This is a genomic window from Streptomyces sp. NPDC020917, assembly GCF_044333795.1.
GTDB lineage: Bacteria > Actinomycetota > Actinomycetes > Streptomycetales > Streptomycetaceae > Actinacidiphila.
Genome location: NZ_JBIRRR010000005.1, coordinates 228,521 through 285,068 on the forward strand (window position 1 = coordinate 228,521; position 56,548 = coordinate 285,068).

The window sequence follows — 56,548 nt, forward strand, 5'->3', positions numbered from 1 at the left end:
CGGCTCCGGGGATCCCGCCGGGGTCCCCGGAGCCGTGCCGTCAGGTCGACGGGCGTGGCTGCCTCTCGTGCCGTCGACCCATGATCAGGCGCAGGGCGTCGCCCAGTGCGAAGCAGAAGGCGAGGAAGCTGGCCGTCGACAGGGCGATGACGACGGTCTGGGTGTCGCCGGTCTGGGTCTCGGCCGCGCCCCAGGCGAGGAGCCCGCAGAGGACGAGGAAGATGGGGGCCCAGATGAGTGACAGGCGCAGCCGCAGGCCGGTGGCCGACCTGGCGGTGGTGGGCTCGGTTCCGGATCGTGCCGCTCCGTGATGGCTCAAGGCGTTCATGCCGACCTCCCTGGGCTTCCAGCGGTGGCCGTGCCGGCCACCGGCGGCTCCCCCATTGTCCGACGCGCACCGGACGTGTGCACGTTCCGGCCGGTGGCCCGGGCAGCACCGCGAAACACCACGCGTGGCACCAGATGGCGCCACGTGATGCCATGACGTGCCACGCGGCGCCATACGGCGCCACATGGCGCCATCCGGTGCCACCCCGGGAGCCCGGACGGGCCTGGGCGGCTGTGACGCCATCCCCTTTTCAGCCCGGCCATGCCGCATATCCCCAGGTCAGAGACGGGGTCAATCAGTCGGAGCCATACGCGGCACCATTCGGGGTTGCACATGGCACCACAGTGGTGCCACCATAGCGTCATGGACCTCACCCCGTATGTCGACACCCTCCGCCGCGAACTCGCGGTGGCCGCCGAGGCCGGCGGTGACGAAGCACGCGCGATGGCCGAGCGCCTCACCGCTCCCCTGGAGTCGGCGACCCGGCTGACCATGCTCAACGTGCTCTCCGCCGCGATGGACGAGATCACCCGCGAACTCGCCCCCGGCTCGGTCGACGTACGGCTGCGCGGGCTGGACCCCGACTTCGTGGTGACACCGCCGCCCACCGATCGCGGCGTCCCCGCGGAGCCGGCCGCACCGGCCGAAACGCTGCAGACGCCGGGCCCGGCCGACGGCGACGAGGGCGGCACCGCGCGGGTCAACCTGCGCCTGCCGGCCCACCTCAAGGCCCGTGCCGAGGAGGCGGCGGCCCGCGAGGGCCTGTCGGTCAACGCCTGGCTGGTGCGGGCCGTGTCAGCCGCGGTCGACACCGGCGCCCGCCCGCGCCCCGCGGACAAGACCCAGATCGGTCAGAGCTTCACGGGCTGGGTGCGCTAGCCGCACCCGCGACCCCGCACCCCGGCCGGCCACCGCACCGACCAGCACCAGCTACTTCACCCATACCGCGTCCCACCAGCAGGGACGTCCCGCAGACCCAAGAGGACGGTACCGTCATGCCTTCTTTCGACACTCCCAACCCGATCTCGGCCACAGCGCACGTCGGCGCCGGCTCCATCCGCTTCACCGCCGCCGACCGCGCCGACACGGTCGTCGAGGTGCAGCCCCGCGACCCGAAGAAGGACAAGGACGTCAGGGCCGCCAAGCAGACCGAGGTCACCTACGCGAGCGGGGTCCTGACCGTGAGGACCAAGGAGCGCCAGCTGATCGGGCCCTCCGGCGCGGTCGACGTGACGGTGGAGCTGCCCGCGGGCTCGCGCGTCGAGGTGACGGGCTCGTGGACCCAGGTGCTCGGCGAGGGCCGGCTCGGCGAGGCCCGCGTGAAGACCTCGTCCGGCGACGTCCGCTTCGACACCACCGGCCCGCTGCACCTCAAGGCGTCGCACGGCTCGATCACCGTCGACCGCGTCGAGGGCCAGGCCGAGATCACCACCAGCTCCGGCAGCGTGCGCGTCGGCCTCATCGACGGCCCCGCCGTCCTGAAGAACTCGCACGGCAGCACGACGGTGGGCGCCGCGACCGGCGAGCTGCGGGTCAGCGGCGCCAACGGCGACATCGACATCGCCCGCGCCGAGGACTCGGTCACCGCCACGACCGCCAACGGCACCCTGCGGGTCGCCGAAGTCGCCCGCGGCACTGTCCAGTTGGAGACCTCCTACGGCGCCATCGAGGTCGGTGTCCGCGAGGGGACCGCCGCCTGGCTCGACGTCAGCTCCGCGTCCGGCCAGGTGCGCAACTCGCTCGCCGCGTCCGAGACTCCGCAGGAGACCGAGGACACCGTCACCATCCGCGCCAGGACCCGCTACGGCAACATCGACGTGCGCCGCGCCCGGGTCTGAGCGCCGCACCGGTCGTCCTGCCGACTCCCCCACTCCCCCTGTCACTTCTGCCTTCGAACGGGAGGGCACCATGCCCACCTCTGTCATGCCCACGTCCAGGCGGGAGGGCGCCCCGCAGGCGCCCGCCGCCGTCTCGGCCCTCGGCCTGCGCAAGTCCTACGGCGACAAGACCGTCCTCGACGGCATCGACCTGCGGATCCCGGCCGGGTCGGTGTTCGCGCTGCTCGGCCCGAACGGCGCGGGCAAGACCACCACCGTGCAGATCCTGTCGACGCTCATCGCGGCCGACAGCGGGCAGGCCCAGGTCGCCGGGCACGACCTCACCACGTCGCCGGACGGCGTGCGCGCCGCGATCGGGGTGACCGGGCAGTTCTCCGCGGTCGACGGCCTGATCACGGGCGAGGAGAACATGCTGCTGATGGCCGACCTGCACCACCTGTCCAAGCGCGAGGGCCGGCGGGTCGCCGCCGAGCTGCTGGAGCGCTTCGACCTCACCGAGGCGGCGCGGAAGCCCGCCTCGACCTACTCCGGCGGCATGAAGCGCCGGCTCGACATCGCCATGACCCTGGTCGGCAGCCCGCGGATCATCTTCCTCGACGAGCCGACCACCGGCCTCGACCCGAGGGCCCGCCACAACATGTGGCAGATCATCCGCGAGCTCGTCGCGACCGGCGTGACCGTCTTCCTCACCACGCAGTACCTGGACGAGGCCGACGAACTGGCCGACCGCATCGCGGTGCTGAACGGCGGGAGGATCGTCGCCGAGGGCACCGCCGAGGAGCTCAAGCGGCTGATCCCGGGCGGGCACGTCCGGCTCCGCTTCACCGACCCGGCCGCGTACCGGAGCGCAGCGGCCGCGCTCGGCGAGGTCGCCCGGGACGACGCGGCGCTGGCGCTGCACATCCCCAGCGACGGCAGCCAGCGCGAACTGCGCGCCGTGCTCGACCGGTTGGACGCGGCGGCCATCGAGGCCGACGAGCTGACCGTGCACACCCCCGATCTCGACGACGTCTTCTTCGCCCTGACCGGCGCCGGCGACGGCGTCCCCACTCGCACCCATCCGGGCCGGCCGAACGCGCCGCTCCCGCAGGACCACCAGGACCAGCCCAAGGAGGACGTCCGATGAGTTCCCTGTCCCTCGCCGTGCGCGACTCGTCCACGATGCTGCGGCGCAACCTGCTGCACGCCCGCCGCTACCCGTCCATGACGCTGAACCTGCTGCTCACGCCGGTCATGCTGCTCCTGCTGTTCGTCTACATCTTCGGTGACGTGATGAGCGCGGGGATCGGGAACGGCGGCGCGGACCGCTCCGCCTACATCGCCTACCTCGTGCCGGGCATCCTGCTGCTGACGATCGGCGGCACCACCATCGGCAGCGCGGTGTCCGTCGCCACGGACATGACCGAGGGCATCATCGCCCGCTTCCGCACGATGGCGATCCACCGGGGGTCGGTGCTCATCGGGCACGTCGTCGGCAGCGTCCTGCAGTGCATGATGAGCGTGCTCCTCGTCGGTGCCGTCGCGGTGGCCATCGGGTTCCGGTCCACGGACGCCACCGTCGTGGAGTGGCTGCTGGCCGTGGGGCTGCTGGCGCTCGTGTCCCTGGCGCTGACCTGGATCGCGGTCGGGATGGGCCTGTCCAGCCCGAACGCGGAGGCGGCCAGCAACAACGCGCTGCCGCTGATGGTCCTGCCGCTGCTGTCCAGCGCGTTCGTCCCGCTGCACACCATGCCGGGCTGGTTCCGGCCGATCGCCGAGTACCAGCCGTTCACCCCGGCCATCGAGACCCTGCGGGGCCTGCTGCTCGGCACCAGGATCGGCCACAACGGCTGGCTCGCCGTCGCGTGGTGCCTGGTGCTGGCCGTGCTCGGCTACGTCTGGTCCAAGTCGCTGTACGACCGCACCGGCAGGCGCTGACGACCCGGCCGCCCCCGATCACCGGGCCACCGCCCCCGCGCCGGTCTGCACGGCGGCCGGCAGGGGTGCATCCTGGGAGTGGGGGCCGGCCGCGCCGTGCGCGTGCCGACGGGAGCGTCCGCCGCGAGAAGGGAGCAGGCCATGTCGGTCCTGCGGTTCCACCTGAACTCCTCGCTGCGCCCGTCGGAGGTGATGGACGTGCTGACCGACTTCGGCCCGTCGCGTCCCCGGGAGTGGCCGTCGATCGACGCGGAGCACTTCACGGTCCACGCCCGCGGGGACACCTGGGCCGAGGTGACCGAGGGGACGGACAGCGGCTGGGAGCGGGCGCGCTACGAGTGGGACCCGCAGGGGGACACGGTCACCGTCACCACGCTCGACTCGAAGGTCTTCGGGCCCGGCGGCGGATGGGTGTTCCAGATGACGCCCGAGGGCGAGGGCAGCCGGGTCGACGTCCAGCTCGACCGGGAGCACCCCAGCACCTTCAAGGGCAGGGTGCTCACCACGATCCTCCCCCTGGCCGGACCGGTGTTCCGCAAGTCGTTCCGGGGACCGCTGAAGGCCACGTAGGGCCTGATTCGCTCGCGGCCGGGGCGCGCGCTCAGGGCGTGCCGAGGAGCATGTGCCAGCCCGGCGCGTAGGTGCCGTGCAGCACGAGGGAGGCCGCGCCCACGGCGCCGGCGGCGTCGCCGATGAGGCTGGGGACCACCGACACGGTGCGGACGCGGCGGGCCAGCGACCAGCCGTTGACCGCGGTGTCGATCGCCCGCCGGAAGTACTCCTCGCCGCCGCGCAGCCCCTCGCCGCCGAGGACGATCCGCGGGATGTCGAGCAGGTTGACCGCGGTGAGCGCGGCCTGGCCGACGCGGCCGGCGGCCGCCTCCAGCGCACCGGCCGCGCGGGCGTCGCCCTTGGCCGCCGCGGTGCACAGCCGGGTCCAGTCGGTGCGGGTGCGCCCCGGGTCGAGGGACAGCCCGAGGTCGTCGGCCGCACCGCGGCCGTGGCGGGCGGCGAAGTCGGCGAGCACCGCGTACGGGGCCGCGTACGCCTCCAGGCAGCCGCGCGCTCCGCAGTGGCAGCGCTTCCCGCCGGGCTCGACCAGGACGTGCCCGAACTCGCCGGCGTTGCCGGAGTCGCCGCGCAGCACCGTGTCGGCGAGCATCACGCCGCCGCCGATGCCGGTACCGATGTACACGAAGAGGAAGCTGCCGGCACGGTCCGCGCCGCCGGCCCAGCGCTCGCCGATCGCCGCCGCGGTGGCGTCGTTGTCCATCACCACCGGCAACTCCGTTGCCCGGCCGAGGATTTCGGTGAGGGGCACCTGGTGCCAGGCGGGCAGGTTCGGCGGATCCAGCACGACGCCGCGGCCGCTGTCGATCGGGCCCGGCACGGCCACCCCGAGCCCCAGCACCTTCTCGCCGGGCACGGCGGCCCGGGTGACCAGCGCGTTGACGGTGCGTCCGAGCAGCCGGACCAGCCGGTCGGGGTCGCCGCCCACGGCAGTGTGCATCCGCTGCCGGCGCAGCACCCGGCCCGACAGGTCGAGCAGCACGGCGACGGTGGAGTCGGGGTCGAGATGGGCGCCGACCGCGTAGGCCCCGTCGGGGCATAGCGACAGCAGCGTGCGCGGCTTGCCGCCGCGGGACGGCGCCTGGCCGGTCTCCCGGACCAACTCCGCTTCCAGCAGCCGGCGTACGACGTTGGAGACCGTCTGGTTGGTCAGCCCGGTCAGCTGGGCGAGCTCCACCCTGCTCACCGGTGACTTCCGGCGTACTGCGTCGAGGACGACGGCGCGGTTGTAGCCCCCTACCCGGGGGAGGTTGGCCCCCGTCTGCATGGGTTCGGACGCCTCCATCCGATGGGTCCGGGCAACGTGGTTTTCGTTGCCGCTTGTCTCGACCCTACCGGCGAAAGCTCGCGTCGGACCCATTGACTTCATAAATCCAATGGATTTACTTTTTGAAATCGGAAGGCACTGCCCTTGCCCGGCAAGGGTCCTCGACTCCTCGCCAGGGAGCAACAAGTGAAGGTGCACTTCAGAGTCCTTGCGATCGCATTGTCCTGCGGGTCGCTCATCCTCCCGCTCGCTGCCTGCGGCAGCTCCGGTTCCGGTTCCGGGAACACCATCAAAGTCGCCTACCAGCGAAACCTGGACAACAAGGTCCGGGTCATGGACGACTACCTGGCCGTGGTCAAAAAGCAGTTCGAAAAGGCGAACCCCGGCAAGAAGGTCGAACTCGTCCCCATCCAGGCGTCGGAGAACGACTACTACTCCAAGGTCCAGCTGATGATGCGGTCCCCGCGCACCGCACCTGATCTGGTGTACGAGGACACCTTCCTGATCAACTCCGATATCGCCAGCGGTTATCTGCGGCCGATCGACAGCTATCTGGCGACGTGGAAGGACTGGAGCCAGTTCCTGCCGACGGCAAAGGCGGCGGCCAAGGCGCAGGACGGGAAGACGTACGGCGTCCCGGACGGCACCGACACCCGCGGCCTGTGGTACAACAAGCAGCTCTTCCAGAAGGCCGGACTGCCGACCGACTGGCACCCCAAGTCCTGGGACGACCTGCTGAGCACGGCCCGGACGCTGAAGCAGAAGCTCCCCGGGGTCACGCCGATCAACATCTACACCGGCAAGGCCGCCGGCGAGGCCGCCAGCATGCAGGGCTTCGAGATGCTGCTGTACGGGACCGGGCAGGACCCGATGTACGACTCCGCGTCGAAGAAGTGGGTGGTGAACAACAAGGGGTTCACCGACGCGCTCGGCTTCCTGGACACCGTCTTCAAGGAGAAGCTCGGCCCCGACGTCCAGGACGCCCTCGGCGCGAACTTCGGCACCACCGTCGGCACCGAGCTGATCCCGCAGGGGAAGCTGGCGATCGACCTGGACGGCTCATGGATGGGCAACAACTGGATCAAGACCGGCGGCAAGCCGTGGCCGCAGTGGTCCCAGGTGATGGGCCAGACGGCCATGCCCACCCAGAACGGCCAGGCGCCCGGCACCGTCAGCCTGTCCGGCGGCTGGACCTGGGCCATCCCCGCCAAGTCGAAGAACCCCGACCTGGCCTGGAACTTCATCACCACGCTGCAGTCGAAGCAGAACGCCGCCGACTACGACATCCGGGCCGCCAACATCGCGGTGCGGCAGGACGTGGCGAGCGACCAGGGCTACCTGGGGTCGATGCCCGGCATCGACTTCTTCACCGGACTGGTGAAGTACACCCACTACCGCCCGGCGCTGCCCGCCTACCCGCTGGTGTCCACCGCGATCCAGAACGCGATGGAGTCGGTGACGATCGGTCAGGCCAGCCCCGAGAAGGCCGCGAGCCAGTACGCGTCCGACGTGAAGAGTGCCACCGACGGCGCGGTCGTGGACCGCTCGGCCGGGTGACGGCGCGGTGACGGCGACGTCCGGCCCGGGTGCGGGAGTCCTCCCGCACCCGCCCGGCGCCCTCACGGCCCCGTCCCGGACCCGGCGCACCCTGCTGCGGGGGCTGCCCCTGGTGCCGTCCGTGGTCCTGATGCTGATCTTCCTCGCCGGCCCGATCGCGTACTGCGTCTACTACGCGTTCACCGACATGCGGCTGACCGGCGCCTCGGCGACGCACTTCGTCGGGTTCGGCAACTTCACCAAGGCGTTCGGCGACGCGAACTTCCGCAACGCGGTATGGCTCACGCTGGTGTTCACGGTGCTGTCGTCGATCGTCGGGCAGAACGTGCTGGGGCTGTTCCTGGCCGCGCTGATGCGCAACGCGTCCCGCGCGGTGCGCGCCACGGCCAGCACGGTCGTGGTCGTCTCCTGGGTGATCCCCGAAGTCGTCGCCGCCTACCTGCTGTACGCGTTCTTCCGTCGGGAGGGCGAGCTCAACACGATCCTGCGGGTGCTCCATCTGCCGCAGCAGAACTGGCTGTTCACGCTGCCCATCGTGGCCGTGTCGGTGGCCAACGTGTGGCGCGGCACCGCGTTCTCGATGCTGGTGTACTCGGCGGCGCTGCAGGAGATCCCGGCCGAGATCACCGAGGCGGCCGAGGTGGACGGCGCCGGCCGGTGGCGGAAGCTGTGGCACGTCACCCTGCCGATGATCCGCCGCTCGATCGGCACCAACCTGATGCTCAACACGCTGCAGACGCTGTCGGTGTTCGGCCTCATCTTCGTGATGACCCGCGGCGGCCCGGGCAACCGGAGCGAGACGCTGCCGCTGTACATGTACGAACAGGCCTTCCAGGACAGCCTCATCGGGTACGGGACCGCCGTGGCGCTGATGCTCCTCGTGGTGGGCGGCCTGTTCTCGGTGCTGTATCTGCGCCTGCTGCGGACGGAGGTCTGACATGGCGGTCGTCTCGTCGGCGAAGCCCGGCGTCCGGCGCGAGCGGGTGCGCGCCACCCGTGCGCGCCCCGCCCCCAAGCGCTCGCGCCGGCGCACCGAACGCCTGGTGGTCGACGCGATCCTGCTGCTGGTCACGGTGGTGTTCCTGGTCCCGCTGGCGTGGCTGGTGCTGGCCTCGTTCAACGGCACCGCGGATCTGCGGGTCAGGGTCCCGCACCCGTTCACCCTCGACAACTTCCACCGGGTGCTCAACAGCGACATCACCTACCGGCCGGTGCTCAACGGCCTGATCCTGTGCGGGGGCGCGACCGCGCTGTGCGTGGTGTGCGCGGTGCTCGCCGCCTACCCGCTGTCCCGCTACGAGTCCCGCTACAAGCGGCCGTTCCTGCTGAGCATCCTGTTCACCACGGGCCTGCCCATCACCGCTGTGATGGTCCCGGTGTACGCCATGTTCGTGCAGGTCAACCTGATCGACACGATGTACGGGACGATCCTGTTCCTCGGCAGTTCCGCGCTGCCGTTCGCTATCTGGCTGACGAAGAACTTCATGGACGGCGTGCCGCTGGTGCTGGAGGAGGCGGCGTGGACGGACGGTGCGACCTCGCTGCAGACGCTGCGGCACGTGGTGGTGCCGCTGATGTGGCCCGGCATCACCGTCGTGACGATCTTCACCTTCCTGAGCATGTGGGGGAACTTCTTCGTGCCGTTCTTCCTCCTGCTCTCCCCCGACCAGCTGCCCGCCTCGGTGAGCATCCTCAACTTCTTCAGCTCGCGCGGCACCGTGGACTACGGCCAGCTGGCCGCGTTCTCCACGATCTACTCCGCGCCCGTGGTGGTGCTGTACGCCGTGATGTCCCGTGTCCTGGGCGGTAGTTCGGCGCTCGGCGGCGCGCTCAAGGGCTGACCGCCACCGGCTCCGCCCGCTCCCGGGGACCACCCCGCGCGCCGCGGGGCCCGCCGTTACGTCCCGCTGTCCATCCTGCCGTCACACCCCCTTTCCGAGGAGCGTTTGATGCACGACGACCGGAGGCTGGTGGAGGACCGACTCGACCGCGTCCTGCGCGAGCGGATCCGACCCGCCGTCCACTCGCTGAGCGTCCCCCTGGAGGTCCACCTGTGGCACGCGCCGGGGGAACCGGTGCCGGTGGCCGAGGGCCTGGCCGCGCCCTACGAGCCGGGACGGGTCGGTGACGTCTGGGGCCGGCCGTGGGGCACCACCTGGTTCCGGCTGACCGGCACCGTGCCCGCGGACTGGGCGGGCCTGCACGTCGAGGCGGTGGTCGACCTCGGCTTCGGCCAGGACCACCCCGGATTCTCCGCGGAGGGCCTCGTCTACCGGCCGGACGGCACGGCCGTCAGGGGGCTGCATCCGCGCAGCCACACGGTGCGGATCGCCGCGCCGGCCGAGGGCGGCGAACCCGTCCTCCTCCACGTCGAGGCCGCCGCCAACCCGATGATCGCCGGTCCCGTCACCCGGCTCGGCGACACCGCAACCGCCCCGCCCGAGCCCCTCTACCGGCTGCAGCGCGCGGATCTCGCGGTCTTCGACATCGTTGCCTGGGAGCTGGTCCAGGACCTCGACGTGCTGGGCCAGTTGATGCAGGAGCTGCCGGTGGACGCGCCGCGCCGCTGGGAGATCCTGCGGGCGGTCGCGACCGCCCTGGACGTCCTGGACCCGGACGACGTGGCCGGCACCGCGGCGGACGCGCGGGCCTGCCTGGCCCCGGCGCTGGCCGCCCCCGCCCACGCCTCCGCGCACCGCGTGTCCGCCGTGGGCCACGCGCACATCGACTCGGCGTGGCTGTGGCCGCAGCGCGAGACGGTGCGGAAGGTGGCGCGCACCTGCTCCAACGTCACCGCGCTGATGGACGACCACCCCGAGTTCGTCTTCGCCATGTCGCAGGCGCAGCAGCTCGCCTGGATCAAGGAGCACCGCCCCGAGGTGTTCGCCCGGGTGCGGGAGAAGGTGGCCGCCGGGCAGTTCGTCCCCGTCGGCGGGATGTGGGTCGAGTCGGACACCAACATGCCCGGCGGGGAGGCGCTGGCCCGGCAGTTCACCCACGGCAAGCGGTTCTACCTGGAGGAGTTCGGGATCGAGACACGGGAGGTGTGGCTGCCGGACTCCTTCGGCTACAGTGCCGCGCTGCCGCAGCTGGTGAGGCTGTCCGGCTCGACGTGGTTCCTGACCCAGAAGATCTCCTGGAACCAGACCAATCCCTTCCCGCACCACAGCTTCTGGTGGGAAGGGCTCGACGGGACCCGGGTGTTCACCCACTTCCCGCCCGTCGACACGTACAACTCGGACTTCTCCGGGCGGGAGATGGCGCACCTGGTGCGCAACTTCCGCGACAAGGGCCGGTCGCGGCACTCGCTCGTGCCGTTCGGCTTCGGGGACGGCGGCGGCGGCCCCACCCGCGAGATGCTCGCCCGGGCCGCGCGGCTGCGGAACCTGGAGGGGGCGCCGCAGGTGGCGATCGAGCCGCCCGCCGAGTTCTTCGCCAGGGCCGAAGCCGAGTACCCCGACGCGCCGGTGTGGGTGGGCGAGTTGTACCTGGAGCTGCACCGCGGCACCTACACCTCGCAGGCCGGCACCAAGCAGGGCAACCGGCGCAGCGAGGCGCTGCTGCGCGAGGCCGAGCTGTGGGCGGCCACCGCGGCGGTGCGCACCGGGTTCGCGTACCCGTACGAGGTGCTGGACCGGATCTGGAAGACCGTGCTGCTGCACCAGTTCCACGACATCCTGCCGGGCTCGTCGATCGCCTGGGTGCACCGCGAGGCGCGGGAGACCTACGCGCGGGTCGCGAAGGAGCTGGAGGCGGTCGTCGACGCGGCGCTGCGGGCGCTCGCCGGGGACCCCGGCCCGGGCGGCACGGTGGCGTTCAACGCCACCCCGCACGAGCGCTCCGGCGTACCGGCGCTGGGCGGCACGGTGGTGACGGCGCGCCAGCCGGACGGGCCGGCCGTGACCGTGTCCGAGGACCCGGACGGCGGGATCGTGCTGGACAACGGGCTGCTGCGGGTGACAGTGGACCAACGGGGCCTGGCGACCTCGGTGTACGACATCGGCGCCGGGCGCGAGGCGGTCCCGCCGGGCTCCGCCGCCAACCTGCTCCAGGTGCACCGGGACCTGCCCAACCACTGGGACGCCTGGGACGTCGACTCCTTCTACCGCAACACCGTCACCGACCTGACCGGCGTCGACGAGCTCGCGGTCGTCCGCAAGGATCCTGCGGCGGCGACGGTACGCGTGGTCCGCGGCTTCGGCGCCTCCCGCGTCGAGCAGACCCTGACCCTGCGGGCGGGCGCCAGGCGGCTGGACATCGCCGCCGACGTCGACTGGCACGAGCGGGAGAGGCTGCTCAAGGCGGCCTTCCCGGTCGACGTGCACGCCGACCGGTCGGCCGCCGAGACCCAGTTCGGGCACGTCTTCCGGCCCACGCACACCAACACCAGCTGGGAGTCGGCGAAGTTCGAGATCTGCGCGCACCGCTTCCTGCACGTCGGCGAGCCGGACTGGGGCGCCGCGGTCGTCAACGACTCGACGTACGGCCACGACGTCAGCAGGACCGTCCGGCCCGACGGCGGCACGACCACCACCGTCCGGCTGTCGCTGCTGCGCGCGCCGCGCTTCCCCGACCCGGACACCGACCAGGGCCGGCACCGCTTCCGCTACGCGTTCGTCCCCGGCGCGGACCTCGCGGACGCGGTGCGCGAGGGGTACCGGATCAACCTGCCGGAGCGCGTGGTGCCGGGCGGCGCGGCGGTCGCCCCGCTGGTGTCCGTGGACGACGGCGCGGTGGTCGTGGAGTCGGTGAAACTGGCGGACGACCGGTCCGGCGACGTGGTCGTCCGCCTCTACGAGTCCCTCGGCCGGCGGGCCGCCACCCGCCTGCACGCGGGTTTCCCCGTCGCCTCCGCCACGTCCGTCGACCTGCTGGAGCGCCCGCCGGCGGATGCGGACGGCGGCGTGCTCGACGTGGCGGACGACGGCGTGGCGATCGCGCTGCGCCCGTTCCAGATCCTCACGCTGCGCCTGGCCCGGGCGGCCGGGTAGGCGCGGCCCGGGCGCAGCGGGCGCGGGGACGCCGGGATGTCCTAGAAGGTGGTGGGCGGGTTGACGACGGAGCGGGTGACGCCGGTACCGGTCACCCCCCACTTGGCGAAGATCCTGGCGTAGTCGCCGGTGGCGATCAGCTTGTTGACGGCGTCGCTGAGGGCCTTGGCGAGCGGTGAGTTCCGGGCGGTGACGAAGCCGACCGGAGTGGTGGTGATCTGGCCGAGGTACTTGGTGCGCGGGATGTGCCGGGCCTCGTACTCGAGGCTGAGGGTGGGCCCGAAGGAGATGTCCACCTTGCCGTTGGTCAGGCCGAGGATGATGGGCGCGTTGTCGGAGAAGTACTGGACCTTGTACGGCTTCTTGCCGGCGGCCGCGCACTCGCCCGCGCCGTCGGTGAGGAGTTGCTGGAAGGTCGAGCCGGGGCTGGTGGCCACCGTGTAGCCGCACAGGTCGGTCAGGCGGGTCACCTTGTCGGCCGCGATGTCCTCGGCGCCGAGGAAGGACTGCCCGTCGTTGAGGTACGTGGCGAAGTCGACGACCTGCTCGCGGGCCCTGGTGGCACCGAAGTTGTCCTGCCCGACGTCGTACTTGCCGTTCTGCACGCCGGGGATGACGGTCGGGAAGGTGCCGTACTGGACGTCCCAGGTGACGCCGAGCACCTTGGCGACGGCGTTCCGCAGGTCGATGTCCAGGCCGACGGTGCTGCCGTCCGGTGCCTGGCCGCCGTGCGGCAGGCCGGAGGTGCCGACCACCCTGCTGGTGCCCAGGACGATGCTGCCGCGGCTGCGGATCCGCGCCGGGAGTTCCGCCGTCAGCGCGGGGTCGGCCGTCACGGACGTGACGACGTCCTCGTCCGGGATCGCCGTGCCGTCCTGGCCTGCCGACCCCGCGGGGGCGGCGGCCGGCCTGCCGCCGGGCGGCGCGGAACCGGCGTCCGCGGAGTGCGACCCGCAGCCGGCGAGCAGGACGAGGGCGGCCGCGATCCCGGCGGCCGTCACGGCGGTGCGGAGACCCGCGGCGGGCGCGGCGGTGTCGGCGGTGCGACCGGGGCGGGGGCGCCCGGCGGCGGGACGCGGGGGGTTCGTCGGCACGGTGGTTCCTTTCGTACGGGGGGGTGTCAGAGGACCGCGGCGAGGAAGGCGCGGGCCCGCTCGTGGCGGGGGCGGGTGAGGACGTCCGCGGGCGGGCCCGACTCGACGATCCGGCCGCCGTCCAGGAAGGCCACCGTGTCGGCGACCTCGCGGGCGAAGCCGATCTCGTGGGTGACGACGATCATCGTCATCCCGCTGTCGGCCAGGTCCTTGATGACCGCGAGGACCTCGCCGACGAGTTCCGGGTCGAGGGCGCTGGTGGGTTCGTCGAACAGCAGCAGGTCCGGGTCCATGGCCAGGGCGCGGGCGATGGCGACGCGCTGCTGCTGCCCGCCGGACAGCTGCCGCGGATAGTCCTGCTCGCGGCCGCCGAGGCCGACGCGTTCCAGCAGTTCCGCGGCCCTCGCGGCAGCCTGGCCGCGCGGCACGCCGCGGACCGCGACCGGTGCCTCGACGAGGTTGTCCAGCACGGTGAGGTGCGGGAAGAGGTGGAACTGCTGGAACACCATGCCGATCCGGGCCCGCTGCCGGGTGAGGGTGCGGTGGCCCACCTCGTGCAGTCGGCCGTCCCGGTACCGGTAGCCGACGATGTCGCCGCCCACCTCGACGAAGCCGGCGTCGGGCCGCTCCAGGTGGTTGATGCTGCGCAGCAGGGTGGACTTGCCCGAGCCGGAGGGGCCGAGCAGCACGGTCACCTCGCCCTGGCGCACGTCCAGGTCGATGCCGTCCAGCACCAGGTGGCCGCCGAAGCTCTTGCGCAGTCCCCTCACGCGCACCAGGGGACGGTCCGAGTCGACGGTCATGCCAGGCCCGCCAGTTCCCTGCCGCCGCGGCCGAACAGCGGCACGTTGCCGCGGAACAGCTCGCGGAAACCGCGAGCCGGGCGCCGGTCGCCGCCGCCTCCGCGGCCGCGGCCGCGCGCGTAGGAGCGCTCGACGAGGAACTGGACGGCCGACAGCAGCGTGGTGAGGATGACGTACCAGAGGGTCGCGACCAGCAGCAGCGGGATGACCAGGTAGTTCTGGTTGTAGATGAGCTGCGAGGAGTAGAGCAGGTCCTGCACGGCGATGACGCTCACGATGGACGTCGCCTTGAGCATGCCGATCAGCAGGTTGCCGGACGCGGGCACGATCGCGGGCATCGCCTGCGGCAGGACGATCCTGCGCAGGATCCGCGCCCGGCCCAGGCCCAGCGCCTGGGCGGCCTCGGTCTGGCCGTGGTCGACGGACAGCAGACCGCCGCGCACGATCTCCGACGAGAACGCGGCGACGTCCAGGCTCAGCCCGACGTAGGCGGCGAGGACGCCGCTGAACAGGTGCGCCGTCCGCACGGTCGCGAACGCCGGCCCGAAGGGCAGGCCGAACGACAACTGCGGGTACAGAGAGGCGAGTTCGTACCAGAACAGCAGCTGGACGAGCGGCGGGACCGAGCGGAGCAGCCAGACGAAGGCGAAACTGAGGCCGCCGAGCACGGGGTTGCGGGACAGCCGCATCACGGCGACCGCGATGCCGAGCAGGTAGCCGGTCGCCATCACCGCGGCGGTGAGCCAGAGCGTCAGCTCCAACCCGTGCACGATCGAGGTGTCCAGGAAGTAGTCGCCGACGACGCCCCACTGGAAACGGCGGTTGGTCAGCACGGTGTTGACCAGCATCGCGAGCAGTACGAGCAGCACGGCGGCGGAGATCCACCGGCCCGGGCGGCGCAGCGGGACCAGGCGGGCGGCGAGCAACTGCCGGTCGCTCGGGCCGGCCTGGGACCCGTCCGCGTCCAGGTGGCCGGGTGGCGGCGGCTCGGCCTTCCTCGGCGGTTCGCCGGAGGGCGGGATGCGGGCGCCGGAGGATGTCGGGGCGCCGGACGGTGTGAGGGCGTCGGAGCTGGTCATGGTGGCGGGTCTTCCGTCCCGTGCGGGCGCGGCACCGCACCGCGGAGGGGCGGTGGCGCTGCCTGCGGCGTGAGAGGTGAGGGAGCGGGCGTGGCGGCACGGGCGTGCCGGCCCGTCCGACGAGTGCGGCGGCTGTGGCGCGCAGGCCGGTGCGGGCATGGGTGGGTGCGGCGGGGGCGTGAGCGGCTGTGCCCCACGGCCGGTTGGGGGCTCGGGCCGGTACGGGCGCGGCCACCGCGGGTGTGGGACGTGCGGGTGTGGCCGCTGCCGAGGCGACACGGCCCGGTGCCTGACGTGAACGGGGATCAGGCCGGGGGGCGGACGCCGGAATCCGTCAGCGCGGCGCCGGACGGGTGCCGTGCGGCGGACGGGCGGGGGTCAGCGGACCGGGGTGTCCCCGGAACAGAGCGCGCTGCTGACCCGCAGCAGGTCGACATGGCGGCGGGCCGCCATGAGCGGGGCGAATCCGAGCGGAAGCGGCGTACCGCCGTTGCCGGGACGTCGTGCCTGCATGCGGATCACCTCGCATCCTCGGAGGGGCCGGGCGCGGGGCCTGGGCCCGCGGCCGGCTCACACCGTAACCGCTGGTCCCGTCCGCGGGCAATGCTTCCCTTTTCTGACGCTGCGTCAGCGGCCATTGTGCTGGACGCCGGTCCGGAGTTAGCGTGTGAGCGGGTCATGAGCGTCAGTCCCAAGCCCTGGCAGGCTGACCGGCAACCCTCCGACGCGGCGGGGTGCTCCAGGTGACGACCCGGCGGCGCCGAGCCCGGCGCCCGCAAGCGCGACGGAGGACGGAGGGGCTGCACATGCGCGGAGCCGTCAGCAGGGCAGTCAGCACCTACTCGCGTCGCCACATCGACCTGCAGCGCATCTCCAGCGCGCTCTGTCCCGCCGCCTGACCGCGCCCGCGCCGTCCCGCACGGCGGTCTGAGCCGGATCGCGCCACGGCGCGCGGCGGCCCTCCACCGCACGTGACCGCACGGGTACCCGCTGCCCCGCCGGGCGTTCCCGCGGGGCGCAGGCGGTGACCGTGCGCCGTCCCGCCGCGGTACGGCCGGGCCCCGCGCAGCCGTACGCGCCGTCAGCGGTGCGCGGGCGACCGCGGTCCCGCCGCCTCCCCGTGCCGCACGGCCGCCGGCTCCGGCGCGTCCGGCACGCGCTGCCGGCACGGCACGCCCTGCTGCCCGCCGCTCCCCGCACGCGCAGATCCCGTGTCCGGGCCGGCTCCGGGTGCGGGCAGGCCGCGCGGCCTGCCCGCGCTCCCCAAGCCGCTCCGCCAGCCGCGTACTCCGCCAGCCGCGCACTCCCCCAGCCGCGCCCTCCGCCGAAACAGGAAGCGACCTCTCCATGCCTCAGCCCCAGCCCGCCCTCCACCTCGCCGTCGCCCTGGACGGCGCCGGGTGGCATCCCGCCGCGTGGCGGGAAGCCGGCGCCCGCCCGCAGGACCTGTTCACCGCGGCCTACTGGGCCGGCCTCGTCGCCGAGGCCGAGCACGGGCTGCTGGACTTCGTGACGATCGAGGACTCGCTCGGCTTCCAGTCCTCCTCGCCCTTCGAGCCCGACCGGCACACCGACCAGGTGCGGGGCCGGCTGGACGCGGTGCAGATCGCCGCCCGGGTCGCGCCGCTGACCCGCCACATCGGCCTGGTCCCGACCGCGGTGGTCACCCACACCGAGCCGTTCCACGTGTCGAAGGCGATCGCGACGCTCGACTACGTCAGCGGTGGGCGCGCCGGCCTGCGGGTGCAGGTGTCGGTGCGCACGCACGAGGCCGAGCTGTTCGGGCGGCGCACGTTCCCGCACCTGCGCCTGGAGCACCCGCGGGACCTGGACGCGCCGGCGGTGCGGGCGGTGGTCGCCGAGACGTTCGGCGAGGCGGCCGACTACGTGGAGGTGGTGCGCCGCCTGTGGGACAGCTGGGAGGACGACGCAGAGATCCGCGACGTGGCCACCGGCCGGTTCGTCGACCGCGCGAAGCTGCACTACATCGACTTCGAGGGCCCGCACTTCCGGGTCAAGGGACCGTCGATCACGCCCCGCCCGCCGCAGGGCCAGCCGATCGTGGCCGCGCTGGCCCATCGCAGCGCCCCCTTCGAACTGGTGGGCCGTTCGGCCGACATCGGCTTCGTCACCCCGCGCGACGCGGTGGAGGCCGAGGCGATCGTCGCGGAGATCCGCGGCCACCAGGCGGCGGCCGGGCGCGCCGCGGAGACCGTGCACGTCCTCGCCGACCTGCTGGTGCTGCTCGACGGCTCGGAGGCGGAGGCGGCCGACCGGTGCGCCCGGCTGGACGCCCGCTCCGAAGCCGGACCGGCAGGCGACGCACTGGCGTTCACCGGGACGCCCGCAGGGCTCGCCGACCTGCTCGAGGAGTGGCTCGCGGCCGGGATCACCGGATTCCGGCTGCGGCCCGCCGCGGTCCCGCACGACCTGGAGCAGATCACCCGCGGGCTCGTGCCCGAGCTGCAGCGCCGCGGGCTGTTCCGCACGGCCTACGAGGCGGGGACGCTGCGCGGGCTGCTCGGCCTGCCGCGCCCGGCCGGCCGCTACGCCGCCTCCCCCGCCGCCCCGACCACCGCCGCCGTCTGAGCGCCCGCGGCACCGACGAGACCAAGGAAGCCGTCACATGAGCAAGCCCCTCAAGCAGATCCATCTCGCGGCCCACTTCCCCGGCGTCAACAACACCACGGTGTGGAGCGACCCGGCCGCCGGCAGCCAGATCGACTTCGGCTCGTTCGCGCACATGGCGAGGACCGCGGAACGCGCCAGGTTCGACTTCCTGTTCCTCGCCGAGGGACTGCGGCTGCGCGAGCAGGGCGGCGAGATCTACGACCTCGACGTCGTCGGGCGGCCGGACACGTTCACCGTGCTGGCCGCGCTCGCCGCCGTCACCGACCGGCTGGGCCTGGCCGGGACCATCAACTCCACCTTCAACGAACCCTACGAGGTGGCACGGCAGTTCGCGTCCCTGGACCACCTCTCGGGCGGCCGCGCCGCCTGGAACGTGGTGACCTCGTGGGACGCCTTCACCGGGGAGAACTTCCGGCGCGGCGGCTTCCTCGCGAAGGAGGACCGCTACGAGCGGGCCCGGCAGTTCCTCGACGCGGCCAAGGTCCTCTTCGCGTCCTGGCGGGGCGACGAGATCGCGGCGGACAAGGCCGCCGGGGTGTTCCTCCGCGACCCCGACGCGGGCCGGTTCGCGCACCGGGTGGACCAGTTCGACATCCGCGGGCGGTTCAACGTGCCGCGCAGCCCGCAGGGCCGCCCGGTGATCTTCCAGGCCGGAGACTCCGAGGAGGGCCGCGAGTTCGCCGCCTCCTCCGCGGACGCGATCTTCACCCGGCACGGCACCCTGGAGGCGGGCCGGGCGTTCTACGCCGACGTCAAGGGGCGCCTGGCCAGGTACGGCCGTACGGCGGAGGAGCTGAAGATCCTGCCGGGGGTCACCTTCGTGCTCGGCGACACCGACGCCGAGGCGCAGGAGCAGGCGCTGCTGATCCGGCGGCAGCAGGTCAGCGGCCAGACCGCGCTGAAGTTCCTGGAGCACGTCTGGAACCGCGACCTGAGCGGCCACGACCCGGACGGCCCGCTGCCCGAGGCCGATCCGCTGGTCGGCGAGAACACCGTCGCCCGCGGGCGGGCCAGTGTGCGGATGTTCCGCGACCCGCTGGCGACCGCGACCGAGTGGCGGGCCCTGGCCGAGGCGAAGAAGCTCACCAGCCGGGAGCTGGTGATCGAGGTGACCGGGCGTCAGACCTTCATCGGCAGCCCGTCGACGGTGGCGGCGGCGCTGAACGAGTTCGTGCAGACCGACGCGAGCGACGGCTTCATCCTGGTGCCGCACCTGGTGCCGGGCGGCCTCGACGCGTTCGCGGACACCGTGGTGCCGCTGCTGCAGGAGCGCGGGGTGTTCCGCACCGAGTACGAGGGCACCACGCTGCGGGAGCACCTCGGGCTGCCGCCGTTCGGCCGGCCCGGCGCCACCGGGGGCGCGGTCGCGGGGACGGCGGCGGAGAGGACGGCGACGGCCTCGTGAAGTTCATCGCCATCACGCTGATCGTGCACGCCCCGCACCCGGTGACCGGGGACCGGCCGTCGACCCGCGAGCGCTTCCGGCAGGTGGTGCGCAGCGCCGTGCTCGCCGAGGAGCTGGGCTTCGACGGGTTCGGCGTCGGGGAGCGGCACGAGCGTCCGTTCATCTCGTCCTCGCCCACCGTGGTGCTGGGCCACGTCGCCGCGCTCACCCGGCGGATCCGGCTGTTCACCGCCGTCACCACCCTCAGCCTGCTCGATCCCGTGCGGGCCTACGAGGACTACGCGACGCTCGACCATCTGGCGGACGGCCGGCTGGAGTTGATCATCGGAAAGGGGAACGGCAGCGCCCAGCGGGAGCTGTTCCACGTCACGCCCGAGGACCAGTGGGAGCGCAACGCCGAGTCCTACCGGCTGTTCCGCGAGATCTGGCGCAACGACCGGGTGACCGCCGCACCGCGCTTCCGGCCCGCGCTGGAGGACGCGGAGGTCTGGCCCCGGCCCTACCAGCGGCCGGTCAGGGTGTGGCACGGCAGCGCCACCAGCCGCGAGTCGGCGGACCTGGCGGCCCGGCACGGCGATCCGCTGTTCTCCGCGAACGTCACCAACCCCATAGAGCCATATGCCGAGTTGATCCGCCACTACCGCGAGCGCTGGGAGGCGTACGGCCACGACCCCGGGAATGCCGCGGTGGGGGCCGGCACCGCGGGCCTGTACGCGGCGCCCACCTCGCAGGGGGCGCTCGCCGGCTACCGGCCGGTGTTCGAGGGCTATCTGGCGTTCCAGCGCCGGCTCGGCGTGGAGCCCGTCTTCCCCACCCTGGAGGACTTCGTGGAGCGCAGCTCCGCGCTGGTCGGCAGCCCGCAGCAGATCATCGACAAGGTGCACCGCTACCACGAGCGGTTCGGGCACAGCGTGCTGCATGTCAGCGCCGAGCCCGGCGGGTTGAGCGAGGCGCGGCACCGGGCGTCGCTGGAGCTGTTCCAGTCGGAGGTGGCTCCGGTGCTGCGGCGCGCCATCCCCGATCCGCCGTGGCCCTGGGCACCGGTCGAACCGGACGACTCCCCCACCGCGCACCCGGACCCCGCAGGCGCCGACGCCGCTTCCCTCCCCGCGGGCGCCGAGCCCGCCGCCACCGCACCGCAAGGAGTATGACCATGGCCGACACGCCCCTCGCGGTCCTGGACCTGGTGCCGATCAGCTCCGGCTCGTCCGCGACGCAGGCGCTGCGCAACAGCGTCGATCTCGCCCGGCGGGCCGAGGAGTTCGGGTACCGGCGGCACTGGTTCGCCGAGCACCACCTCAATCCCGGGGTCGCCGGCACCTCTCCGGCGGTGGTGCTGGCCCTGACCGCCGCCGCGACCTCCACCATCCGCCTGGGCTCCGGCGCGGTGCAGCTGGGGCACCGCACGGCGCTGGCCACCGTCGAGGAGTTCGGGCTGCTCGACGCGCTCCACCCCGGGCGCATCGACCTGGGCCTCGGCCGATCCGGGGGCCGGCCGCCGGCCGAGCAGCGGGAGCCCGTCCTGGCCGGCAGCGCGGCGGCGGCCGGCGGCTTCACCGCCAATGGCCTGCGGATACCGGCCCCGTTCAGCTTCGCGCACCTGCTGAGGTCGCCGCGGTTCGCGCTGCACAAGAAGCTGCTGCAGCAACCCGGCGCCGAGGCGCAGGAGTACGACGAGCAGATCGCCGACATCCTCGCGCTGCTCGGCGGCACCTACGCGACCGCGGACGGCGTGGAGGCGCACGTGGTGCCGGGCGAGGGCGCGGACCTCCAGGTGTGGATCCTCGGCAGCAGCGGCGGGGTCAGCGCCCGCACAGCCGGCGCCAACGGGCTGCGGTTCGCGGCGAATTACCATGTCAGTCCGGCCAACGTGATCGAGGCGGTGGAAGGCTACCGGGACGCGTTCGTCCCGTCGGACGAGCTGCCGGAACCGTACGTGAGTGTCTCCGCGGACGTGGTGGTCGCCGAGGACGAGGGCCGCGCCCGGGAGCTGGCCACCGGCTACGGCCTGTGGGTGCGCAGCATCCGCAGCGGCGAGGGCGCGATCCCCTTCCCCACCCCGGAGGAGGCCCGCGCCCATGTGTGGACCGACGAGGACCGGGCACTGGTCGAGGACCGGCTGGAGACGCAGTTCACCGGGACCGCGGCGCAGGTCGCGGACCGGCTGGAGGTCCTCCGGGACGCGACCGGCGCCGACGAGCTGCTCGTCACCACCATCACCCACGACCACGCGGACCGCGTCGCCTCCTACCGGCTGCTCGCCGAGGAGTGGGCCCGCCGCTCACCGGACAACTCCTTGCCGTCCGGCCCGGCGCGCTGACGGCTCAGGCGCCGGGCGGGGTGGGCCAGGCGGCCGCGGCGCTGAAGGGCGCCGCCGGCCGCCTAGAGCATGACGGCCTGCCAGTCCTGGCTCGGGCCGCCGGTCGCCGGCCCCGCGACGACCTTGGCGCCGTCCGCGGTGGAGGCGCCGGCGACGTCGGCACACCAGCTGGTGGCGGCGTTGACGACCTGGTGGTAACCGCTGGCCGTGGCGGGCACGAGCGTCCAGGACTGGTTGCCGCTGCCGTCGGCGGTCCGCTGGTCCAGGCCCGTCCCCTGCGGGGACCCGGCCGGGAGGTCGAGCAGCTTGCCGCTGCGGACGTTGGCCAGCCGGTAGGAGCCGTCGGCGTTCGGCAGCAGCCTCCACTGCTGGTTGGTGCCGCCGGTCCACGGCCACTGGATGACGGACGCGCCGTCGGCGGACGAGGCGCCGTTGACGTCCATCACCTTGCCGCTGAGGCGGTTGACGAGCCGGACGGTGCCGGCGTCGGTGGGAATGGGCCGGTCGTAGAGCTCCAGGCTGCGGATGGAGGCCCGCACGCCCGCCGGCAGGCCCGTGACGGTGACGCGCACGTACCGCGCCCGGGCGCTGAAGCCGAGAGTCTGCACCTGGCTGGTGCCGGTCGTGGTCGTGCGGTCGGCCAGGGTGGTCCAGCCGGCGCCGTCGGCGGAGCCCTCGATCCGGTACTGGTAGGCCGTCGCGTCCTGCTCCCAGGCGATGCGCGCGCCGGTCAGCGACGTGGGCGCGCCGAGGTCGACGGCGAGCCACTGCCCGGCGCCGGTGCCGTCGGCGGCCCAACGGGTCGAGGTCGACCCGTCGACGGCCCTGGCCGCGGTGCAGCCCTTGGCCTCGCTGCTGGCGGTCGCCTTGGCGTGGACGGCGATGTCCTCGGGCTGCACGGAGCGGTCGAGCGTGACGCCGACGACGCTGTCCTGCGGGTGGCGGATGCGGTCGATGCCCGAGACGGCCAGCGTGCCGTCGGCGTTGACGGTGTACGGCAGCCGGGCGCCGGTGGCCACGTCGAAGACCTTGGTCACCTGCGCGTCGCCGAGCGACGGGGTGGTGAACGAGGTGCCCTGGTAGCCGGGGAGGAGGTGGACGTAGAAGGTGGTGTTCTTGTACGTGAAGCCGTACTTGCCGTCGACCGGCTGCCAGGGGCCGCCGCGGGTGGTGTAGACGGAGCGGCCGTAGACCGCCATGAACGCGCCGATCTGCCGCAGCAGTTGCTGCTGGCCGGTGGGGACGGTGCCGTGCCGGTCGGGGCCGACGTTGACCATGGCGGTCATGTCCCGCACCCATGAGTTGACCAGGATGTCCATCGCCGAGGCGTACGACATCACCTTGCCGTCGGAGTTGTACCCCCAACTGCTGCCGACGGTGAAGACCTTCTCGGTGACCTTGCCGGAGCGGATGGCGCCGGTGGGCACCGAGCCGCCCTCCTCGCTGGCGTAGTCGCCCAGCCAGCCGGAGCGCGAGGTGGTGACGATGCCGGGCTGGTGCTTGCGGACCATGCCCATCAGGCCGAGCGGCTCGCCGGAGGCGTCGGTCTCGCCGTACGCGGCGTCCACCGGCCACTGGTTGGCGCCGTCGCGGTACTGGCCGGGCTCCCAGAAGAACGCCCCGTCGGCGTCCGAACCCTGCTCGGCGATCCACCCGCCGTCCCACCACAGGTCGTCGATCGGGCCGTAGCGCGTGACGAGTTCCCTGACGGACTCGTAGACCTCGGTCTTCATGACCCGCGCGTTCTCCTTGTGCACCGGATCGGTGGTGTAGTTCCAGGGGTTGGGCGCGCAGCCGGTGCCGGTGACGTCGTAGTAGCCGGGGTAGCGCCAGTCGATCGGCGAGTAGTAGAGGCCGACCTTGAGTCCGGCGGCCCGCACGGCCGCGACGTAGTCCTTGACGAAGTCCCGGTTCAGGGGCGCCTGTCCGGCGCTCCAGGCGTTGGGGTGGTCCAGCGGCCACAGCGCGAACCCGTCGTGGTGGCGGGTGGTGAGCACCGTGTACCTGGCCCCGAAGTCTGTGGCCAACTGCGCCCAGGCGTCGGGGTCGAAGGCGTCGGCGGTGAACTGCTCGCTCGTGGCGTCGGTGACGTACCTGCGGTAGTCCTCAGGCGTGACGGGCCCGTTGTGCATCCACCACTCGCCCCTGGCCGGGCCGGCGTACACCCCCCAGTGGAGGAACATCCCCAGCCTGGCGTCCTGGAGCCACTGGATCTTCTTGTCCGGCTGCTGCTCCACGCCCAGGTCCGCCCGCGGGATGCGCAGCGCGGCCAGCGGAAGCGGCGCGGATTGCGGGGTGAGCGCCGGGACGGGCGCCAGGGAGGGCGCCGGCGGCTGGGCGGAGTCGGCGCGGGCCGAGGTCGCCAGCGCCGGGGTGACGGCGGCCGCGACCGTCATCGCGGCCATGCCGGCGAGCACGTTTCTGCGGGTGATCGGTTCTGGCACCTGGGATCTCTCCTGACTGTCCGTAGGGCGGCGCGCGGCGGTGCCGTGGCGCCGGAACCAGCGGGAACATGGGTGGGCAGAACGGTCATCCCCGCGGATGGCGAGATGCGGAAGGGAGCCGCTCGGAGCGGCACCTCGCCGGAATGACCTCGGATGTATTAACAGTCACAGGCGAGTGCATGTCCAGGCCGAGGACGGAAATCCCGGGACATCCGCCTGTCGCAGGTATGCGTCAATCGCACACCGGACAACTCCTCATCCAAAAGCATCCGATGTCTCCACGTCTTTCCGATGGCGCTCGGCAGTGACGACACGGATCCGGCCGATGGAGACCGCAGCCGGTCCGAAGCATTGACGCAGGCACGGCACCCCTCTACGCTCCCGCACGGAGTCGCACACAATCCAACATTTCAGAAAGCGTGTTGCCCTCGCCACCGCAAGCACGGTGGAGCAGTTCGCCGTCCGGAGTCCGGCTGCCGCATGCCCGCGGATCATGCCGCGGCCGGTCCCGGACCGGCACTTCACGGGCGCTCGCCTGTGCGTGTTGTCCCCACGGTTGTGTTCTGACGGTGTGTTCCCACGGACGAGGACGGGAGAGGAACTGCCCATGATTCCTGAGCGGAATCACACAGAATCAGGCACGCCCGAGCGCATGTCCCGCGGCACGGTGCCGCGGCGTGCGGTGCTGAGAGGTGCCGCGGCCCTGGCTGCGGCCGGCGCCGTGAGCCTGGGCACGGCCGCCACGGTCGCACGCGCCGACAGCGGTGACGGCGGTGGTGGCGACGGCAGCGGCGTCGCGGACGCCTCCATCAACGCGGTGTCGCCCGGCGGAGTCACCTCCATCGGCCTGGCCCTGACCGCCGGGGCGCTGAGCTGGTCGGCCCGGCGCAAGGGCACGACGGTGGTCGGCCCGTCGCAGCTGGGGCTGAGGCTCGCCGACGGCACCGTCCTGGGCGCGGCGGGCACGGTCCTGACGGGCTTCGAGCACGGAAGGTTCGAGGACACCTGGCAGCCGGTCTACGGCCGCAACGGGACCGTCTCCGACCGGTACCACGAGATGCGCTGGAACCTGCGGGACACGGCGACCGGTACCGCCTTCGGCGTCCAGATCCGCGCCTACCCCACCGGTGTCGCCCTGTGCTACCTCCTGCTGGACCAGGGCGTCGCCACGGTCGCCGACGAGTTGACCACCTTCGCCTTCCCGGCCGGCACCACCGTCTACAGCGCCCGCGACGAGGACGCCTTCCTGCCCGTCGCGCCGGGGTCGATCCCCTCGACCGGGTCTGCCACCACCGACACCGGGCCGCTGACCGACCTGCCGCTGACCGCCACGCTCGGCAGCGGTCCGATCGCCTGTGTCTGCGAGGCCTCGCGGATCGACTACCCGCGGATGATGCTCAGTTCGGTGCCCGGGCAGCCCGACACCCTCGCCACCTACCTGATGCGGCACACCGCCCGCGGCTCCGGCCCGGTGCAGACCACCTCGCCCCTCGACACCCCGTTCGCCACCCCGTGGCGCGCGCTGGTGATCGGCGCCACCCACGCCGAACTCGTCGACAACGCCGAACTCGTCCTCAACCTGGCCCCCGCCCTTGCCCTGGCCGACACCTCATGGATCAAGCCCGGCAAGGCGTTCCGCTGCAACCTGACCACCGCCGCCGGAACCGACGGCGTCGACTTCGCCGTCGCCCGCGGCCTGCAGTACATCGAGTTCGACGCCGGCTGGTACGGCCCCGAGGGCAGCACCCTCGACGCCACCGCGCCGATCGCCGCGATCGACCTTCCCGCCGTGATCTCCTACGCCGCGGCCCGCGGCATCGGCGTCCTGCTCTACGTCAACCGCATCGCCCTCACCGATCCCGACAACCTCTTCGCCCTGTACCGCAGTTGGGGCGTCGCCGGGATCAAGCTCGGCTTCATCAACGACGGCACCCAGGCCATGACGAACCAGATCGTCTCCTGGGTCCGGACGGCGGCCGCCCACCAGTTGCTGGTCGACGCGCACGACGACGTCCGCCCCTTCGGGTTCGAACGCACCTACCCCAACTGGATCACCCTCGAAGGCGTCCGCGGCAACGAGCACTTCCCCACCGCGACCCACAACGTGACGCTGCCGTTCACCCGCAACGTCGGCGGACCCATGGACTACACCATCTGCTACGGGCAGTCCCGGGACCTGACCACCAACGCCCACCAGATGGCCATGGCCGCGGTCTACTACCAGCCGCTCAACTTCCTCTACTGGTACGACGCCCCGTCCAAGTACGCCACACCCGCCAAGTGGCCTGGCCTGCCCTGGTTCGACGCCATCCCCACGACCTGGGACGAGAGCCGCACCCTGACCGGCGCGATCGGCGAGTACATCGCCGTCGCCCGGCGCAGCGGCAGCACCTGGTACATCGGCGCGATGACCAATGAGAACGCTCACACGCTGGCGCTCCCGCTCTCCTTCCTCGGCCGGGACGCGGGAACCCACACGGCCACGATCTACGCCGACGGAGCGCCCGGGGCCCAGCCGTACACCACGCCCGTGGTCGTCAGCACCCGGCAGGTCACGTCCGCCACGGTGCTCGATGTCGCCATGGCTCCTTCCGGCGGCCAGGCCGTCGTCCTCACCCCCGCCTGACCTCGCCGGCCCAACTCCTCTTCACCCAGACGCCGTCCACCTTCCTCCAAGGGAGATCTGCATGCGAAGACTTCTCACCCGAGCCGCGGCGTTCGCCGGAACCATGGCCCTGGTACTGGGCGCCGCCGTCGCGGCCTCGGCGCAGGGGGACTCCTCCGCGCAAGGGGACGCCGCCACCGCGGCGCAGCCGTCGGGCGGTCCGGGAGCGGTGAACGTCGTTCCCGCCGGCGCGTGGAGCGACCAGAACGGCAACCTGGCGCAACTCCACGGCGTCGGCATCCTCAAGGACGGCGGCACCTACTACGCCTTCGGTGAGGACAAGGTCGCCGGCGGCACCTACACGGCGGTGGCCTGCTACTCCTCCACCGACCTGGTGTCGTGGACCCGCCACGCCGACGCCCTCGGCCGCCAGGCCGACGGGGACCTCGGCCCGAACCGGGTGGTGGAGCGGCCCAAGGTGATCCGCAACCCGCGCACCGGCCAGTACGTGATGTACATGCACATCGACTCGTCGAACTACGGCGACGCCCGGGTCGGGGTGGCGACCAGCAGCACCCCGTGCGGCCCCTACTCCTACCGCGGCAGCTTCCGGCCGCTCGGCCAGATCAGCCGCGACCTCGGTCTGTTCCAGGACACCGACGGCAGCGCCTACCTGCTGTCCGAGGACCGCGCCAACGGCCTGCGCGTCGACCGGCTGTCCGACGACTATCTCAGCGTCACCTCGGCCGTGGCCGTCCTCCCCGACATGGAGGCGCCGGCCATGGTGAAGGTCGACGGCACCTACTACCTGTTCGGCTCGCAGCTGACCGGCTGGAACACCAACGACAACGCCTACGCCACGGCCACCTCGCCGGCCGGCCCCTGGTCGGCGTGGAAGCCCTTCACACCGGCCGGCTCGCACACCTTCAACTCCCAGACCAGCTACGTCCTGCCGGTCACCGGGCGGCACGGCACCACGTTCGTCTACATCGGCGACCGCTGGTACCCCAGCCACCTGTACGACTCCGCGCCCGTGTGGCTGCCGCTGTCCATCAAGGACGGTACGGCGTCGCTGTCCTGGCAGCGCGCCTGGTCGCTCGACCTGGCGGACGGCACCTGGCAGCCGCAGCGCACCTACAGCACCTACGAGGCCGACTCCGACGGGACCGCCTCGGGCGGCGCCGGGATCGTCACCTGCACGGCGTGCACCGGCGGAACCGGGATCGGCGGCATCGGCCTGGGCGGCGGGGCCGCCTCGTACACCTACGACGACACGGACGCCGCGCTCCACTACACCGGCGCGTGGACCCATGCCTCGGGCCAGAGCTGGAGCGACGCGGACTACGGCCGCACGGAGTCCTACAGCACCACGGCCGGCGACAGCGTCGAGACCTCCTTCACCGGCACCGCGGTGCGCTGGATCGGGCCGAAGAACAGCAACGGCGGGATCGCGCAGGTCTACCTGGACGGGACGCAGGTCGCCACCGTGGACACCTACGCGGCCACCGACAAGCAGTTCCAGCAGGTGCTGTACGCGGCTTCGGGCCTGACGGCCGGTCAGCACACCCTGAAGATCGTGGTGACCGGGCAGAAGAACGCCGCGTCGACCGCCACAACCGTGGTCGTCGACGCCGTGGACGTCCCCGACCCGAGCAAGCCCGTCCCGACGGGGACCCTAGAGGTGGACCACGTCACCGTCAAGGAGCCCGGTGACTACACCGTCGAGATCGGCTATGCCAACCCCGACGCGGGCAACCGCTACGCCTACCTGAGCGCGAACGGCGGCACGCCGGTCAGGATCGCCTTCCCGACCACCGGGGGCACCGGCACGGTGGCCACCGCCGTGGCCCGGATCCACCTGATGCCGGGCGCCGACGGCAACCGGCTCCGCCTCACCAACCCCGACGGCCCGGCGCCCGTCATCGACACCGTCGCCGTCCCCCAGCCCGCCTCCTGACCCGACTCCCTTCCCCACCCCGGCCGGGGGGCCGTGAACTCCCAGCCCCCCGGCCGGCCCACCGCCGGGCCTTCTCGCCATGCGTCGCGGCCCCGGTCAATGAGCCGCCAGGCGCGCGAGCCACGGATGTCCGGGGTGCACGCGCTCCAGCCATCCGCCGAGCGCGTCGCGCCGTGTCCGCCCCAGCAGCGGCAGGACCCCTTCGAAGTCCGCCTGGTCCTTGGGCCGTTGCGCCTTCGCCTTGAACAGCAGCACCAGTTCGGGAGCCATGTAGGGGATGCCGTCCGGGGTCCGCGCGACGACCGCGTCGTAGGGCAGCCGCACGCTCTCGTCCCGCCGGCAGATCCAGGTGCCTCCGTCGTGCGGCTCGCGGAAGACGTCGAACAGGAACCGGTCGCTCGCCAGGTCCCGCACCCAGGTCTGATGCATGGCCGCGAACGCGTCCTCCCGCCCTTCCGCCCAGACCCGGCCCGATCCCACCGGGTCGAACGCGTACTCCGGGAAGCGGGCCCGGATCTCCGCGAAGCCCGCCGCGGGCACCGCGATCTCCAGATCGCCGTGCGGCCGCGACTCCTCGCCCCGGAACAGGTCCAGCGCCCACCCCGCCGCGACGCACCAGGGCGCGCGCACCCCGTCCAGCCGCGCGGCGACCCGCTCGGGCCGCCACGCCTCCGCCCACCGGGCGTCGAGTTCGGCCGCATCGAGGACGGCGCCGCCCGGCGGCAGGGGTTCGGACTCGGCCATGCCCTGAACGTACTGCCTCCCGCGCGGGAGCGGACCAGGACGCACCACCGCGGCGTGGTCTCCACGCAGCTGACCGACGAGTCCCTGGCCGAACTCGCCGACGCCGCGCACACCCTGCGACAGGACGCCGACGGAGTCCATGCACTGGAGGGCGTCGTAGCCGCGGACCGACCCCGACAACCGTCGGCAGATCCCCGACGAGTTCAGGGAGAACGGCCTGATCGCCGCCAGCCCCGACGGCAAGTGTGGCCGCAACGCCGAAGCCGTCCCGAGATGCTGCGCGCGCAAAGCGACTTCGGCCAGCGCGCCCGTAGCCCCCGCGAGACGCTCAGCGAGGAGGGTTTCACCATCCACGGCATGACTCCGGAGCAAATGATGGCCGGGTACGGCGATCGATAGTCCTCTCAGGTCCTCACCCCGCGCAGGCCCGCTACGACAAGATCGCCCGCCAGCTACGAGGCAGGACTCCACCTCCACGGATCGATCACGTGGCTGAAGCACCTCACCTCAACCACATGATCCGAACCCCGAACCGCCCCTAACCGACCGCGCCGGCTGGAGCCTTGGCGTGCACGGCCACGCCCAGGCCCGTGAAGGTGGTCGTGACCGTCGCGCTACCGGGCGCCTTCTGAACGCCTCGGAGCACGGCCGCGGTCCCGGTGGCAGCGACATCGAGCGTGAGGGAACCCCCCGAGCCGGTCTCGGTCACCGTCACCGCCTGACGGCCGAGGATGGTTCGCGGGCCGACTTCGTGCTTCGTACCGCCGAAGTCCGCTGTGAGGTTGCCGACCGCATCCGACAGCGAGCACATCGTCTCGACGCCGAAGTGATCGAGCGTCGCCAGCGATCCCTTCACCCACCGGCCGACCCAGAACTGCGGTATGTCAATCCCCTCCGGCCGGCTCGAGGCCCACGTCCAGAAGGCGGCGTCGCCCTTCAGGTAATGCATGGAGCCGACCTGGATCACCTGAGCCTGGCCGCCACCGGCGGAGATCCGCCCGACACAGTCCCCGTCGCTCGCCACCGAGGACTCAGCGCGCACCGGACCGCCCTCATCGTCACGGACATCGACGGTGAGGGACACCGAGGTCTGCGCCTCCATCACGGCCCCCGCCCTGCGCCACACGTCTTCCGGGGACAGGTGCAGGGTGGGCCCGGTGGGCAACGACTGGGCCCCAGCACTCGTGGTGGTGGCGGCAGCGGTCGGCACGTGGATCGAGGCGGGATCCGGCGCGGAGGCTATGACCTGCGCGGACCTGGAGTCCTTCCCCTTCGTGGCGGGGGCCTTGGCCACGGTGCTGCCGGAGCAGCCGGCGACACCCAGCACCGCGGCCGAGGTCAGGAAGCACGCGAGGGTGGCGGTGAAGGTGGATCGGCGAGTCACAGAGGCACTTTTCCTCATGATGCGGCGGGCACGGGCACGCATATGACCACTGCCGGACCCCGAAGGTTGTGCCGCGACAGCACCAAGATCCGCTACCCCCTTGAGGGTTGCGTGCTCGTCCGGCGAACTGTCGGCCCGCCCAGGCGCGATGCCAGCCATACGCTCCCGGTCAATCGCCGTGCGTGCACGGTCAATGTACGCCCGCCCGGTCCGGGAAAGACTTGGCGCGCGCGGTACGGGGGCCGTCGGGCGGGAGTGGCCGCACGGTGCTCCCCGGCTCACCGCACTCATGCCAAGGACCAGGGAGACCAACCGTGTTGCTCCGTTCGAGAATCGCCGCCCTCTTCGGCGCGACCGCTCTGCTCGCCGTCCTGCCGGTCGCGCAGGCCCATGCGGCCGCCACGACGGCGGACGGCATTTCCATGTGCCCCTCGGGTTACGCGTGTTTCTGGGCGAACTCGAACTATGACAGCGGATCCAGCGCCCACATGGGCAAAGTGCAGGGCGACAACCCCGATTTCAGTGCGCTGTTCAGCAGCAACATCCTCTCGTGCGGCTACAACTGGGACGAGTGCATCTCGTCGATCGCGAACCACGGGACGCAGTGCACGGTCTACTTCTACAGCGACCACAACTACGGCAAGACGCACAGCTGGCACAGCCTGAGCAGGGGTGACGAGGTGTCCAGCTTCGCGTCGGGCTACAACGACCCCAACTTCAACGACTCCATCAGCTCCAACAAGTGGTGCAATTCTTGAGGGGAAAAGGGACGGTGCGGCCGAGACTCGTCGTCTTGGCCGCGCTGTCCGCGCTCTCCGCATGTGCCGCGCTGCCCGCTCTAGCCGGCTGCGCCGCGCCCCCGCCGGACGCCGCAGGCCCGACCCCGCTTCCGAAGCCGCCCCCCTGGACGGGAAAGCCGAGCCCGTCCGCCATTGATCTCGCCACGCATTCCGGGAGTTGGACGAGCACTCAGGAGATCCTCGACGAGGCCGCCAACCGGCTCGACCAGCGCTGCCTGCGCAAGCACGGATTCGCCTACCCGTCGATCAAGGCCTCGCCGCACACCGCACCGGAGGACGAAGCCGGGGTCGTCGACATGCCGAAGCGGAGGACTGAGGGCTACGGAATCTTCGACGGCGGATCCTCGAAGCAGCCGGTGGACGCCTTCTACGCGCGCCTCTCGCCGTCCGAGCAGAGCCGGTTCGACCGCGTGCTCTACGGTCCGGAGGACAAGAAGGTGAAGGCCGGGACGTACGGTCTCGGCGCCGTCAGGGTGCCGGCCGAAGGCTGTACGGCGAACAGCCGCCGTGCGCTTGCGGGCGATGTCGTGCTCTGGGCCCGGATGTACTACTACCCCGAGGACGTCGACAATCGTCTGAGCGACGAGGCCGCGTCCGACTCCGGCTACCTGGCGGCTCTGAGGACGTGGACGTCATGCATGGCGGCCCGCGGACTGCCCTACGCCTCCCCCGGGAATGCAGAGGACTCCCTCAGAACGGCGTACAAGGCGACCGGTCCGACCGAAAGCTTTCGGAAGCGGGAGGTCGCGGTCGCGGACGCGGACGGGGAGTGCGCGCTGCGGGCACATCTGACCGCAGCCGAACTGGCCGCCCGCCGGCGCCTCGCCCGCTCCTTGCCGCCGAAGGACGAGCGCACCCTGACCGACCTCGCGGCCTACCGCAACGCGACGGTCGCCCGCGCGCACGCGATCCTGTACCCCTGACCCCGCGGCATGCCAAGCCCATCCGGCTGGGCGTCGAAAATCGTGGCGAGGTCGGTGCCAAGCTTCCAGGTGCCGGCGTGCCGTATCCCCTCATCGACCAGGACAAGCGGGCCGCGGCTCACGGCCGCCGGCGGTTCCACGCCCGCGAAGGACACCTCGGCGCCCCGATCATGGATATGGAGAGGCCCTCGAGAGAGCCTGTCTCACCCCAAGTGCCGTAGGAAGCTGGGGCGATGCGGGCTCTCTGCGTCCTGGAAGGCGTCCCTGTGCGGCGGCAGAGCGCCGGTCCATCTCCTGGCGCAACGCCGTGAACTCGGCCAACGCCCCATCCTGATCCGGCATTTCTGGCTTCCCCGTACCTCTCTCGCCAGGGGTGGTCACCCGCAATTCGCCCGCCCATAGTCTTTCCCGGCGAGCCATCCGGCGGGCGCACACGGGTGAAATCAGGTCGCGCTGAGGTGTGCCGCCTGCTCGTCGGAGGTCCCCTTGTCCAGGGGCTGCCGAACGATTGGGCCCGTTCAAGCAGTTGCGCATGAGATTCCGTGCGGCAGATGCTCCGATCATGCCTGGCGGCCACATCGGCTCACAGGACCTGGGCATCATGCCGCGCGCGCAGCGAGCCGGCGATGTGCTGCTGACGCGGCTTGTCTTCGGTAGGCCCAACGACTGGGCCAACACCATGACCGACTGCATTCCGGCCGACGAAATGCTTGGGCACTACTGAAGGGTCTGCCGGCACCGGACCACGCGGCCTGACTCGCGGTGCACCAACGTTCCAGGGGCGACAGAGGAGCGAGAACCTGCTGGTCTCGCAGAGGATCTCGCAGCCGGGCCGGACGTCATTGAGGTGGTCGCACCAGACCGGTGGTGTAGGCCAGGACGACGAGTTGCGCGCGGTCGCGCGCTGCCGTCTTGGTCAGGGCGCGCTGGACGTGGGTGCGTACCGTCAGCGGGCTGAGCGTGAGCCGGGTGGCGATCTCGTCGTTGGACAGTCCTTCGGCGACCAGGGCGACGACTTCCCTCTCGCGGGGGGTGAGTTCGTCGAGGGCCCCCTCGGCGGGAGGGGCCGCGGGACTGGTGACGAGGAAGGCCCCGATCAAGTGGCGGGTCGCCGTGGGTGACAGCAGGGCTTCTCCCGCGGCCACGGTGCGCACGGCGTCGAGGAGGGTGTCGGGGCCGGCGTCCTTGCCCAGGAAGCCGGATGCCCCTGCCCGCAGCGCCCGGGCGACGTACTCGTCGGTCTCGAAGGTCGTGAGGATCAGGACGCGGGTGCCGGCGAGAGCGGGATCGGAGCAGACGGCTTCGGTGGCGGCGAGGCCGTCGGTGCCGGGCATGCGGATGTCCATGAGGAGGACGTCGGGCCGGTGAGCCCGGGCCTGGTCGACGGCTTGCGCTCCGTCGGCTGCCTCTGCGACGACGGTGAGGTCGTCGGTGGAGTCGATGAGCATGCGGAAGGTGGCACGCAGCAGGGTCTGGTCGTCGGCGAGGAGGACGGTCGTGGTCACGCTTGCGGCTCCGGGGTTTCGGTGCTGGGGGGCAGGTCGCCGGGCAGGAGGGGCAGGTCCGCTGTCACGGTGAAGCCGCCGTCGGGGCTGTGGCCGGCGGCGACGTGGCCGCCGACCATCTGGGCACGTTCGGCCATGCCCAGGAGACCGAACCCGGAGGGCTCCTGGCCCACGCTGCGCCGGGCGCGGGCTTTCTTGCTGGTGGGGCCGTTGTTGGTGACGGACACGGTCAGGTGGTCGGTGGCGTAGGCGACGTCGACGTAGGCGGTGTCGGTGTCGGTGTGCTTGGCGACGTTGGTCAGCGCTTCCTGGACGATGCGGTACGCGGTCAGGGCGACGCCGGCGGATACCGGTGGCGACGTGCCGGTCGTGGACAGTTCGACGGTGAGTCCGGTGCTGGCGAACGACCGCGCGAGGGCGGGCAGGTCGGCGAGGCCGGGTGCGGGAAGCAGGGGCGAGTCGTCGTCGGAGGCGTCGCGCAGCACGCCCACGGTGGCCTTCAGTTCCCGCAGCGCGGAGGCAGTGGTGCCGGCGAGTTCGTCGAGGATGCTCCCGACGCGCGGGTCGGGATGGGTTCGGGCCAGGTAGGCGGCGGTGCCGGCTTGGGCGTTGGCGAGGGCGAGGTGGTGGGCGACGACGTCGTGGAGGTCGCGGGCGATGCGGATGCGTTCCTCGGCAACACGGTGCCGGGCCTCCTCCTCGCGGGTCCTTTCGGCGAACACGGCGCGGGCCTCCATCGCGTCGACGTAGGCGCGGCGTAGTTGGACGGCTCCGCCCAGGACGGGCATGAGCAGCAGCCAGGCGATGGGGTTGATCGTCTTCAGGACCAGCGGCTCGGACCTCGGGCTGGCCACGAGGGTGGCCGCGACCAGGACAGCGGCGGTTGAAACGGCCCAGCGGAAGGAGGTGCGGCGGTCGTGGTCCACCGCCATCCAGTACAGGGCGAGCATGAGGGGGCCGAGCGTCAGCGGGGTCAGGAGGAAGCCCAGGAAGGTGGCGGCGACGGCGAAGAGGGCGGTGACCACGACGGTGGCCGCGGGGTGCCGGCGGCGCATCAACAGGGTCAGGCATCCGGCCACGGACAAAGCCAGGCCTTGGGCCCAGGCGGTGCCGACGCTGGTGTGGGTGTTGGTGAAGCCACTGCCGCCCGCGGTGCACACGAAGACGGCCGTGATGACGGTGACGTCCGCGAGGCGGGGCCTGCGGCGCGAGAACTGCCGCCACCGCAGGGACAGCGGCTTGCGGGTCATCACGGCTCCTGTGTTCGGTGGGGTCATCGTTACGCCGGGGCGGGCGGGTGGCAGGGCGGCCCGCCCGTGTCCGGCGACATGGGCGGGCCGTGTTTCCCCGGTCGGCGCAGTGTCAGACCGCGGCAGCGGCGTGATCGCGTTCTGCCTCTGCTCCCGGGCCTGCCGGCAGTGGCTCGAGGTGCTCCGCCAGGGACTCGCCCTCGACATCGACCCTAGGCAGGATTCTGGCCACAGGTCGAGGCAGCCACCACGCCCACCTGCCCAGCAGGGACAGAACCGCGGGCACGAAGGCCATGCGCACCACGATCGCGTCGAACAGGACGGCCACCGACAGGCCCACCCCCGCGGTCTTGATCATCGGCTCTCCGGCGGTGGCGAAGCTGGCGAAGACCGACACCATGATCAGCGCGGCGGCGACCACGACCCTGCTGCTGGCCCTGAAGCCGCTGACCAGGGCCTTCTTCGGTGTCTCGCCGTGGACGTAGGCCTCCCGGATCCGGGAGACGAGGAAGACCTCGTAGTCCATCCCCAGGCCGAAGACGATGCCCACCAGGAAGATCGGCATCATGCTCATGATGGGGCCCGTCTGCTGGAGACCGATCAGGCTCGCGCCCCAGCCCCACTGGAAGACCGCCACGATGACGCCGAGCGAGGCCAGCACCGACAGCAGGAAGCCTGCTGCGGCCTTGAGCGGGACCAGCACCGAGCGGAAGACGACGGCCAGCAGGGCCACCGCCAGTCCGACGATGAGGACGATGTAGGGAAGCAGGGCGTCCTGGATCTTCTGGGCCACGTCGATGTTCAGCGCGGTGGTGCCGCTGACCTCGAAGGTGGCGCCGGTGCCGGCCTCGGTGGCGGCGCGGTCGTCCCGGATGGCGTGCACCAGGTCGACGGTCTTCTGCGCGGTCGGGCTGGTGGACGGGACGACCTGCAGGACCGCGGTGTTCCCGGAGGGATTCCAGCGTGCCGGGGAGACCGAGACCACGCCGGGGGTGTGCGCCAGGCGGTCGCCGATCCCGGTCACCGCGGCCTTTGCGTTCGCGGCGTGCTCGGCGTCCACGACCACGGTCAGCGGCCCGTTGAAGCCGGGGCCGAAGCCTTTCGCGAGGTCGTCGTAGGCGCGGCGCTCGGTGGAGGAGGTGGGCTTGGACTCCGCGCCGGGCATGCCCAGGTGGATGTCGAGGATCGGTACGGCCAGCGCGGACAGGCCGATCACCGACAGCAGCAGTACGGGCAGCGGACGCCTGGTGACGAACCCGGCCCAGCGGCTGCCGGCGTTGACCCGCTTGGGCGCCCCGATCCCGCGCACGGTTGCCTGGGCCACGGCCTGGTCGGTGACATCCCGCCGCAGGCGGCGGCGCTCACGCCCCCTCGCCGCGTCGGGGCTTGCACCGCGCTTGGCCTTGCGGGCGACGCGTCGCAGCCGGCGCGGCAGTACGGCGTTGGGCCAGAACCCCAGCAGGGCCGGGACCAGGGTCAGGGCCACGACCACGCTGACGGCCACCGCGCCGGCGGCGGCGAAGCCCATCGTGGTCAGGGCCGGGATCCCGACGACGAACAGGCCGGCCAGCGCGATGATCACCGTGAGGCCGGCGAAGACGACCGCCGAACCGGCGGTTCCCACCGCCGCACCAGCGGCCTCCTGGGCCGTACGGCCCTTCCCGCGCTCCTCCCGGTAGCGGGAGACGATGAACAAGGCGTAGTCGATGCCGACGGCCAGGCCGAGCATCGAGGCCAGCGCGCTCGTCGAGGAGGAAAGCCCCAGGGCACTGCCAAGCGCGGTGATGGCCAGCAATGAGGCTCCCACGCCGATGATCGCCGACAGCAGCGGCAGCCCCGCCGCGGCCATCGACCCGAACGTCACCAGCAGGACGACGGCGGCCACCAGGACGCCCACCACCTCACCCGGACCGCCGGCCTTGACGGAGTCGCTCAGCGCGTCACCGCCGACCTCGACGGTCATCCCGGAAGCGCGGGCCTGATCGATCGCGGCCTGAACGGGTTCCCTGTCGGCCGCACCGAGGCTGCTCGCGGCCTTGGTGAAGGTGACCGTGGTGTACGCGGTGGTGCCGTCCCTGCTCACCGCACCCGAGGTGAACGGGTCCGAGGCCGAGGCGACCGCGGCATCGGCCGCAGAGGCACGGACCGTCTTCTCGATCACCGCATGGCTTCTCGCGTCGGTGACCTTCTGACTGCCGGGCGCGACGAAGACGATCCGGGCGGTGGCGCCGTTGGCAGTCGTATGCGGGAACCGCTGATCCATCAGGTCGTACGCCCGCTGCGATTCGATGCCCGGCATGGTCGTGGGCTTGTCCAGCGCGCTGTGCGCGGTACTCGCGACACCGCCCAGGGCGACCAGCACCACAGCCCACACGAGAACGACCCGCCAGCGGGCGCGGAACGCACCCCTGCCCAACCGATAAAGGAAAGTAGCCACCGCAGATGTGCCTTCCGCTTCCGCTCCAACAGACCGGACAACCATCACCCGGCCGAGCCGTCCGGCGCGTCGTGCAGGCGCTGTCACCTGGGGCTACAGCAATTTCAGTACGTTCCCGGCGCCGTACTCGACCGGCCGTAGCCGTGTACCGATGACCACCCCGGCCAGCAGGCGCTGCTCGCACCACCACCACCCGCCCGCACACCCGCCGGGGCGGGCACCTAGGACAGCGGGCGCGGACCGCCGGGGGGACGGGGGGATCGCGACGCCGCCACGGCCCCGCCAGGCGGCGCCGTCCGGTGGGTGGCCGTTCGGCGGCCGTTCAGTCGCCGTAGGCGCGTACCGCGACGACGCGGGCGTGGCCCGCGCCGTGGACGGCGTCCACGGCGATCCGCAGGGCCCGGGTGCGGACCGGGGTCTCGAAGCGGTGGACGCGGTGGCGGCGGCGGTTGGCGCGGACGGATGCCACGGTGTGCCAGACCCCCTGCTCGTCACGGGCCTGGAGGCGGTAGTCGCTCACCAGTTCATGCATGACCTCGAACGGGGTGCGGTGCCGGTGGAGGTTATTCGGGTACTCGTCCACGTCGTCGTCCAGGACAAGGTGGACGGTGCGTACGTCCTGCTCGGCATCCCACTCCAGTCGGAGCCACTCGCGGGTGGCGGCGGACAAGGAGCGGCGGCGCAGGTCGCGGGCGGACCACTCCGGCAGGGGCTGGCTACCGTCTACCAACTGCCGCCCTACGCACCCGACCTCAACCCCGTCCAGGGCATCTGGTCGGGGCCTGAGCCGGCGTGGTGGACGCGGCACGCGCGTGTCGGTGGGCGCCGCGACGCTCGCGCCGGACGCGGTCCTCGCCGCCGCCGGTGGAGTGTGGGCGCTCGCGGGCCGCGGCGGCCCGCAAGACGGGACGGCACGGGCTCGATGTCGTCATGGCTGATCGTCCTCCTCGAACCGGCACGGCAGTGACGGTGGGAGTCGCGCTCCCCGATGCCGGTCATGATGACGAAGGGAAAGCGCGGCCGCCGGCCCTGCCCTCATGCACGGCTCCCCTCGCCGCCGCGCGCCAGCACGCTGACCTGCGGGTCGATCCCCGCACTCCGGAATGCCGGGCCGGCCCTCCTCCTGCACGTTCAGCAGGTCGTTGGGCAGGTCGGTGTCGCTTTTGTCTAAGTCGTCGACACACGGCACGCGGGGCCTCGCGGCAGCAACCGGGGTCCTTGGAAAACGTCACCGTAGTCACCTCACTGACGTCGGCCCACGGCCCCGAGCGGCCTCCCCTGGGGACGCGTGACCGCCAGGGTGGGAATGACCTGACGCGAATGCCGTCACCGCCGGGGAGATCCGCTGAGCGTCGGCGATCGGGTCCCGCCGGCGGAGCCGGCACCTGGCGGGTCGGCGGTGCGGGCCTCTTGTGAGGCCATATGCCGATACCGTGCGGTGTCTACGGCGTCACATAGCGGGCGCCAAAATCTGGAGGCACCACCCCATGCTGATTGCTCAGCGTCCCTCGCTGACCGAAGAGGTCGTCGACGAGTTCCGCTCCCGGTTCGTGATCGAGCCGCTGGAGCCGGGCTTCGGCTACACCCTCGGCAACTCGCTGCGTCGTACGCTCCTCTCCTCGATCCCGGGTGCGGCTGTCACCTCGATCCGGGTCGACGGGGTCCTGCACGAGTTCACCACCGTGCCGGGCGTCAAGGAGGACGTCACCGACCTCATCCTCAACATCAAGCAGCTGGTCGTCTCCTCGGAGCACGACGAGCCGGTCGTGATGTACCTGCGCAAGCAGGGCCCGGGTGTGGTCACCGCCGCCGACATCGCGCCGCCGGCCGGTGTCGAGGTGCACAACCCCGATCTGGTTCTGGCCACCCTGAACGCCAAGGGCAAGCTGGAGATGGAGCTGACCGTCGAGCGCGGTCGCGGCTACGTCTCCGCGGCGCAGAACAAGCAGCAGGGCCAGGAGATCGGCCGGATCCCGGTCGACTCCATCTACAGCCCGGTACTCAAGGTCACCTACAAGGTCGAGGCGACCCGTGTCGAGCAGCGCACCGACTTCGACAAGCTGATCGTCGACGTCGAGACCAAGCAGGCCATGCGGCCGCGTGACGCCATGGCGTCGGCCGGCAAGACCCTGGTCGAGCTGTTCGGCCTGGCCCGCGAGCTGAACGTCGACGCCGAGGGCATCGACATGGGCCCGTCCCCCACGGACACCGCCCTCGCCGCCGATCTGGCGCTGCCGATCGAGGAGCTCGACCTCACCGTCCGCTCCTACAACTGCCTCAAGCGCGAGGGCGTCCATACGGTCGGTGAACTTGTCGCCCGCTCCGAGGCCGACCTGCTCGACATCCGCAACTTCGGTACGAAGTCGATCGACGAGGTCAAGGCGAAGCTGACCGACATGGGCATGGGCCTCAAGGACAGCCCACCCGGATTCGACCCGATCGCCGCCGCCAACGCCGGGATCGACGAGGCCGAACAGTACTGAACCCTGCGCCGGGTCGGGCGGAGCCGGTAGACCCGCGCCCAACGCCCGACCCCCGCTTGGTCAACTGCCACGTCGCCCGGGCGCCGGCGGCCGGCGGCCGCTGCGCGCCGGGCCTCCTCCGGTGTCGTCCCGGCGGCGGGGACGGGGATCCTGAACATGCACAGGCTGGGACTGTAGGTGGAAACCTGGGGAATGTCGGTACATCGGTTATCGGCGATAACGATCCCAGTTCGATCGCTGCGCGCAGCGCTTCTCAAGCGAAGCAGATGATGTTGACTGTCTGGCATGTCAGATCCGAGCGCCCCCATATCGCAGCCGGCACCACCTCAGCCGCAGGTCACGACCACGAAAACGCGGTCCGGCTATGGACTGTTGGCAACCTCGATCCTCTTCGCGGGGATCGGTGGGGGCCTACTGGCATGGCACCCGTGGGATAAGGACACAGCCAAGGATCCGGTCAAGAACCCTCAGCACATTGCGATCCAGAAAATCGGCGAAGAGGACGATCCCACCAAACCGGACGCGGAACCACGCCCGGTCTACTGCATGACGAACGAGACCGGCGCTCTTTACTGCATGCTGATGCCCAATCAATACACCAGCATCCAGGAAGAATCACACTGAGCGCGCCCCAGGACAGGCCGGTGACCTTCCTCGCCGCGGTGGGGACTCCCGCTTCGTCAGCTGCCACTTCGCCTTCGTGACCTGACGCACGACTTGGGGAGTCGTTTCGCGGCGGGCTTCATGATCAATTTCCTTCGCTACTTTTCGGGTTGTCGGACGCACCGGTCATCTTGCCCGCATGTCTGACGAACGTTTGATTCTGCCGGATGCCAAGAACGATATCGACGGTGAAAGGCGAGGGACCGCCGCTGTTCGCGGCAAGCAGCGGTGTCCACTGGGACGGAGTCCGGGTGTGGGGGCTGCCCGACGAAGAGCCTTTGGTGGAGATGGACGCCGGCGCCGTCTGGGGGCTGGCCACCGCAAGCGTCGACGGCCGCTCGCTGGTCGTCGACGGCCGCTCGCTGGTCGTCGGGGGCGGGGATGAAGGGGTGGAGGTGTGGGATGCGGCAATTGGCGAGCAGGTCGCGTCGTTCTCTGTCGATGACGAGGAGACGGCGTATGCCGTCGCGTTCTCCCAGCTCGACGGCCGTCCGGTGGTCGTGGCGGGTAATGACTCCGGAAGGGTGTACGTATTCGACCTGTCCGCGGATGAGGACGGCGATCCGGTCCACGAACCGTCTGCCGGTCATGAGGGCCGCATCAACGCCTTGGACGTCGCCATGGTCGGCGGCCGTTCGGTCGCGGTGACCGGTGGCGAGGACGGAACCGCGCGAATCTGGGATCTTGCCGGCGGTCGACAGGTCGGGCCGCCGCTGACCGGCCACAGTGGGAGCGTTGACGCTGTGGTGGTGACCACGATGCAGGATCGCGCGGTCGCTTTGACGACGGGTCGGGATGGCGTCGTACGCGTCTGGGACCTGACCCTCTGAAACGGCGCCGGACGACCTGACGAGCGGACGAGCGGACGGACTGGCCAACGCCGTGAGCGCCGGCGTCTCAAGGACGCACGATCACCTTGAGGTTGGTGCGGGAGTCCATCAGCCGGTAGGCGTCTGCAACGTCGTCGAGGGCGACCTCCGCGTCGAACACCCGGCCCGGGTCGATCCGGCCGGCGAGGACGTCGTCGACGGCGGGTTCCAGATAGGCCCGTACGGGTGCCGGGCCGCCGGCCAGCTGGGCGTTCTTGCCGAACAGCGATCCGAAGCCGACCGGCGCCTCCTCGTACTGGGGCACTCCCACGCGGGAGATGATCCCGCCGGGGCGCACGATGCCGTACGCCTGCTCGTAGGCGGGCATCAGCCCGACGGCCTCCAGCACCACGTGCGAGCCCTCGCCGCCGGTCAGTTCGAGCACCTTGGCGATGCCCTCCTCGCCCCGTTCCGGGACGACGTCGGTGGCGCCCCACTCGCGTCCCAGGTCGGTGCGCGAGGTGTGGCGGCCCATCAGCAGGATCCGCTCGGCGCCCATGCGCCGGGCGGCCAGGACCGCGGACAGGCCCACGGCGCCGTCGCCGATCACCGTCACCGTCTTCCCCGGCCCGACGCGCCCCATGTGGGCGGCGTGGTAGCCGGTGAGGTAGACGTCGCTGAGCGCCAGCAGGGACGGCAGCAGCGCGGTGTCCACGTCACCGGGCAACTTGACCAGGGTGCCGTCGGCCTGGGGGACGCGGACCGCCTCGGCCTGCGCGCCGCCGACGCCGCCGATCCCGTACCAGCCGCCGTGCGGGCAGGCGGTCTGGAAGCCGTCGCGGCAGATCGGGCAGGTGTTGTCGGAGTAGGCGAACGGGGAGACGACGAAGTCGCCGCGCCGCAGCCCGGTGACCTCCGGGCCGGTCTCCTCGACGACGCCGAGGAACTCGTGTCCCTTCGGCACACCCTCGTCCGTCTTCTCCATGGAGTGGTAGGGGTGCAGGTCGGAGCCGCACACGCACGCCAGGGTGATCCGGACGATCGCGTCGGTGGGCTCGACGATCCGCGGGTCGGGCGCGGTCTCCAGCCGCACGTCGCCGGGACCGTACATGAAGGTGGCTCGCATGGGAGGACGCGCCTTTCGCAGTGCTGGGGGTCGGTGCACCATCGAGCCTGCGCCCTCGCGTCCGGGGCTGCCAGGCCGGGACCTGCCGGGGAGCGGCCAGCGGGGGTGTGACAGGGCCTCCCTGCGACACCGCGGAACCCGGCACCCCCGACCACGACGCCATGCTGCTGCTCGACCTCACCGCCCCGCGCACCGCGGCGAACCCGTCCGAGCAGTCGCGGTCGGAGTAGAGCGGTGGTGGTCACCGGCTCCTGGGGCGGGTGAGCCGGTCCACGGCGCGGGTCGCGTCCCGCGCGGCCCGTTCGGCGCGGGCCAGTTCGTCTGCCGCCGTGCGACGTTGATCCTCGGCCTTCCCCACTTCCTCGTCGCTCCGGGCGAGTTGGTCGCGGGCGTGCCGCAACCGCTCCTCGGCCGCGTCGACTTGGGCCTGGCCGCGGTCGCGACGGGTGCGGGCGCGGTCGGCTGCGGTCCCGGCCGACGCCAGCTTCCTGCGTCGCGCGCGCACCTCCTGCTCGGCGGCCTTGGCGTCGTGGCGGGCGCGGGAGAGCTGTTCCTCCTTGGCGCGGCGCCGCTCGGCCAGGTCGTCCCGCTGCGTGGGCGCGGCCTTGGCGGACGGCGTCCGTGCGACCCTGGCCTTGGGCGGGGCTGTGGCCTTGGGCGGGGCCGTGGTCGTGGCCGTGGTGCCGGCCGGGGTCCGGGAGCCCTTCGCAGGGCCGGCGGCGGCCGGCGGCCCGGCGGCCCCGGGGAGGGTGGCGGGCGGGGTGAGGGCGCTCTGCAGGCGGCCCGCGGCCCAGCGCTCCGCCGCGTCCGGGTCGGCGAGCACTGCGCGCAGGGTGGTCTCCAGCTCGCGCTGTGCCGCGTCGGAGAGCCGGTGCCCGGCCTCGGCGGCGAGCCGCGCGCCCTGCGCGGACATGGCCGTGATCACACGCCACTGCTGGGCGGACAGCTCCCTGAGCTGCGCCCGGTCAAGGGTCCGGTGGGCCTCGCGCAGCGCCTCCCCCAGGTCCAGGAACTGCCGGGTCTCGTCGGGGCGGGCCAGGGCCAGCAGGTTCGCGGCCCAGGCGCTGAGGGTGGGGCGGCGTGCGCCGCTGATCCGGCGGGCGTCCTCGGTCCTCCCGGCCTCCTTGGCGGCTTCCGCCAGTTCCGCGCGCCGCGCCACGAACCCGGACGGCGGGGTGGTGTGGAGATCGTCGAGCATCGCCTCCACGTCTGCGGCGCCGTCATCGGCCTCCGCGGTCCCGCGGCCACGGCTCCCTCTCCCCCGCCCGCTGCCGCTGCCCGCGCCCCTGTCACCGCGCGGCACGGCTGCCTTCGGGGACAGCGCGGCGGGCGCGGGTCGTGCGCGGGCGGCGGGCGGTCGTCGGACGCATGCCCTCCAGACTCCCCCGGCCCGCGCCGGCCCGCACCAGGGACCGCGCCACCGGGTTCGCCGTGCCGCCGGGGTCGCCGCACCGGGTTCACCTCGCCCTGGGGGTCGCCGCACCGGGTGCGGAGCACACCACCGGCGACAGTCCGAACCGCTGGGCGCCGGGAGGTGTACCGAGGCCACGGAGAGGTGACGGGCGGTGGGCCCGGCGCCACCGGGACCCCCGCCGCCTCCCCCGCCCGGCGGCGCCGCCGCGCCCGACACGCGGGGGCCGTGCCCCGGATGCCGCGGCGGGTTCGACGGGGGCGGATCCGCCGCGGAGGCTGGTGCTCATGGTCCGAGGCGAGCCCGGACACGTGGCAGCCGCGAGGGAGAGTGACGTGATCGAGCCAGCACTCGCAGAGGACGACGGCCGGGCGCCGCGGCCGGCGGACCTGCGGCGGATCGGCATCGACCCGGACTTCTGGTACCCGGTCGTGCCGTCCGCGAGTGTCCCGCGGAACAAGGTGGTGGCCGCGTCGTTCGCGGGCCGGCGGATGGCCGTGTTCCGCACCGCCACCGGTACCGTCGCCGCGCTGGAGGACCGCTGCGCGCACCGCCAGGTGCCGCTGAGCATGGGCGTCGTGGAGGGCGAGACGCTGCGCTGCTGCTACCACGCCTGGGCCTACCGCGGGAACGGCCACATCTCGCAGATCCCCTATCTGACCAGGGAGACGTCCCGCCCGCCGCGCGGGGTGCGCGCGTATCCGACGCGGGAGGCCGCCGGCCTGGTGTTCGTCTTCCCGGGTGATCCGGCGAAGGCCGCGGCGACCCCGCTGCCGGACTTCCCGCGGGTGCGGGCCGGCACGCACCGGGTCATGCGCTACTCCCGCACGGTGCGGTGCCACTACTCCTTCATGCACGAGAACCTCCTCGACATGAACCACCAGTTCCTGCACCGCGGGGTGCTCGGCAAGATCCGCCCGGATCTGCTGGGCTACGACAGCGGGCCGGGCTTCGTGGAGGCCCGGTACCGGTTCACGCCGGGCGGCGGCCGCAAGGACCGGGGTGCCGGGCTGCTGTCGGCCGAGGGCTTCGGCGGGAGCGGTTCCCCCGACGTGCTGACGATCCGCACCGGCTACCCGTACCAGACGCTGGAGCTGGTCCCGGACGGCGAGACGGAGGCGGCGTTCTCGCTGTGGGTGGCGTACGTCCCGGTGGACGCGGCCCAGCGGACGTGTCACGTGCAGGGGATGCTGATGATCCGCAAGCCGCGTTTCGCGGCGGCCCTGACCCTGGCCTGGCCGTTCATCCGGCGCTTCACCGAGCGGGTCTTCGCCGAGGACCGGATGGCGGTCGAGGCGGAGCAGCGGGCCTGGGACGAGCAGGGTGAGGACCGGAACCACGAGATCTTCCCGCTGATCCTGGACCTGCGCGAGATGCTGCGGTCCAGCGGGGTGCCGCTCGACCCGGCCGCGGCGGTGTGCGCGGACGCCGGTTCGTGCGGTGTGGCCATGCCGTCCTGACCGGGCGAACGACCGGCGGACCCGGGTCTGGGGCGGGCGGACACGGGGGGCGGGTCCGCAGGCCCTGCGCTCGTCGGGTCCGCCGGTCTCTCAGAAAGGCGTGCGGGCGCCGCGAAGTGTCACACCGCCGGGCCCGCCCGCTCCGCCGGTCCGCCGCAGCGGGTGGCTCGCCTCGGTGTCACCAGGGCAGCGGGCCCTCGGCATCGGCGTAGCTGCCCGTCGGTCCGTCCGGTCCGACCTGCGCCATGCGGACGATGACCTCGGCGCCCTGCTCGACGGTCTGGACGCCGGTGTTCCCGTTGAGGTCGGTCTTGGTGAAGCCGGGCTCGACCGCGTTGATCCGCATCCCGGGGAACGCCTTGGCGAACTGCACGGTGATCATGTTGACCGCGACCTTGGACGCCGGGTAGGCCACGCCGGGGTAGGCGTGCCGGGGGTTGCCCGGGGTGCTGGCCTCGGTGAGGGAGGCCAGGCCGCTGCTGACGTTCACCACCACGGGGGCGGCGGACCGCTGCAGCAGCGGCAGGAAGGCGTGGGTGACGCGCACGGTGCCGAAGACGTTCGTCTCGAAGGTGCCGCGCATCAGGTCGGCGGTCACGTCGGCGGCGCCGATCACGGCGTTGCCCTCGCCCCGCTCCTCGACGCCGGCGTTGTTGACCAGGACGTCCAGCCCCCCGCCGGCCTCGACGGTCCGCACCGCGGCCGCCACGGAGGCGTCGTCGGTGACGTCGAGCTGGACGAACCGCGCGCCGAGGCGCTCGGCGGCCTCCCGGCCGCGCCCGGTATCGCGGCTCCCTATATATACGGTGTGCCCGGCCTCCACGAGACGGCGGGCGGTCTCGTAGCCGAGGCCCTTGTTCGCTCCGGTGATCAGTGTTGCTGTCATACCTTCCACCGTGCCGCCGGGTGGTGCGGTCAGCCAGCCGTCCCGTCTTCCTGGGACTGGCAGTACCAGGACGCGCGGCCGCGCCGCGGTGCACAGTGGTGGCATGGCCACCACGGAGTTCGGGCGCACGGTGCGGCGCTGGCGCGATCGGGTCTCGCCCGACGCGGCGGGGCTGCCGGCCGGCGGGCACCGCAGGGCGCCGGGGCTGCGCCGCGAGGAGCTGGCGCTGCTGGCCGGGATCTCCGTCGACTACGTGACCCGGCTCGAACAAGGGCGGGCGGCCAACCCGTCGGAGCAGGTGGTGGAGGCGCTGGGCCGGGCGCTGCGGGTGACCGCCGCGGAGCGCGAGCACCTCTTCCACGCCGCCGGCCTCGTCCCGCCGGGCCAGGGCACGGTGCCCGCCTTCATCACGCCCAGCGTCCAGCGGATGCTGGACCGGCTGACCGGCACCCCGGTCGCCGTGTCCGACGCCACCTGGACGCTGCTGCTGGCGAATCCGCAGTACACGGCGCTGATGGGCGACTACCAGGGCAGTGAGCGCAACGCGGTGTGGCGCAACTTCCTCGGCTCGGGCAGCCGGGTCGTGCACACTCCGGAGTCGCAGCGTGACCTGGAGATCACCCAGGTCTCGGATCTGCGGGCGACCGCCGGCCGGTATCCGGCGGACCAGCGGCTGCGCCGGCTGGTCGCGGAGCTGCGCGCCGGCAGCGAGCGGTTCGCCGAACTGTGGGACTCCGGCGAGGTCGGCGGGCACCAGGCGTCGCGCAAGACGATCGACCATCCGCAGGTGGGGCCGCTGACCCTGGACTGCGACGTGCTCAGCGTCGCGGGCAGCGACCTGCGGATCATGATCTACACGGCCGAGCCCGGGTCCCGGGACGCCGAGCGCCTCGCGCTGATCGCCGTGCTCGGCACCCAGTCGCTGGTGGGCTGAGCCCCCGCGGGGACCGGCGGCGCCGGTCCCCGCCCGCGCTGCCGGGCCGCCGCGGGTGCTGCCGTGCCGCCGCACTGCCGGGCCCCCTTCCCGCATCGCTGCTTTCCGTTCCCGCACCGATGCTTTCCGCTATTCCTGGCGGGCGCCGGACACCCAATTCCGCTCACCCACCGTGTTTTCCCCCTGCATTTTCCGTGAGGGCGGAGGGGGTCCCGTGTGATCCCGTCTACGTAACCTGGCTCACATACGAATCGGATTAGTAAAGGCCCTGGCGCGCGCCCCGCTCAAACCAGCGGGTTCCGGCCCTCCGTAACTCCTCTTCCGGCCCCATCTACGAATTGCTCCGTAGACGAGGGCTTTGACCCGTGAATTCGGAACCCCTAACAATTCACGAGTCCCCAACGGAAGAGGAAAAGCGTTATGCAGCTCCCCGCGATCCCGAAGAAGCTCCCCACCCTCGCCACGTTCCAGCGCATGACCCGGAAGCAGAAGATCACCACGGCCGGCGCTGCCGCCGGTGCGGCGGTCGTCCTGGCGGTCACCGGTCTGCAGGCGACGGCCGGAGCCGGAGCGGCGACCGCGGCGGACGCACCCACTGGGTTCAGCGTCACCGCCGGGCAGAAGCTGAAGGAGCCGGTCTCCCTGACCGGCGCCAAGACCGACCTCGCCACGCAGAAGACCGTCACGAGCGCTCCGCCGAAGAAGGACCTGGCCGCGAAGCCGGTCGCCGAGGCCGCGCCGGCCCCGAAGAAGGCCGCGCCCGCGCAGAGCAAGCCGGCCGCCGCCCCGGTGAAGGCCAAGCCGGCCGCCGCGCCGAAGCAGTCGCCCAAGAAGTACACGAACAACCTCGACGGCTGGATCCGCGAGTCCCTGGACATCATGCACGCCAAGCACATCCCGGGTACCTACGAGGGAATCCACCGCAACATCATCCGCGAGTCCAGCGGCAACCCGCGCGCGATCAACCTGTGGGACATCAACGCCCGCAACGGCATTCCCTCCAAGGGCCTGCTGCAGGTGATCAACCCGACGTTCAACCGCTTCCACGTGGCCGGTACGTCGTGGAACATCTACGACCCGGTCGCCAACATCACCGCCGCGTGCAACTACGCGGCCGACCGGTACGGCTCGATGGACAACGTGAACTCCGCGTACTGAGCCCGATCCGGCGCAGCCCGGCAGCGGTGGGCCCGCCCTCTCTTCCACGAGAGGGCGGGCCCACCGCCTTTTTCACGTGCGCGCGGACGCTGACGGTCAGAGCATGACCACGGAGCGCAGCACCTCGCCGTCCTGCATCCGCCGGAACGCGGCCTCGATGTCGTCGAGCGCGATCGTCTCGGAGACGAACGCCTCCAGGTCGAGCCGGCCCTGCAGGTACAGGTCGATGAGCATCGGGAAGTCCCGGCTGGGCAGGCAGTCCCCGTACCAGGAGGACTTCAGCGCGCCGCCGCGGCCGAAGACGTCGAGCAGGGGCAGTTCCAGGGTCATCTCCGGGGTGGGCACGCCGACCAGGACGACGGTCCCGGCGAGGTCGCGGGCGTAGAACGCCTGCCGGTAGGTCTCCGGGCGGCCGACCGCCTCGATGACCACGTCGGCGCCGAAGCCGCCGGTCAGCTCGCGGATCGCCTCGACGGGGTCGGTCTCCCGCGCGTTCACGACGTGGGTGGCGCCCAGGCCGGTCGCCCACTGGAGCTTCCGCGGGTCGACGTCGACGGCGATGATCCGCGCCGCGCCGGCCAGCCGGGCGCCGGCCACCGCGCCGTTCCCCACTCCCCCGCAGCCGATGACCGCCACGCAGTCGCCGCGGGTGACGTTGCCGGTGTTGATCGCGGCGCCGATACCGGCCATGACGCCGCACCCGAGCAGGCCGGCCACCTGCGGCGCGGCCTTCGGGTCGACCTTGGTGCACTGGCCGGCGGCGACCAGGGTCTTCTCGGCGAAGGCGCCGATGCCGAGCGCGGGCGAGAGCTCGGTGCCGTCGCCGAGCGTCATCTTCTGTGACGCGTTGTGCGTCTGGAAGCAGTACCAGGGGCGGCCGCGGCGGCAGGCCCGGCACTGGCCGCAGACCGCGCGCCAGTTCAGGACGACGAAGTCGCCGGGCGCGACCTCGTCGACGCCCGGCCCGACCTCCTCCACGATGCCGGCGGCCTCGTGGCCGAGCAGGAACGGGAACTCGTCCGTGATGCCGCCTTGCTTGTAGTGCAGGTCGGTGTGGCAGACGCCGCAGGCCTGCACCCGGACCACGGCCTCCCCCGGCCCGGGATCGGGGACGGTGATGGTCTCGACCCGCACCGGTTCGTCCCGGCCCGGCGCGATGACGCCGCGTACCTGTTGGCTCATGGCCCGGTCACCCTTCTGTCACGTGCTGCGATCTGTGCTGTGCGGTGCTCCGCCGTGTCCTTGGACCCGTCGTCGGCGGCGGTCCGTCCTGTGCAGTGATCCCCCGATCCGGCCGTTCCCATCCGGTGACTTTCCGTGCCCGACCTGGCTGCCTGCCTTGCCGGGCCGGTCCGCGCGCCCGCCCGTCAGTCGAACCGGATGTGCTTGACGCCGATCCAGGTGCGGTGCAGGCGCCCGCGCAGCGCGGACTCGGTGCTGGGCGGCATGGGGAGCCCTGCGGAGGCGGCGATGCGGTCGGCGACCTGGGGGACGGTGAGACGGTCGGTCCACAGGTGCTCGGCGAACTCCTCGCCGCGCAGGCGTTCCAGGCACACGTCCAGCCTGGCCACCGCGAAGCTCTGCCGCCGCAGCGGGGCGTCCTTGCCGGCGACGACGCGCAGCGCGTGGCCGAAGCCCCGCTCCCGCAGCCGGCGCAGCACCGTGTCCCGCTCGGCCAGCAGCGCGAAGTGGCGCACCTCGTGGCCGCGCTCCCGCAGCCGGCCGACGGTCTCCCGGAAGTAGGCGGGCTCGACGACCGTCATGGGGGCGATGACGGTGCCGTCGTGGCGGGACAGGGCGAGGTCCAGGACCTCGAAGACCCCCTGGCGCCAGGCGGGCAGGTCCTGGAAGTCGCCGCGCAGGTCCGGCGGCGTCATCCGGTGCAGTCCGAAGCCCACGTGCTCGGGGTCGCAGACCACGCTCCCGGGAAGCCGCCGCCGCAGTTCGTACGCGCTCTGCGTCTTGCCGCCGCCGAAGGGTCCGTTGATCCACAGGAGCATGCCCCGACCCTACGGGAGCGCGCGGTGCGTCGGCTGGAGCGCGACGCCCCGGTCACCTGCAGTCGTCGCGCGCGATGATCGTGAACAGGCCGCCGTCGGGGTCGCGCAGTTCGGCGTACTCGCCCTGCGGGCCGGTGCCGCGGCCGACGAGCGTTCCGCCGAGGGCCTGGGCCGCCTCGACGCGCGAGCCGACGTCGTCCACGGCGAACTCGACCGCCCAGTGCGGGCGGAGCACCGGGTCGGGCGCGGCCTCGACCGCGCCGGAACCGAGGCGGGCCACGACGCTGTCGCCGCTGCGGACCACGACCTCGTCGTGCTCGTAGGAGACGGTGCAGCCGTCCGGGCGGCCGTCGGCCCACTGCAGGACGCCGCCGTAGAAGATCGCCGCCTCGAAGGCGTCGCGGGTGCGGAGCCGGACGACGACCGGGCCGCGCTCGTGCCAGGACTCCCAGCCGCCGGGCAGCCGGCCGTCCCAGGTACCGAACACCGCGCCGTCGCGGTCGGCGGCGACCACCGCGCGGCCCGAGGCGAACGCGACCGGGCCCAGTGCCACGGTCGCGCTGCGCTCGCGGATCCGGCCGGCGGCCTCGTCGGCCTGCGGGACCGCGAAGTACGGCGTCCACACCACGGCGATCTGCATGTCGGAGGCGACCGCGCCGATCCCGGCCACGGGCTTGCCGTTGCGCAGGGCCATCGCGAAGTGGTCGCCGAGGCTGGTGGAGCGGAACTCCCAGCCCAGGACGGAGCCGTAGAACTTCTCCGCGGCCTGCAGGTCGCGCGCGGTCAGGCTCACCCAGCAGGGGGCACCGCGCGGGGATTCCGGCAGGTCGGTCCGTTCACCGCCCGTGTCCGTCGGTCCCACGGACATCGAAGGCTGCTCGGTCACCCCACGGCTCCTCGGTCATCGTTCGCAAACACCGTTGTGTCCACCCATACCAGGCACGGAAGAAGATCGTCGCATGATCGCCTTCCCCGCCCGGGCCGGGTCATGCCTGTCAGTTCGATGTGCGGGACACCGACAGGGCGCTGCACTGCCACTCCAGTTCCCGGGTGCCGGGAGCCGGGGGCAGGTGGCCGTACCCGCCCGCGGAGACGCTGATGCCGACCACCGGCCAGGCACGCCAGTGCGGGCCGACACCGGTGCCGTCGGCGAACACCTGGCGGCCGTCGACCCACCACTGCACGCTGGTGGCACCGAAGTGGACACGGAGGGTGAAGGGCCGGCCCGGGACGACCGCGTCGTCGGCGTAGTGGCCGGCCGGGCGGACGTGGTTGGTGAGTTCCAGCATCCGGGGGTTGGCCGGGTGGTACTCGAAGGCGTCGACCTCGCCGTGGCCCGGCTGGGGGCGGCCGCTGCCGCTGTCCCGGCCCCACGTCCACAGCGCGGGCCAGGCCCCCTGCACGTCGTGGACCAGGCAGGTGGCGGTCAGGTCGTCACCGGGCAGCAGCTCGAATCCGCCGGGGGCGTACTCGGTGGAGACGAGGTCGGCGTTCCACAGGCCGTCGGGCGCGCGGCGGGCGCGGAACACCCCGTCGGCCGTGGGGGCGTAGGCCGGGCCGATGCGGTCGAGCTTGTTGTCGCCGGGGTTGGTGCCGTCGGGCGGGTAGGCCGAGGTACGGCCCACCGCCCAGGCCCGCCGGTCGGTGAAGGGGGCGTCGAAGACCACGGCGGTGCGCGGGGCGGGCAGGCGCGGCCCGCGGACGGGATCGGGACGGGGATCGGGACCTGTACGGGGATCGGGCTGCGGCTGGGGATCGTGAGGGAAGGGATCGTTCCCATGGGCGGGGGACGCCGGTCGGCGGCGGTCGTTCATGTCGGCTCCCGGTGACGGCCGGTGACCCCAGTCAAGCGGGGCCGGCCGCCGCGCGGTAGCCGCGCACGGGTGTGCCCGGAGGGCGCGGACCGGGGCCGCACGCCCTCCGGACGGGTGATGGCGACGGCGCCGGTCAGGGCCCGGGGGTGATCCACTGCTGGTTGGCGCCGCCGTTGCAGGTCCAGATCTCCAGCTGCGTGCCGTTCGCGGTGGTGAAGCCGGGGTCGTCGAGGCACTTCCCGGAGGCGGGGTTGACCAGGGTCCCGCCGACGGACTGCCACTGCTGGTTGCCGCCGCCGTTGCAGTCCCAGAGCTCGACGAGGGTGCCGTCGTCGGTGCCCGCCTTCGTGATGTCCATGCACTTGCCGCCGAGGCGGACGGTGCCGTCGGACTGCACGGTCCAGTTCTGGGCGCCGGTGCCGTTGCAGTCCCACATCTGGACCTTGGTGCCGTTGGCGGTGGAACCGGTGTCGTCGTCCACGCACTTGGCGGTGTCCGCGATGGCGACGATGGGCCCGGTGCCGGAGTTCTGGGTGCCGACCGGGGTGACGGACAGGTTGTCGAACTGGTCGGTCTGGTAGCCGGAGGTGCCCAGGCCCACCATGCCGGTGCTGTACGTGCCGTCGGTCGCCGAGCCGACCGTGGTGCCGTCGATGACCGCGGTCAGGGTGGTGCCGTTGACGGTGAGGGCGAGGTGGTGCCAGCTGCCGGTGCCGAGGGCCGCGACGGTTCCGGCGGCCAGCGTGGTGAGCACATGGCCGGTGTTGTTGCGCACGATCGACCAGGCTCCGTTGTCGCCGACCTGCAGGTAGTAGGAGTTGATGCCGGCCGGGCCGAACGCGTGCTGGGTGCCGGCGCGCGCGATGAGCTGGGCCGATCCTGGCTGCCTGAGCAGGATGTCGGATGCGACGGTGTAGTTCCGCCAGTTCAGGCTGCCGCCGATGGTGTACGGGTTGGAGTCCCCGTCCCACTCGATGGGCTTGGCGGGGGCCTGCTGGGTGACGCAGCGCCCGCTGCGGCCTCCTGCGCAGGCGGTGGCCTCGAACGCGCCCTGCATCTGCGACAGGTAGCGCGGCTGCTGGCCCAGGGGGGTGGTGTCGAAGGAGTCGGAGTACGGCAGCGCGAGGTTGCCGGGCGCCGGGCTGGTCGCGGTGCCCTTCCCCTGCCCGGTGGTGGTGGTCAGCGTGTACACGCGACCGGGCTGCACGGTCAGCGAGTAGGAGCCGCCGGACGGGGTGAGCGCGGCCTGCTGCACCATCTGGCCGGAGCTGCTGCCGGAGGCGAGGTCGGTGGCCCAGACGTGCACGGTGCCGGTGGACAAGCCGCCGCTGACGTTGACGGTGACGTCCTGCGGGGCGGTCGCCGTGGTGGTCTCGATGACGGTGGAGTAGTCGGTGCCGTTGGTGGACTTCAGGGTCACGTAGCTGCCGTTGGACTCGGATCCGCCGAGGTAGCCGGAGCCGCTGTCGAGGAACTTCCAGCCGGGCGAGGTGAACTGGGTGACCTGGGCGGTGGCCCACAGGCTGCGGCCGACGGTGTAGGCACCGGACGACGGCTGGTCGGCGAGCACCAAGCCGACCGTGCTGTACGGCAGGTTCGGGTAGACCGCCGCGACCACCGGCCAGTTGACGTAGGCGGTGAAGTGCGCGTCGACGTAGCCGCGGGTGATGGAGCGGATCAGCGCGCCGGCACCGGAGTCGAGGTCCTGCGAGCCGTTCTCGCTGGCCCACAGGGGCTTTCCGGTCCCGGTGGCGGTGGCGTTGCCCGGGCAGGTGTTCGCGCTGCCGCCGTCGCCGCCCTCGCAGGGGTAGTGCACGCCGATGATCGAGACGGCCTTGGCGAAGGACGCGTTGGCGGCGACGTCGCCCGCCACTGACCAGTCGCTGTCGGCGGCGACGATCTGGACGCTGCCGTAGCCGGCGCCGTCGAGGGCTGTGCGGAGTTGTTCGTACCAGCCGACGTTGTAGCCGCGTTCGTTCCAGCCGCCGAGGTAGTCGATCGTCAGGCCGTGCGAGGTGGCGCAACCGAGCCATTTCACCAGGTAGTTGACGGTGTCGGTGGACCAGAAGCTGCCGCCGCCGGGCCAGCCGGGGGCGCCCCAGGCCAGGCCGTAGAGCTTGATCTGCGGGTTGCGGGCCTTGGCCTGCTGCATCAGCCACCACTCGTAGCCGGCACTGCAGTCCACGGTGCCCGCGGTGTGCATGTGGCTGGACTCCGAGCCGTCGGTGGAGTTGGTGTCGCCGCCGATCTCGACCTTGAGGATCTGCAGGTCGGCGCCGTAGCCGGGCTTGAACAGGTAGTCCAGGATCTGCTGCTGCTGGGCGGCCGGGTAGTCGGTGAGCAGGCGGGTGTTGCCGCCGCCCCCGCTGATGGCGCCGATGCCGTCGAACGTCCTTCCCGAGCTGGTCCCGTCGGCCGCGATGGCGGTGGTGCCGGCCGCGCTGGCACTGTGGCTGCCGCTGCCGAGCAGCAGGGCGCAGAGCAGGAGCAGGACGGCCGCGACCGCTGGGCGGCGTAACGCTGTGCGCTGGACGAGGGAGTTCACGTGGGGGGTCCCTTCCTTGGGGGTCAACTCACCAGAAGTACTCAGAACCGAACGCATTGCCCCGCGGCACAGTGCACTGCGCGGCCGGGGAGCCGTCAAGAGGCCTCACAACCAACCGACTTCACCGGCCGTCATGTCGACATGTCTGGAAAACCAAGGGGGTTGGGATGGTGGGAACGGGAAATGCGGGTAGGTAGCCGCCTTGTGCGGGACCGCACGGAACCGGATTCGCCATGGCCCACTTCCTGGTCGTCGCTGCGATCTGCCTCGTCGTCTGGACCGTTCTCGCGCTGCCCGCGGGCATACTCGTCGGCCGCCGGCTGCGCCGGATGGCCCCGCCCGCCCCGCGGCGCACCCTGCTGCGGCGCCGCCGCCGCGCCACCCCGCACGGTCTGCGGCCGGCCGCCGCGGACCGCGACGTGACCCGTGCGCCCCGCGCGGCCCGCGGGCACGTGCGGCGCCGCTGACGCCGATCCGCTCGCCCGGGCCGGCCCGGGCCGCGCGGGACCCTGCCCCGGATCTCCGGGGCCCCGGACGGACGCGCCGGGGTTTGACGGCGGCTGAGGCTGTGTAAGGAGTGCCAGGACGGCATCCGCCGCGCGCCGGCCGTGCCGCCCGAGCCGTGTACGTGCCGACCGGGTCCAGCCCGTGCCGCCCGAGTCCAGGGAGATCCGCCCATGCCGCTGCACCGCCTCGGACTCGTCGTGCACGGCGGCCACCGGGTCGCGCTCCAGGGGGCGCGGCGGGTGCACGACTGGTGCACCAGCCGGGACATCGGCTGCGTGGACATCGACGTGTGGGGCCGGGAGAACAAGCGCCGCAGCGGGCGCGACGAGCTGGCGGCGGCCGGCCCGCTGGACCTGATCGTCACCCTCGGCGGCGACGGCACGTTCCTGCGCGGCGCCCGGATCGCGGCCAAGAAGGACGTGCAGGTGCTGGGCGTCGACCTGGGCCGGGTCGGCTTCCTCACCGAGATCCCGGTCTCCGACGTGGAGCGGGCGCTGTCGGCCGTGCACGCCGGGGAGGCGGCCTGCGAGGAGCGGATGACGCTGACGATGCGCGCGTCGCGCCCGCTGGAACTGCCGACGGGCATGGAGACGCTGCTGCGCAGCGGCCGCGGTCCCGCCCTGCCGCCGCCCCAGGTACGGCCGCAGACCACCGAGGGCGACGGCTGGGGCGTGGCGCTGGACGTCACCGCGCTCAACGACGTCGTCCTGGAGAAGCTGGCCCGAGACCGGCAGGTGGCGGTCGGGGTGTACATCGCGGGCCGGCTGCTGGCCGCCTACTCCGCGGACGGGATGATGGTCGCCACGCCGACCGGTTCGACCGCGTACAGCTTCGCGGCCGGCGGTCCCGTGCTGTCGCCGCGGATGCGGGCGCTGGTGTTCACGCCGGTCGCGCCGCACATGA

50 protein-coding genes and 1 riboswitch (1 of these 51 only partly in view) are annotated in these 56,548 nt (G+C 72.2%); of the genes, 29 read left to right on the forward strand and 21 right to left on the reverse strand.

Annotated features, from left to right (window positions below):
* Positions 1-40: 40 nt before the first annotated feature.
* The gene (locus ACH4TG_RS13250; protein WP_398242326.1) at positions 41-328 is read right to left on the reverse strand and encodes a hypothetical protein; all 288 of its coding nucleotides are present in this window, start codon (positions 326-328) and stop codon (positions 41-43) included.
* Between the two features lie 363 nt (positions 329-691).
* Here ACH4TG_RS13250 and ACH4TG_RS13255 point away from each other — a divergent pair, with 363 nt between their 5' ends.
* From ACH4TG_RS13255 to ACH4TG_RS13275, 5 genes are all read left to right on the forward strand, one after another.
* Positions 692-1,207 carry a toxin-antitoxin system HicB family antitoxin gene (locus tag ACH4TG_RS13255; protein ID WP_398242327.1) on the forward strand — a complete coding sequence of 172 codons (516 nt, stop codon included), beginning with the start codon at positions 692-694 and terminating at the stop codon, positions 1,205-1,207.
* Between the two features lie 116 nt (positions 1,208-1,323).
* Positions 1,324-2,166 carry a DUF4097 family beta strand repeat-containing protein gene (locus tag ACH4TG_RS13260; protein ID WP_398242328.1) on the forward strand — a complete coding sequence of 281 codons (843 nt, stop codon included), beginning with the start codon at positions 1,324-1,326 and terminating at the stop codon, positions 2,164-2,166.
* An 85-nt stretch (positions 2,167-2,251) separates the two neighbouring features.
* Positions 2,252-3,292: an ATP-binding cassette domain-containing protein gene (locus ACH4TG_RS13265; protein WP_398242602.1), complete on the forward strand. Its 1,041-nt coding sequence runs from the start codon at positions 2,252-2,254 to the stop codon at positions 3,290-3,292.
* Positions 3,289-4,083 (forward strand): ABC transporter permease, encoded by a 795-nt coding sequence (locus tag ACH4TG_RS13270; protein WP_398242329.1) that lies wholly within the window; start codon positions 3,289-3,291, stop codon positions 4,081-4,083. Before ACH4TG_RS13265 ends, ACH4TG_RS13270 begins: the two co-directional genes overlap by 4 nt.
* Positions 4,084-4,224: 141 nt before the next feature.
* Positions 4,225-4,653 carry a hypothetical protein gene (locus ACH4TG_RS13275; RefSeq protein WP_398242330.1) on the forward strand — a complete coding sequence of 143 codons (429 nt, stop codon included), beginning with the start codon at positions 4,225-4,227 and terminating at the stop codon, positions 4,651-4,653.
* A gap of 31 nt (positions 4,654-4,684) precedes the next feature.
* Here the strand turns inward: ACH4TG_RS13275 and ACH4TG_RS13280 are convergent, their stop codons facing one another.
* Positions 4,685-5,839, reverse strand: a complete 1,155-nt coding sequence (locus tag ACH4TG_RS13280) for an ROK family protein (RefSeq protein WP_398242331.1) — start codon at positions 5,837-5,839, stop codon at positions 4,685-4,687.
* A 267-nt stretch (positions 5,840-6,106) separates the two neighbouring features.
* Here ACH4TG_RS13280 and ACH4TG_RS13285 point away from each other — a divergent pair, with 267 nt between their 5' ends.
* The 4 genes from ACH4TG_RS13285 (at position 6,107) to ACH4TG_RS13300 (ending at position 12,468) form a co-directional block, all read left to right on the forward strand.
* Positions 6,107-7,477 (forward strand): ABC transporter substrate-binding protein, encoded by a 1,371-nt coding sequence (locus ACH4TG_RS13285; RefSeq protein WP_398242332.1) that lies wholly within the window; start codon positions 6,107-6,109, stop codon positions 7,475-7,477.
* Positions 7,478-7,484: 7 nt separating this feature from the next.
* The gene (locus ACH4TG_RS13290; RefSeq protein WP_398242333.1) at positions 7,485-8,414 is read left to right on the forward strand and encodes a carbohydrate ABC transporter permease; all 930 of its coding nucleotides are present in this window, start codon (positions 7,485-7,487) and stop codon (positions 8,412-8,414) included.
* Position 8,415: 1 nt separating this feature from the next.
* Positions 8,416-9,318: a carbohydrate ABC transporter permease gene (locus ACH4TG_RS13295; RefSeq protein ID WP_398242334.1), complete on the forward strand. Its 903-nt coding sequence runs from the start codon at positions 8,416-8,418 to the stop codon at positions 9,316-9,318.
* A gap of 108 nt (positions 9,319-9,426) precedes the next feature.
* Positions 9,427-12,468 carry an alpha-mannosidase gene (locus tag ACH4TG_RS13300; RefSeq protein ID WP_398242335.1) on the forward strand — a complete coding sequence of 1,014 codons (3,042 nt, stop codon included), beginning with the start codon at positions 9,427-9,429 and terminating at the stop codon, positions 12,466-12,468.
* Between the two features lie 41 nt (positions 12,469-12,509).
* On the opposite strand, the gene ACH4TG_RS13305 is transcribed toward ACH4TG_RS13300, so the two are convergent.
* The 4 genes from ACH4TG_RS13305 to ACH4TG_RS13320 all read right to left on the reverse strand — a co-directional run bounded on the left by ACH4TG_RS13305 (position 12,510) and on the right by ACH4TG_RS13320 (position 15,957).
* Positions 12,510-13,562 carry a transporter substrate-binding domain-containing protein gene (locus ACH4TG_RS13305; protein WP_398242336.1) on the reverse strand — a complete coding sequence of 351 codons (1,053 nt, stop codon included), beginning with the start codon at positions 13,560-13,562 and terminating at the stop codon, positions 12,510-12,512.
* 26 nt (positions 13,563-13,588) lie between these two features.
* Entirely contained in the window at positions 13,589-14,365 is a 777-nt protein-coding gene (locus ACH4TG_RS13310; protein WP_398242337.1) for an amino acid ABC transporter ATP-binding protein, read from the reverse strand.
* Positions 14,362-15,444, reverse strand: a complete 1,083-nt coding sequence (locus ACH4TG_RS13315; RefSeq protein WP_398242338.1) for an amino acid ABC transporter permease — start codon at positions 15,442-15,444, stop codon at positions 14,362-14,364. Before ACH4TG_RS13315 ends, ACH4TG_RS13310 begins: the two co-directional genes overlap by 4 nt.
* Positions 15,445-15,822: 378 nt before the next feature.
* The gene (locus ACH4TG_RS13320) at positions 15,823-15,957 is read right to left on the reverse strand and encodes a putative leader peptide (RefSeq protein ID WP_398242339.1); all 135 of its coding nucleotides are present in this window, start codon (positions 15,955-15,957) and stop codon (positions 15,823-15,825) included.
* Between the two features lie 161 nt (positions 15,958-16,118).
* Positions 16,119-16,232: riboswitch (SAM riboswitch) on the forward strand.
* Between the two features lie 18 nt (positions 16,233-16,250).
* On the opposite strand from ACH4TG_RS13320, the gene ACH4TG_RS13325 reads away from it, so the two are divergent.
* The 5 genes from ACH4TG_RS13325 (at position 16,251) to ACH4TG_RS13345 (ending at position 21,800) form a co-directional block, all read left to right on the forward strand.
* On the forward strand, positions 16,251-16,343 hold the full coding sequence (locus ACH4TG_RS13325; protein ID WP_398242340.1) for a putative leader peptide: 93 nt from the start codon (positions 16,251-16,253) through the stop codon (positions 16,341-16,343).
* A 448-nt stretch (positions 16,344-16,791) separates the two neighbouring features.
* Positions 16,792-18,033 (forward strand): LLM class flavin-dependent oxidoreductase, encoded by a 1,242-nt coding sequence (locus tag ACH4TG_RS13330; protein WP_398242341.1) that lies wholly within the window; start codon positions 16,792-16,794, stop codon positions 18,031-18,033.
* A 37-nt stretch (positions 18,034-18,070) separates the two neighbouring features.
* Positions 18,071-19,480 carry an NtaA/DmoA family FMN-dependent monooxygenase gene (locus tag ACH4TG_RS13335; RefSeq protein WP_398242342.1) on the forward strand — a complete coding sequence of 470 codons (1,410 nt, stop codon included), beginning with the start codon at positions 18,071-18,073 and terminating at the stop codon, positions 19,478-19,480.
* Entirely contained in the window at positions 19,477-20,631 is a 1,155-nt protein-coding gene (locus ACH4TG_RS13340; RefSeq protein ID WP_398242343.1) for an LLM class flavin-dependent oxidoreductase, read from the forward strand. The genes ACH4TG_RS13335 and ACH4TG_RS13340 overlap by 4 nt, the downstream gene beginning before the upstream one ends.
* Before the next feature lie 2 nt (positions 20,632-20,633).
* Positions 20,634-21,800: an LLM class flavin-dependent oxidoreductase gene (locus tag ACH4TG_RS13345; protein WP_398242344.1), complete on the forward strand. Its 1,167-nt coding sequence runs from the start codon at positions 20,634-20,636 to the stop codon at positions 21,798-21,800.
* Between the two features lie 62 nt (positions 21,801-21,862).
* Here ACH4TG_RS13345 and ACH4TG_RS13350 read toward each other — a convergent pair whose 3' ends face one another.
* On the reverse strand, positions 21,863-24,244 hold the full coding sequence (locus ACH4TG_RS13350; RefSeq protein WP_398242345.1) for an alpha-L-fucosidase: 2,382 nt from the start codon (positions 24,242-24,244) through the stop codon (positions 21,863-21,865).
* A gap of 652 nt (positions 24,245-24,896) precedes the next feature.
* On the opposite strand from ACH4TG_RS13350, the gene ACH4TG_RS13355 reads away from it, so the two are divergent.
* Both ACH4TG_RS13355 and ACH4TG_RS13360 read left to right on the forward strand, forming a co-directional pair.
* The gene (locus ACH4TG_RS13355; RefSeq protein WP_398242346.1) at positions 24,897-26,870 is read left to right on the forward strand and encodes a glycoside hydrolase family 97 catalytic domain-containing protein; all 1,974 of its coding nucleotides are present in this window, start codon (positions 24,897-24,899) and stop codon (positions 26,868-26,870) included.
* Between the two features lie 61 nt (positions 26,871-26,931).
* On the forward strand, positions 26,932-28,806 hold the full coding sequence (locus ACH4TG_RS13360) for a family 43 glycosylhydrolase (RefSeq protein WP_398242347.1): 1,875 nt from the start codon (positions 26,932-26,934) through the stop codon (positions 28,804-28,806).
* 96 nt (positions 28,807-28,902) lie between these two features.
* Here ACH4TG_RS13360 and ACH4TG_RS13365 read toward each other — a convergent pair whose 3' ends face one another.
* Together ACH4TG_RS13365 and ACH4TG_RS13370 are read right to left on the reverse strand one after the other, a co-directional pair.
* Positions 28,903-29,550, reverse strand: coding sequence for a nucleotidyltransferase domain-containing protein (locus tag ACH4TG_RS13365; RefSeq protein ID WP_398242348.1), 648 nt, complete (start codon positions 29,548-29,550; stop codon positions 28,903-28,905).
* 538 nt (positions 29,551-30,088) lie between these two features.
* Positions 30,089-30,655: a hypothetical protein gene (locus ACH4TG_RS13370; RefSeq protein WP_398242349.1), complete on the reverse strand. Its 567-nt coding sequence runs from the start codon at positions 30,653-30,655 to the stop codon at positions 30,089-30,091.
* 52 nt (positions 30,656-30,707) lie between these two features.
* Here ACH4TG_RS13370 and ACH4TG_RS13375 point away from each other — a divergent pair, with 52 nt between their 5' ends.
* From ACH4TG_RS13375 to ACH4TG_RS13390, 4 genes are all read left to right on the forward strand, one after another.
* Complete coding sequence (locus tag ACH4TG_RS13375; protein ID WP_398242350.1) at positions 30,708-30,980, forward strand: hypothetical protein; 273 nt, start codon at positions 30,708-30,710, stop codon at positions 30,978-30,980.
* 271 nt (positions 30,981-31,251) lie between these two features.
* Positions 31,252-31,692, forward strand: a complete 441-nt coding sequence (locus ACH4TG_RS13380) for a peptidase inhibitor family I36 protein (protein ID WP_398242351.1) — start codon at positions 31,252-31,254, stop codon at positions 31,690-31,692.
* 35 nt (positions 31,693-31,727) lie between these two features.
* Positions 31,728-32,657: a hypothetical protein gene (locus ACH4TG_RS13385; RefSeq protein ID WP_398242352.1), complete on the forward strand. Its 930-nt coding sequence runs from the start codon at positions 31,728-31,730 to the stop codon at positions 32,655-32,657.
* Positions 32,658-33,219: 562 nt separating this feature from the next.
* A complete protein-coding gene (locus ACH4TG_RS13390) occupies positions 33,220-33,381 on the forward strand; it encodes a hypothetical protein (protein WP_398242353.1) in 162 nt (53 codons plus the stop codon).
* Between the two features lie 115 nt (positions 33,382-33,496).
* Here the strand turns inward: ACH4TG_RS13390 and ACH4TG_RS13395 are convergent, their stop codons facing one another.
* The 4 genes from ACH4TG_RS13395 to ACH4TG_RS13410 form a co-directional block, all read right to left on the reverse strand.
* Positions 33,497-34,162 (reverse strand): response regulator, encoded by a 666-nt coding sequence (locus ACH4TG_RS13395; protein ID WP_398242354.1) that lies wholly within the window; start codon positions 34,160-34,162, stop codon positions 33,497-33,499.
* Positions 34,159-35,412, reverse strand: coding sequence for a sensor histidine kinase (locus ACH4TG_RS13400; RefSeq protein ID WP_398242355.1), 1,254 nt, complete (start codon positions 35,410-35,412; stop codon positions 34,159-34,161). The genes ACH4TG_RS13395 and ACH4TG_RS13400 overlap by 4 nt, the downstream gene beginning before the upstream one ends.
* Positions 35,413-35,524: 112 nt before the next feature.
* The gene (locus ACH4TG_RS13405; protein WP_398242356.1) at positions 35,525-37,849 is read right to left on the reverse strand and encodes an MMPL family transporter; all 2,325 of its coding nucleotides are present in this window, start codon (positions 37,847-37,849) and stop codon (positions 35,525-35,527) included.
* A 322-nt stretch (positions 37,850-38,171) separates the two neighbouring features.
* Complete coding sequence (locus ACH4TG_RS13410; protein ID WP_398242357.1) at positions 38,172-38,579, reverse strand: hypothetical protein; 408 nt, start codon at positions 38,577-38,579, stop codon at positions 38,172-38,174.
* A gap of 757 nt (positions 38,580-39,336) precedes the next feature.
* On the opposite strand from ACH4TG_RS13410, the gene ACH4TG_RS13415 reads away from it, so the two are divergent.
* The 3 genes from ACH4TG_RS13415 to ACH4TG_RS13425 all read left to right on the forward strand — a co-directional run bounded on the left by ACH4TG_RS13415 (position 39,337) and on the right by ACH4TG_RS13425 (position 41,825).
* Positions 39,337-40,332 carry a DNA-directed RNA polymerase subunit alpha gene (locus ACH4TG_RS13415; RefSeq protein ID WP_398242358.1) on the forward strand — a complete coding sequence of 332 codons (996 nt, stop codon included), beginning with the start codon at positions 39,337-39,339 and terminating at the stop codon, positions 40,330-40,332.
* A 285-nt stretch (positions 40,333-40,617) separates the two neighbouring features.
* Entirely contained in the window at positions 40,618-40,956 is a 339-nt protein-coding gene (locus ACH4TG_RS13420) for a hypothetical protein (RefSeq protein ID WP_398242359.1), read from the forward strand.
* Positions 40,957-41,183: 227 nt separating this feature from the next.
* Positions 41,184-41,825 (forward strand): WD40 repeat domain-containing protein, encoded by a 642-nt coding sequence (locus ACH4TG_RS13425; protein ID WP_398242360.1) that lies wholly within the window; start codon positions 41,184-41,186, stop codon positions 41,823-41,825.
* Between the two features lie 67 nt (positions 41,826-41,892).
* Here ACH4TG_RS13425 and ACH4TG_RS13430 read toward each other — a convergent pair whose 3' ends face one another.
* The gene (locus ACH4TG_RS13430; protein WP_398242361.1) at positions 41,893-42,930 is read right to left on the reverse strand and encodes an alcohol dehydrogenase catalytic domain-containing protein; all 1,038 of its coding nucleotides are present in this window, start codon (positions 42,928-42,930) and stop codon (positions 41,893-41,895) included.
* Between the two features lie 107 nt (positions 42,931-43,037).
* Between ACH4TG_RS13430 and ACH4TG_RS13435 the strand changes: the two genes are divergently transcribed.
* Positions 43,038-43,160, forward strand: a complete 123-nt coding sequence (locus tag ACH4TG_RS13435; protein ID WP_398242362.1) for a hypothetical protein — start codon at positions 43,038-43,040, stop codon at positions 43,158-43,160.
* An 11-nt stretch (positions 43,161-43,171) separates the two neighbouring features.
* On the opposite strand, the gene ACH4TG_RS13440 is transcribed toward ACH4TG_RS13435, so the two are convergent.
* A complete protein-coding gene (locus tag ACH4TG_RS13440; RefSeq protein WP_398242363.1) occupies positions 43,172-44,128 on the reverse strand; it encodes a hypothetical protein in 957 nt (318 codons plus the stop codon).
* 548 nt (positions 44,129-44,676) lie between these two features.
* Here ACH4TG_RS13440 and ACH4TG_RS13445 point away from each other — a divergent pair.
* A complete protein-coding gene (locus tag ACH4TG_RS13445; protein ID WP_398242364.1) occupies positions 44,677-45,801 on the forward strand; it encodes a Rieske 2Fe-2S domain-containing protein in 1,125 nt (374 codons plus the stop codon).
* 178 nt (positions 45,802-45,979) lie between these two features.
* Here ACH4TG_RS13445 and ACH4TG_RS13450 read toward each other — a convergent pair whose 3' ends face one another.
* Complete coding sequence (locus tag ACH4TG_RS13450; protein ID WP_398242365.1) at positions 45,980-46,687, reverse strand: SDR family NAD(P)-dependent oxidoreductase; 708 nt, start codon at positions 46,685-46,687, stop codon at positions 45,980-45,982.
* Between the two features lie 103 nt (positions 46,688-46,790).
* Here ACH4TG_RS13450 and ACH4TG_RS13455 point away from each other — a divergent pair, with 103 nt between their 5' ends.
* Positions 46,791-47,621, forward strand: coding sequence for a helix-turn-helix transcriptional regulator (locus tag ACH4TG_RS13455; protein WP_398242366.1), 831 nt, complete (start codon positions 46,791-46,793; stop codon positions 47,619-47,621).
* 420 nt (positions 47,622-48,041) lie between these two features.
* Positions 48,042-48,779 carry a transglycosylase SLT domain-containing protein gene (locus ACH4TG_RS13460; protein ID WP_398242367.1) on the forward strand — a complete coding sequence of 246 codons (738 nt, stop codon included), beginning with the start codon at positions 48,042-48,044 and terminating at the stop codon, positions 48,777-48,779.
* A 96-nt stretch (positions 48,780-48,875) separates the two neighbouring features.
* On the opposite strand, the gene ACH4TG_RS13465 is transcribed toward ACH4TG_RS13460, so the two are convergent.
* The 5 genes from ACH4TG_RS13465 to ACH4TG_RS13485 form a co-directional block, all read right to left on the reverse strand.
* Complete coding sequence (locus ACH4TG_RS13465; RefSeq protein ID WP_398242368.1) at positions 48,876-49,961, reverse strand: S-(hydroxymethyl)mycothiol dehydrogenase; 1,086 nt, start codon at positions 49,959-49,961, stop codon at positions 48,876-48,878.
* Between the two features lie 185 nt (positions 49,962-50,146).
* Positions 50,147-50,779, reverse strand: a complete 633-nt coding sequence (locus ACH4TG_RS13470; RefSeq protein ID WP_398242369.1) for an AAA family ATPase — start codon at positions 50,777-50,779, stop codon at positions 50,147-50,149.
* A 52-nt stretch (positions 50,780-50,831) separates the two neighbouring features.
* The gene (locus ACH4TG_RS13475) at positions 50,832-51,665 is read right to left on the reverse strand and encodes a VOC family protein (RefSeq protein WP_398242370.1); all 834 of its coding nucleotides are present in this window, start codon (positions 51,663-51,665) and stop codon (positions 50,832-50,834) included.
* 109 nt (positions 51,666-51,774) lie between these two features.
* Positions 51,775-52,593 (reverse strand): beta-glucanase, encoded by an 819-nt coding sequence (locus ACH4TG_RS13480; protein ID WP_398242371.1) that lies wholly within the window; start codon positions 52,591-52,593, stop codon positions 51,775-51,777.
* 133 nt (positions 52,594-52,726) lie between these two features.
* Positions 52,727-55,138, reverse strand: coding sequence for a ricin-type beta-trefoil lectin domain protein (locus ACH4TG_RS13485; RefSeq protein WP_398242372.1), 2,412 nt, complete (start codon positions 55,136-55,138; stop codon positions 52,727-52,729).
* A gap of 233 nt (positions 55,139-55,371) precedes the next feature.
* Here ACH4TG_RS13485 and ACH4TG_RS13490 point away from each other — a divergent pair, with 233 nt between their 5' ends.
* Both ACH4TG_RS13490 and ACH4TG_RS13495 read left to right on the forward strand, forming a co-directional pair.
* Positions 55,372-55,605, forward strand: coding sequence for a hypothetical protein (locus tag ACH4TG_RS13490; RefSeq protein WP_398242373.1), 234 nt, complete (start codon positions 55,372-55,374; stop codon positions 55,603-55,605).
* Between the two features lie 210 nt (positions 55,606-55,815).
* On the forward strand, positions 55,816-56,548 hold the 5' portion of the coding sequence (locus ACH4TG_RS13495; protein WP_398242374.1) for an NAD(+)/NADH kinase. Its footprint extends 323 nt past the window's final position; only the first 733 of its 1,056 coding nucleotides appear in the window; its start codon is at positions 55,816-55,818; its stop codon lies off the right edge, out of view.

Excerpts from the sequence above, each read along its gene's own strand:
- ACH4TG_RS13250 (WP_398242326.1), bottom strand. The coding sequence starts at position 328 with ATGAACGCCTTGAGCCATCACGGAGCGGCACGATCCGGAACCGAGCCC.
- ACH4TG_RS13255 (WP_398242327.1), top strand. The coding sequence starts at position 692 with ATGGACCTCACCCCGTATGTCGACACCCTCCGCCGCGAACTCGCGGTG.
- ACH4TG_RS13260 (WP_398242328.1), top strand. The coding sequence starts at position 1,324 with ATGCCTTCTTTCGACACTCCCAACCCGATCTCGGCCACAGCGCACGTC.
- ACH4TG_RS13265 (WP_398242602.1), top strand. The coding sequence starts at position 2,252 with ATGCCCACGTCCAGGCGGGAGGGCGCCCCGCAGGCGCCCGCCGCCGTC.
- ACH4TG_RS13270 (WP_398242329.1), top strand. The coding sequence starts at position 3,289 with ATGAGTTCCCTGTCCCTCGCCGTGCGCGACTCGTCCACGATGCTGCGG.
- ACH4TG_RS13275 (WP_398242330.1), top strand. The coding sequence starts at position 4,225 with ATGTCGGTCCTGCGGTTCCACCTGAACTCCTCGCTGCGCCCGTCGGAG.
- ACH4TG_RS13295 (WP_398242334.1), top strand. The coding sequence starts at position 8,416 with ATGGCGGTCGTCTCGTCGGCGAAGCCCGGCGTCCGGCGCGAGCGGGTG.
- ACH4TG_RS13300 (WP_398242335.1), top strand. The coding sequence starts at position 9,427 with ATGCACGACGACCGGAGGCTGGTGGAGGACCGACTCGACCGCGTCCTG.
- ACH4TG_RS13310 (WP_398242337.1), bottom strand. The coding sequence starts at position 14,365 with ATGACCGTCGACTCGGACCGTCCCCTGGTGCGCGTGAGGGGACTGCGC.
- ACH4TG_RS13315 (WP_398242338.1), bottom strand. The coding sequence starts at position 15,444 with ATGACCAGCTCCGACGCCCTCACACCGTCCGGCGCCCCGACATCCTCC.
- ACH4TG_RS13320 (WP_398242339.1), bottom strand. The coding sequence starts at position 15,957 with ATGCAGGCACGACGTCCCGGCAACGGCGGTACGCCGCTTCCGCTCGGA.
- ACH4TG_RS13325 (WP_398242340.1), top strand. The coding sequence starts at position 16,251 with ATGCGCGGAGCCGTCAGCAGGGCAGTCAGCACCTACTCGCGTCGCCAC.
- ACH4TG_RS13330 (WP_398242341.1), top strand. The coding sequence starts at position 16,792 with ATGCCTCAGCCCCAGCCCGCCCTCCACCTCGCCGTCGCCCTGGACGGC.
- ACH4TG_RS13335 (WP_398242342.1), top strand. The coding sequence starts at position 18,071 with ATGAGCAAGCCCCTCAAGCAGATCCATCTCGCGGCCCACTTCCCCGGC.
- ACH4TG_RS13345 (WP_398242344.1), top strand. The coding sequence starts at position 20,634 with ATGGCCGACACGCCCCTCGCGGTCCTGGACCTGGTGCCGATCAGCTCC.
- ACH4TG_RS13355 (WP_398242346.1), top strand. The coding sequence starts at position 24,897 with ATGTCCCGCGGCACGGTGCCGCGGCGTGCGGTGCTGAGAGGTGCCGCG.
- ACH4TG_RS13360 (WP_398242347.1), top strand. The coding sequence starts at position 26,932 with ATGCGAAGACTTCTCACCCGAGCCGCGGCGTTCGCCGGAACCATGGCC.
- ACH4TG_RS13365 (WP_398242348.1), bottom strand. The coding sequence starts at position 29,550 with ATGGCCGAGTCCGAACCCCTGCCGCCGGGCGGCGCCGTCCTCGATGCG.
- ACH4TG_RS13390 (WP_398242353.1), top strand. The coding sequence starts at position 33,220 with ATGCCTGGCGGCCACATCGGCTCACAGGACCTGGGCATCATGCCGCGC.
- ACH4TG_RS13400 (WP_398242355.1), bottom strand. The coding sequence starts at position 35,412 with ATGACCCGCAAGCCGCTGTCCCTGCGGTGGCGGCAGTTCTCGCGCCGC.
- ACH4TG_RS13415 (WP_398242358.1), top strand. The coding sequence starts at position 39,337 with ATGCTGATTGCTCAGCGTCCCTCGCTGACCGAAGAGGTCGTCGACGAG.
- ACH4TG_RS13420 (WP_398242359.1), top strand. The coding sequence starts at position 40,618 with ATGTCAGATCCGAGCGCCCCCATATCGCAGCCGGCACCACCTCAGCCG.
- ACH4TG_RS13430 (WP_398242361.1), bottom strand. The coding sequence starts at position 42,930 with ATGCGAGCCACCTTCATGTACGGTCCCGGCGACGTGCGGCTGGAGACC.
- ACH4TG_RS13440 (WP_398242363.1), bottom strand. The coding sequence starts at position 44,128 with ATGCTCGACGATCTCCACACCACCCCGCCGTCCGGGTTCGTGGCGCGG.
- ACH4TG_RS13450 (WP_398242365.1), bottom strand. The coding sequence starts at position 46,687 with ATGACAGCAACACTGATCACCGGAGCGAACAAGGGCCTCGGCTACGAG.
- ACH4TG_RS13455 (WP_398242366.1), top strand. The coding sequence starts at position 46,791 with ATGGCCACCACGGAGTTCGGGCGCACGGTGCGGCGCTGGCGCGATCGG.
- ACH4TG_RS13460 (WP_398242367.1), top strand. The coding sequence starts at position 48,042 with ATGCAGCTCCCCGCGATCCCGAAGAAGCTCCCCACCCTCGCCACGTTC.
- ACH4TG_RS13465 (WP_398242368.1), bottom strand. The coding sequence starts at position 49,961 with ATGAGCCAACAGGTACGCGGCGTCATCGCGCCGGGCCGGGACGAACCG.
- ACH4TG_RS13470 (WP_398242369.1), bottom strand. The coding sequence starts at position 50,779 with ATGCTCCTGTGGATCAACGGACCCTTCGGCGGCGGCAAGACGCAGAGC.
- ACH4TG_RS13480 (WP_398242371.1), bottom strand. The coding sequence starts at position 52,593 with ATGAACGACCGCCGCCGACCGGCGTCCCCCGCCCATGGGAACGATCCC.
- ACH4TG_RS13490 (WP_398242373.1), top strand. The coding sequence starts at position 55,372 with ATGGCCCACTTCCTGGTCGTCGCTGCGATCTGCCTCGTCGTCTGGACC.